The sequence below is a fragment of the Mesorhizobium sp. M1342 genome, from assembly GCF_040317955.1.
Taxonomy (GTDB): domain Bacteria; phylum Pseudomonadota; class Alphaproteobacteria; order Rhizobiales; family Rhizobiaceae; genus Mesorhizobium.
This window is the reverse complement of record NZ_JAMYLI010000023.1, coordinates 54,516-110,096: the sequence shown is the minus strand read 5'-3', so window position 1 is coordinate 110,096 and position 55,581 is coordinate 54,516. Positions and strand designations below refer to the sequence as shown.

Annotated in this window: 55 protein-coding genes (1 of these 55 cut by a window edge); 23 read left to right on the top strand and 32 right to left on the bottom strand. The window is 62.9% G+C overall.

Features of this window, described 5'->3' with window-relative positions:
• Positions 1-226 precede the first annotated feature (226 nt).
• Entirely contained in the window at positions 227-484 is a 258-nt protein-coding gene (locus NKH06_RS23185) for a DUF2798 domain-containing protein (protein ID WP_352894143.1), read from the top strand.
• Between the two features lie 67 nt (positions 485-551).
• On the opposite strand, the gene NKH06_RS23180 is transcribed toward NKH06_RS23185, so the two are convergent.
• The 7 genes from NKH06_RS23180 to NKH06_RS23150 all read right to left on the bottom strand — a co-directional run bounded on the left by NKH06_RS23180 (position 552) and on the right by NKH06_RS23150 (position 7,759).
• Positions 552-920 (bottom strand): thiol-disulfide oxidoreductase DCC family protein, encoded by a 369-nt coding sequence (locus NKH06_RS23180; protein ID WP_352440457.1) that lies wholly within the window; start codon positions 918-920, stop codon positions 552-554.
• Positions 921-1,985 (bottom strand): DMT family transporter, encoded by a 1,065-nt coding sequence (locus NKH06_RS23175; RefSeq protein WP_031212677.1) that lies wholly within the window; start codon positions 1,983-1,985, stop codon positions 921-923.
• 26 nt (positions 1,986-2,011) lie between these two features.
• Positions 2,012-2,281: a putative hemolysin gene (locus tag NKH06_RS23170; RefSeq protein WP_023809666.1), complete on the bottom strand. Its 270-nt coding sequence runs from the start codon at positions 2,279-2,281 to the stop codon at positions 2,012-2,014.
• A gap of 106 nt (positions 2,282-2,387) precedes the next feature.
• Positions 2,388-2,681 (bottom strand): GYD domain-containing protein, encoded by a 294-nt coding sequence (locus NKH06_RS23165; RefSeq protein ID WP_023809667.1) that lies wholly within the window; start codon positions 2,679-2,681, stop codon positions 2,388-2,390.
• A 181-nt stretch (positions 2,682-2,862) separates the two neighbouring features.
• On the bottom strand, positions 2,863-4,884 hold the full coding sequence (gene rpoD, locus NKH06_RS23160; protein WP_023809668.1) for an RNA polymerase sigma factor RpoD: 2,022 nt from the start codon (positions 4,882-4,884) through the stop codon (positions 2,863-2,865).
• A gap of 423 nt (positions 4,885-5,307) precedes the next feature.
• Positions 5,308-7,242 carry a DNA primase gene (gene dnaG / locus NKH06_RS23155; RefSeq protein ID WP_023809669.1) on the bottom strand — a complete coding sequence of 645 codons (1,935 nt, stop codon included), beginning with the start codon at positions 7,240-7,242 and terminating at the stop codon, positions 5,308-5,310.
• A gap of 136 nt (positions 7,243-7,378) precedes the next feature.
• Complete coding sequence (locus tag NKH06_RS23150; RefSeq protein WP_127270906.1) at positions 7,379-7,759, bottom strand: RcnB family protein; 381 nt, start codon at positions 7,757-7,759, stop codon at positions 7,379-7,381.
• A gap of 387 nt (positions 7,760-8,146) precedes the next feature.
• Here NKH06_RS23150 and NKH06_RS23145 point away from each other — a divergent pair, with 387 nt between their 5' ends.
• Together NKH06_RS23145 and NKH06_RS23140 are read left to right on the top strand one after the other, a co-directional pair.
• Positions 8,147-9,811, top strand: a complete 1,665-nt coding sequence (locus NKH06_RS23145) for a Na/Pi cotransporter family protein (protein WP_352677279.1) — start codon at positions 8,147-8,149, stop codon at positions 9,809-9,811.
• Between the two features lie 144 nt (positions 9,812-9,955).
• The gene (locus tag NKH06_RS23140; protein WP_352894137.1) at positions 9,956-11,140 is read left to right on the top strand and encodes an MFS transporter; all 1,185 of its coding nucleotides are present in this window, start codon (positions 9,956-9,958) and stop codon (positions 11,138-11,140) included.
• Between the two features lie 6 nt (positions 11,141-11,146).
• On the opposite strand, the gene NKH06_RS23135 is transcribed toward NKH06_RS23140, so the two are convergent.
• Positions 11,147-13,321: a heavy metal translocating P-type ATPase gene (locus tag NKH06_RS23135; RefSeq protein ID WP_352894135.1), complete on the bottom strand. Its 2,175-nt coding sequence runs from the start codon at positions 13,319-13,321 to the stop codon at positions 11,147-11,149.
• A gap of 107 nt (positions 13,322-13,428) precedes the next feature.
• Here NKH06_RS23135 and NKH06_RS23130 point away from each other — a divergent pair, with 107 nt between their 5' ends.
• A complete protein-coding gene (locus NKH06_RS23130; protein ID WP_023809674.1) occupies positions 13,429-13,845 on the top strand; it encodes a MerR family transcriptional regulator in 417 nt (138 codons plus the stop codon).
• A gap of 8 nt (positions 13,846-13,853) precedes the next feature.
• Here the strand turns inward: NKH06_RS23130 and NKH06_RS23125 are convergent, their stop codons facing one another.
• A complete protein-coding gene (locus tag NKH06_RS23125) occupies positions 13,854-14,411 on the bottom strand; it encodes a GNAT family N-acetyltransferase (protein WP_352894132.1) in 558 nt (185 codons plus the stop codon).
• A 181-nt stretch (positions 14,412-14,592) separates the two neighbouring features.
• A complete protein-coding gene (katG, locus tag NKH06_RS23120) occupies positions 14,593-16,800 on the bottom strand; it encodes a catalase/peroxidase HPI (RefSeq protein ID WP_352555735.1) in 2,208 nt (735 codons plus the stop codon).
• A gap of 263 nt (positions 16,801-17,063) precedes the next feature.
• Here katG and NKH06_RS23115 point away from each other — a divergent pair, with 263 nt between their 5' ends.
• Entirely contained in the window at positions 17,064-18,017 is a 954-nt protein-coding gene (locus NKH06_RS23115) for a hydrogen peroxide-inducible genes activator (protein WP_023809676.1), read from the top strand.
• A gap of 19 nt (positions 18,018-18,036) precedes the next feature.
• On the opposite strand, the gene NKH06_RS23110 is transcribed toward NKH06_RS23115, so the two are convergent.
• Positions 18,037-18,750 (bottom strand): DNA helicase, encoded by a 714-nt coding sequence (locus NKH06_RS23110; RefSeq protein ID WP_352864941.1) that lies wholly within the window; start codon positions 18,748-18,750, stop codon positions 18,037-18,039.
• 403 nt (positions 18,751-19,153) lie between these two features.
• On the opposite strand from NKH06_RS23110, the gene NKH06_RS23105 reads away from it, so the two are divergent.
• Together NKH06_RS23105 and NKH06_RS23100 are read left to right on the top strand one after the other, a co-directional pair.
• Positions 19,154-20,137: a hypothetical protein gene (locus NKH06_RS23105; protein WP_128305494.1), complete on the top strand. Its 984-nt coding sequence runs from the start codon at positions 19,154-19,156 to the stop codon at positions 20,135-20,137.
• Positions 20,138-20,708: 571 nt separating this feature from the next.
• On the top strand, positions 20,709-21,536 hold the full coding sequence (locus NKH06_RS23100) for an NADP-dependent oxidoreductase (protein ID WP_352894130.1): 828 nt from the start codon (positions 20,709-20,711) through the stop codon (positions 21,534-21,536).
• A gap of 34 nt (positions 21,537-21,570) precedes the next feature.
• Here NKH06_RS23100 and NKH06_RS23095 read toward each other — a convergent pair whose 3' ends face one another.
• Positions 21,571-22,206 (bottom strand): hypothetical protein, encoded by a 636-nt coding sequence (locus tag NKH06_RS23095; RefSeq protein ID WP_352893449.1) that lies wholly within the window; start codon positions 22,204-22,206, stop codon positions 21,571-21,573.
• A gap of 285 nt (positions 22,207-22,491) precedes the next feature.
• Between NKH06_RS23095 and NKH06_RS23090 the strand changes: the two genes are divergently transcribed.
• Entirely contained in the window at positions 22,492-22,932 is a 441-nt protein-coding gene (locus tag NKH06_RS23090; protein ID WP_128305497.1) for a DUF2267 domain-containing protein, read from the top strand.
• 60 nt (positions 22,933-22,992) lie between these two features.
• Here NKH06_RS23090 and NKH06_RS23085 read toward each other — a convergent pair whose 3' ends face one another.
• The 3 genes from NKH06_RS23085 to pcaD all read right to left on the bottom strand — a co-directional run bounded on the left by NKH06_RS23085 (position 22,993) and on the right by pcaD (position 24,553).
• Positions 22,993-23,142, bottom strand: a complete 150-nt coding sequence (locus tag NKH06_RS23085) for a hypothetical protein (RefSeq protein ID WP_245273118.1) — start codon at positions 23,140-23,142, stop codon at positions 22,993-22,995.
• 111 nt (positions 23,143-23,253) lie between these two features.
• Complete coding sequence (locus tag NKH06_RS23080) at positions 23,254-23,499, bottom strand: hypothetical protein (protein ID WP_023809680.1); 246 nt, start codon at positions 23,497-23,499, stop codon at positions 23,254-23,256.
• 262 nt (positions 23,500-23,761) lie between these two features.
• Entirely contained in the window at positions 23,762-24,553 is a 792-nt protein-coding gene (pcaD, locus tag NKH06_RS23075) for a 3-oxoadipate enol-lactonase (RefSeq protein WP_023809681.1), read from the bottom strand.
• Positions 24,554-24,655: 102 nt separating this feature from the next.
• On the opposite strand from pcaD, the gene NKH06_RS23070 reads away from it, so the two are divergent.
• The gene (locus NKH06_RS23070) at positions 24,656-25,561 is read left to right on the top strand and encodes a LysR family transcriptional regulator (RefSeq protein WP_352555725.1); all 906 of its coding nucleotides are present in this window, start codon (positions 24,656-24,658) and stop codon (positions 25,559-25,561) included.
• 109 nt (positions 25,562-25,670) lie between these two features.
• Here NKH06_RS23070 and NKH06_RS23065 read toward each other — a convergent pair whose 3' ends face one another.
• Both NKH06_RS23065 and NKH06_RS23060 read right to left on the bottom strand, forming a co-directional pair.
• Positions 25,671-25,985 carry a hypothetical protein gene (locus NKH06_RS23065; protein ID WP_352555724.1) on the bottom strand — a complete coding sequence of 105 codons (315 nt, stop codon included), beginning with the start codon at positions 25,983-25,985 and terminating at the stop codon, positions 25,671-25,673.
• A gap of 128 nt (positions 25,986-26,113) precedes the next feature.
• Positions 26,114-26,563: a GatB/YqeY domain-containing protein gene (locus NKH06_RS23060; RefSeq protein ID WP_352894125.1), complete on the bottom strand. Its 450-nt coding sequence runs from the start codon at positions 26,561-26,563 to the stop codon at positions 26,114-26,116.
• Positions 26,564-26,841: 278 nt separating this feature from the next.
• On the opposite strand from NKH06_RS23060, the gene carA reads away from it, so the two are divergent.
• The 3 genes from carA (at position 26,842) to NKH06_RS23045 (ending at position 28,776) form a co-directional block, all read left to right on the top strand.
• On the top strand, positions 26,842-28,059 hold the full coding sequence (gene carA / locus NKH06_RS23055) for a glutamine-hydrolyzing carbamoyl-phosphate synthase small subunit (protein ID WP_031212679.1): 1,218 nt from the start codon (positions 26,842-26,844) through the stop codon (positions 28,057-28,059).
• A gap of 70 nt (positions 28,060-28,129) precedes the next feature.
• Positions 28,130-28,381, top strand: a complete 252-nt coding sequence (locus tag NKH06_RS23050) for a type II toxin-antitoxin system RelE family toxin (RefSeq protein WP_023809686.1) — start codon at positions 28,130-28,132, stop codon at positions 28,379-28,381.
• A gap of 14 nt (positions 28,382-28,395) precedes the next feature.
• Positions 28,396-28,776, top strand: coding sequence for a helix-turn-helix domain-containing protein (locus NKH06_RS23045; RefSeq protein WP_023809687.1), 381 nt, complete (start codon positions 28,396-28,398; stop codon positions 28,774-28,776).
• Positions 28,777-28,823: 47 nt separating this feature from the next.
• Here NKH06_RS23045 and NKH06_RS32060 read toward each other — a convergent pair whose 3' ends face one another.
• The 3 genes from NKH06_RS32060 to ypfJ form a co-directional block, all read right to left on the bottom strand.
• The gene (locus NKH06_RS32060) at positions 28,824-29,621 is read right to left on the bottom strand and encodes an aldo/keto reductase (protein ID WP_502914505.1); all 798 of its coding nucleotides are present in this window, start codon (positions 29,619-29,621) and stop codon (positions 28,824-28,826) included.
• Between the two features lie 23 nt (positions 29,622-29,644).
• Complete coding sequence (locus tag NKH06_RS23030) at positions 29,645-30,781, bottom strand: TCR/Tet family MFS transporter (protein ID WP_352775838.1); 1,137 nt, start codon at positions 30,779-30,781, stop codon at positions 29,645-29,647.
• A 154-nt stretch (positions 30,782-30,935) separates the two neighbouring features.
• Positions 30,936-31,856 carry a KPN_02809 family neutral zinc metallopeptidase gene (gene ypfJ / locus NKH06_RS23025; protein WP_023809690.1) on the bottom strand — a complete coding sequence of 307 codons (921 nt, stop codon included), beginning with the start codon at positions 31,854-31,856 and terminating at the stop codon, positions 30,936-30,938.
• A 188-nt stretch (positions 31,857-32,044) separates the two neighbouring features.
• Here ypfJ and NKH06_RS23020 point away from each other — a divergent pair, with 188 nt between their 5' ends.
• Complete coding sequence (locus tag NKH06_RS23020) at positions 32,045-34,144, top strand: hypothetical protein (RefSeq protein ID WP_352775841.1); 2,100 nt, start codon at positions 32,045-32,047, stop codon at positions 34,142-34,144.
• 83 nt (positions 34,145-34,227) lie between these two features.
• On the opposite strand, the gene NKH06_RS23015 is transcribed toward NKH06_RS23020, so the two are convergent.
• The gene (locus tag NKH06_RS23015) at positions 34,228-34,416 is read right to left on the bottom strand and encodes a hypothetical protein (RefSeq protein WP_352440442.1); all 189 of its coding nucleotides are present in this window, start codon (positions 34,414-34,416) and stop codon (positions 34,228-34,230) included.
• Between the two features lie 94 nt (positions 34,417-34,510).
• Positions 34,511-34,963, bottom strand: a complete 453-nt coding sequence (gene mntR / locus NKH06_RS23010) for a manganese-binding transcriptional regulator MntR (protein ID WP_352775845.1) — start codon at positions 34,961-34,963, stop codon at positions 34,511-34,513.
• Positions 34,964-35,197: 234 nt separating this feature from the next.
• Here mntR and NKH06_RS23005 point away from each other — a divergent pair, with 234 nt between their 5' ends.
• From NKH06_RS23005 to NKH06_RS22995, 3 genes are all read left to right on the top strand, one after another.
• On the top strand, positions 35,198-36,562 hold the full coding sequence (locus NKH06_RS23005) for an Nramp family divalent metal transporter (protein WP_352556103.1): 1,365 nt from the start codon (positions 35,198-35,200) through the stop codon (positions 36,560-36,562).
• A gap of 87 nt (positions 36,563-36,649) precedes the next feature.
• Entirely contained in the window at positions 36,650-37,492 is an 843-nt protein-coding gene (locus NKH06_RS23000) for a protein-L-isoaspartate O-methyltransferase family protein (protein ID WP_023809695.1), read from the top strand.
• Positions 37,493-37,600: 108 nt separating this feature from the next.
• Entirely contained in the window at positions 37,601-38,251 is a 651-nt protein-coding gene (locus NKH06_RS22995) for a dihydrofolate reductase family protein (RefSeq protein WP_352775848.1), read from the top strand.
• Between the two features lie 71 nt (positions 38,252-38,322).
• Here NKH06_RS22995 and NKH06_RS22990 read toward each other — a convergent pair whose 3' ends face one another.
• Positions 38,323-39,192 carry a LysR family transcriptional regulator gene (locus tag NKH06_RS22990; protein ID WP_352775852.1) on the bottom strand — a complete coding sequence of 290 codons (870 nt, stop codon included), beginning with the start codon at positions 39,190-39,192 and terminating at the stop codon, positions 38,323-38,325.
• Positions 39,193-39,288: 96 nt separating this feature from the next.
• On the opposite strand from NKH06_RS22990, the gene NKH06_RS22985 reads away from it, so the two are divergent.
• Complete coding sequence (locus NKH06_RS22985) at positions 39,289-39,888, top strand: LysE family translocator (protein ID WP_023809698.1); 600 nt, start codon at positions 39,289-39,291, stop codon at positions 39,886-39,888.
• Between the two features lie 214 nt (positions 39,889-40,102).
• Here the strand turns inward: NKH06_RS22985 and NKH06_RS22980 are convergent, their stop codons facing one another.
• Positions 40,103-40,897: an SDR family NAD(P)-dependent oxidoreductase gene (locus NKH06_RS22980; protein WP_128305500.1), complete on the bottom strand. Its 795-nt coding sequence runs from the start codon at positions 40,895-40,897 to the stop codon at positions 40,103-40,105.
• 208 nt (positions 40,898-41,105) lie between these two features.
• On the opposite strand from NKH06_RS22980, the gene NKH06_RS22975 reads away from it, so the two are divergent.
• Positions 41,106-41,561 (top strand): MarR family winged helix-turn-helix transcriptional regulator, encoded by a 456-nt coding sequence (locus tag NKH06_RS22975; RefSeq protein WP_352440436.1) that lies wholly within the window; start codon positions 41,106-41,108, stop codon positions 41,559-41,561.
• Between the two features lie 24 nt (positions 41,562-41,585).
• On the opposite strand, the gene NKH06_RS22970 is transcribed toward NKH06_RS22975, so the two are convergent.
• Complete coding sequence (locus NKH06_RS22970; protein ID WP_128305502.1) at positions 41,586-42,764, bottom strand: MFS transporter; 1,179 nt, start codon at positions 42,762-42,764, stop codon at positions 41,586-41,588.
• Between the two features lie 199 nt (positions 42,765-42,963).
• Here NKH06_RS22970 and NKH06_RS22965 point away from each other — a divergent pair, with 199 nt between their 5' ends.
• From NKH06_RS22965 to carB, 4 genes are all read left to right on the top strand, one after another.
• Positions 42,964-43,320, top strand: a complete 357-nt coding sequence (locus NKH06_RS22965) for an ArsR/SmtB family transcription factor (protein ID WP_128305503.1) — start codon at positions 42,964-42,966, stop codon at positions 43,318-43,320.
• Between the two features lie 271 nt (positions 43,321-43,591).
• Positions 43,592-44,356 carry a metallophosphoesterase family protein gene (locus NKH06_RS22960; RefSeq protein WP_128305504.1) on the top strand — a complete coding sequence of 255 codons (765 nt, stop codon included), beginning with the start codon at positions 43,592-43,594 and terminating at the stop codon, positions 44,354-44,356.
• A 178-nt stretch (positions 44,357-44,534) separates the two neighbouring features.
• Positions 44,535-45,434 carry an SH3 domain-containing protein gene (locus tag NKH06_RS22955; RefSeq protein WP_352792997.1) on the top strand — a complete coding sequence of 300 codons (900 nt, stop codon included), beginning with the start codon at positions 44,535-44,537 and terminating at the stop codon, positions 45,432-45,434.
• A gap of 256 nt (positions 45,435-45,690) precedes the next feature.
• Positions 45,691-49,194: a carbamoyl-phosphate synthase large subunit gene (gene carB / locus NKH06_RS22950; protein ID WP_352894117.1), complete on the top strand. Its 3,504-nt coding sequence runs from the start codon at positions 45,691-45,693 to the stop codon at positions 49,192-49,194.
• Between the two features lie 83 nt (positions 49,195-49,277).
• Here the strand turns inward: carB and NKH06_RS22945 are convergent, their stop codons facing one another.
• From NKH06_RS22945 to NKH06_RS22925, 5 genes are all read right to left on the bottom strand, one after another.
• Complete coding sequence (locus NKH06_RS22945) at positions 49,278-50,492, bottom strand: RNA-directed DNA polymerase (RefSeq protein WP_352894115.1); 1,215 nt, start codon at positions 50,490-50,492, stop codon at positions 49,278-49,280.
• 345 nt (positions 50,493-50,837) lie between these two features.
• Complete coding sequence (locus NKH06_RS22940; RefSeq protein ID WP_352894112.1) at positions 50,838-51,626, bottom strand: hypothetical protein; 789 nt, start codon at positions 51,624-51,626, stop codon at positions 50,838-50,840.
• A gap of 164 nt (positions 51,627-51,790) precedes the next feature.
• Positions 51,791-52,183: a RidA family protein gene (locus tag NKH06_RS22935; RefSeq protein ID WP_352730061.1), complete on the bottom strand. Its 393-nt coding sequence runs from the start codon at positions 52,181-52,183 to the stop codon at positions 51,791-51,793.
• A 351-nt stretch (positions 52,184-52,534) separates the two neighbouring features.
• Positions 52,535-52,996: a DUF6644 family protein gene (locus NKH06_RS22930; protein WP_352610392.1), complete on the bottom strand. Its 462-nt coding sequence runs from the start codon at positions 52,994-52,996 to the stop codon at positions 52,535-52,537.
• Entirely contained in the window at positions 52,997-53,380 is a 384-nt protein-coding gene (locus NKH06_RS22925; RefSeq protein WP_352610394.1) for a DUF6152 family protein, read from the bottom strand. It lies immediately after the preceding gene.
• Positions 53,381-53,584: 204 nt separating this feature from the next.
• Here NKH06_RS22925 and NKH06_RS22920 point away from each other — a divergent pair, with 204 nt between their 5' ends.
• Positions 53,585-53,905 (top strand): DUF1476 domain-containing protein, encoded by a 321-nt coding sequence (locus NKH06_RS22920; protein WP_352775393.1) that lies wholly within the window; start codon positions 53,585-53,587, stop codon positions 53,903-53,905.
• Between the two features lie 200 nt (positions 53,906-54,105).
• Here the strand turns inward: NKH06_RS22920 and NKH06_RS22915 are convergent, their stop codons facing one another.
• Positions 54,106-54,660 carry a DUF4142 domain-containing protein gene (locus NKH06_RS22915; RefSeq protein ID WP_352894107.1) on the bottom strand — a complete coding sequence of 185 codons (555 nt, stop codon included), beginning with the start codon at positions 54,658-54,660 and terminating at the stop codon, positions 54,106-54,108.
• A gap of 209 nt (positions 54,661-54,869) precedes the next feature.
• On the bottom strand, positions 54,870-55,581 hold the 3' portion of the coding sequence (locus NKH06_RS22910; RefSeq protein ID WP_164892915.1) for a DUF899 family protein. It continues 32 nt past the right edge of the window; the window shows 712 of its 744 coding nt (coding positions 33-744); its start codon lies off the right edge, out of view; its stop codon occupies positions 54,870-54,872.

The window sequence follows — 55,581 nt, the reverse complement described above, 5'->3', positions numbered from 1 at the left end:
GGCCTCCAATCCAGCCAGCATCTTGAATCACAAACATCCGGCTTTGGGAATCCTACGATTCTCTCAAAATAGGAATCGCTCTAGAAGGCCCGCGAGCGCCTCGGCTGCTCCGTAAGCGTCTGACGTCAAGCAACGCATCCAACCCCGGTCTTTCCGGGCAATTTTGCCGGTCACCGGCGAATGGATGCCAAAAGCGACGGACCGGATACTTCAGGGAACTCTCAAAATGACTGCAAGACAACAGCGCAGGAAGCTGCCTGCGCGCTATGCCGCTGTTCTTAGCCCGCTGGTGCTGTCGCTGTTGATGACCTTCATCGTCTCGTTCATCTCGACGTTGAAAAGCCTTGGCTTCCACCCCGAGCTGCCGTCCATCTGGCTGACCGCCTGGGGGCTGTCCTGGCTGGTGGCGTTTCCGACGCTGCTGCTGGTGCTGCCGGTGGTACGCCGCATCGTCGGCGCGCTCTGCGAGCCGGCCAGCCGATAACTCGCACGAAAAAAGGTCCGGAGATGTCCTCCGGACTTTTGCGCTTCTGGTCATTAATCACGAAGCGCTACCAGCGACCCTTGCGCCGGTTCCAGGCATAGAGAAGGTCGGCGAAACGATCATAGGCAAAGCGTGTCAGCGGCAAGACAACCGGATTGCCGAACACCATCGCCAGCCAGCCCTCGCCCGGCGTGACCTTCCACACGGCGATGGCAACGTCGGCGCCGACCAGCAGCCTGCCCGCCGCGTCGGTGGCGTGCAGCCGGCGGCGGATATCCTCAAGCGACGCGCCATGTCCGGCAAGCGCTGCCGGTTCAAAATTGATGTCTCGGAACTCGATCCGCCCGGCCTTGACCGCTTCGATCAGCCGCCGCTTCTGCCTGCTGATACCGGCATCGCAGACCGGGCAGCGCGTGTTGTACCAGACGGTCAGCATTTATCCGTGGCCATGCCTGTGGTGCAGGTCGGGATAATGCGGATGCCGGTGTCGCATTGGGGCATGCCGGTGCCAATGCGAATGCGGCTCGCTCACCGGCCCGTCATGATGGTGCTGGTGGTGCTCGTCATGCACATGGCTGTGCTCATGCTCCAGTTCCTCATGGTCGTGCTCATGCTCATGGCGCTCCGACAGATGCAGCCACAGGCCAACACCCATCAGAAGTCCGGCGGCCGCAAGCTTGAGCGTGACGGCGTCACCCAGGATGGCGATTGCCAGCAGCGCGCCGATGAAGGGAGCGAGCGAGTAATAGGCCCCTGTCCGGGCGGTACCCAGATGACGCAGCGCCACGATGAACATCACCAGGCTGACCCCAATGCCGAAGAAACCGACTGCCGCGGTCGCTGCAATGACCGACCCCGGGGGAAACAAAGCACCGCCGGCAAGCGCCAGCCCGACATTGACGACACCCGCCACCAGCCCTTTGAGCATGGCGATCACCACCGGGTCGGTGGCGGAGATCCTGCGCGTGAAATTGTTGTCGATCCCCCAGGCCAGACAAGCCCCCGCCACCAGCAGGGCGCCACGGTTGAAGGCGACGCCCTCACCTTGCCACGACAGAAGAACGGCGCCCGCCAGAATGGCGAACGCGCCGAAAAGCAGGCGCCGGTCGACATTCTCGCGATAGACGAGCCAGGCGATCGCCATCGTCGCCAGCCCTTCCAGGTTGAGCAGCAGCGCCGAACTGGACGCCGTGTTGAGGGTCAAGCCGAACATCAGCAGCACCGGCGCGATGATGCCGCCCATGCCGATCGCCAGCGCCAGCCAGGGAATATCCCCAGCGGTCAGTTGCGCCTCCCCGGCCGCGGCCTGCCTGCCCCGAAGCAGGCGGTACAGAGCCAGCCCGAGACCGGCACCGAGATAGAGCAGCCCGGCCAGCATGAAGGGATTGACGCCATTGAGCAGCAGCTTGCTGAGCGGCGGCGTCGCCCCGAACAGGACGGCCGAGCCAAGCGCGAGTGGCACGCCGGGCCACAGATGCGAATGGGAATGCGGTTCGGACATGACCTCACCCTATCATGGCAAGTGTGTCACTTGCGGCGCATGGCCGCCTTTGGCCCGATGCACTTGTTGTCGCGAAACAGCGCCCACTCCTCGCAAAGGCGTCCATTGGGCAAGCCGCAGAATCCATATTCATTACCGGCCTTGTCCTTCCTGATCACCAGGCGCCCGCCGATCTCGCCACAATGGACTGATGCCGGATTGGCCATGCCGACCGGTTTTTGCGCACTGGCGCCGACGGAAAACGGCAGCGACGACAAAGCGGCAAAGCTGGCGACCAATATCGAAACCTTCTTCATCGCGATCTCCCCGGCCGCATTCTATCACGGCGAAGCGCCCCGTCTTGCGGCAAAGCGCCACCAGGCCGGCACCAACCAGCGACTTCGAGAAACCCTGCCGATTCCTTCACCCGAGCGAGGTGATGATCTCGCGGTAGGCTAATTCGGGAAAGGCCTTCAGCGTCCGCGTCCTGACATTGCCCGCTGCCGCCAGCATCAGCGAGAAGCGCGCCAGCACCGCGTCGTCGGGGGCTTCGACCACAGCCACCATATCGTATTCGCCCATGGTCAGGTAGAACGCCTTGAACGATCCGCCCATGTCTCCCAGTTGCTTCCTGGCGGCGTCGAGCCGCTTCGGTGACTCGCGTACGTTCCTGGCACCCTGCTCCGTCCAGTTCATCAGCACGATGTAGCTTGTCATGGCACACCTCCCTCCGGGGCCACGGAGCACGGCGGCTTCGCCGGGGCGGGCATCCGGGTTGTCGCCCAGAAAATGCATCCGACACGGAAATTATCCTCCTGAAGGGCCTGCAGCGCAAGAGTGCGTCCCGCAACAAAAAAGGGCGCCATCGGCGCCCTTGAACTCTTTGCATCGGTAAGTCTCAGCTATCCAGGAAGCTGCGCAGCTTGCGCGACCTGCTCGGGTGCTTGAGCTTGCGCAGCGCCTTGGCTTCGATCTGACGAATGCGCTCGCGGGTAACAGAGAACTGCTGGCCGACTTCTTCCAGCGTGTGGTCGGTGTTCATGCCGATACCGAAGCGCATTCTGAGCACGCGCTCCTCGCGCGGCGTCAGCGAGGCCAGCACGCGCGTGGTGGTCTCGCGCAGATTGGCCTGGATCGCCGCGTCGATCGGCAGGATCGCCATCTTGTCCTCGATGAAATCGCCCAGATGCGAATCCTCCTCGTCGCCGACCGGCGTTTCGAGCGAGATCGGCTCCTTGGCGATCTTCAAGACCTTGCGCACCTTTTCGAGCGGCATGGCAAGCTTTTCGGCCAGTTCTTCCGGCGTCGGCTCGCGGCCGATCTCGTGCAGCATCTGGCGCGAGGTGCGCACGATCTTGTTGATCGTCTCGATCATGTGCACCGGAATGCGGATGGTACGCGCCTGATCGGCGATCGAACGCGTGATCGCCTGTCGGATCCACCATGTCGCGTAGGTCGAGAACTTGTAGCCGCGGCGGTATTCGAACTTATCGACCGCCTTCATCAGGCCGATATTGCCTTCCTGGATCAGGTCGAGGAACTGCAGGCCGCGATTGGTGTACTTCTTGGCGATGGAGATGACGAGGCGCAGGTTGGCCTCGACCATTTCCTTCTTGGCGATCGCCGCTTCGCGCTCGCCCTTCTGCACCTGATTGACGATCTTGCGGAATTCCAGGATCGAGATCGCCGTTTCGGTGGCGAGGTTCTGGATCTCGGCGCGCAGGTCCTTGATCGCATCCTTCTCGTTCTTGGTGAATTCCTTCCAGCCGCGCGATGTCAGATTGCCGATCGAGCGCGTCCAGTTCGGGTCGAGCTCGGAACCCTGATATTCCTTCAGGAACTCTTCGCGGCGCACGCCGTAGCTTTCGGCCAGCCTGAGCAGCTTGCCTTCGTTCTGCACCAGGCGCTTGTTGATGTCGTAGAGCTGCTCGACCAGCGCCTCGATGCGCGCCGTGTTGAGCGACAGCGACTTCACCGCCTTGATCAGCTGGTCCTTGAGCTCCTTCAGCCGGCGGTCCTGGCTGGGCGACAGCGTGCCCGCAGCGGCGAGCCTGTTCTCGACCTGCTGGTCCTGCAGCTTGCGCAGCTTTTTGTAGGTGTCGGCGATAACGTCGAGCGTCTCCATCACCTGCGGGCGGAGTTCGGCTTCCATCGCGGCCAGCGACAGGCTCGCTTCGTCCTCGTCTTCGTCGTCGTCATCCGTCAGCCCACGCGTATCGGCGCCGACATTGGTGATGTCGTCTTCGTCGTCGCGCGAACGGCGCGGCTTGTCCTCGACCTTGGCTTCCTCGACGCGCTCGACCACCGGCGCCTGCTTGGCCTCGGGGCCGGCATAGGTGGCTTCGAGATCGATGATCTCGCGCAGCAGGATCTTGGATTCGTTGAGTTCGTCGCGCCAGATGATGATGGCCTGGAAGGTCAGCGGGCTTTCGCACAGACCCGCGATCATCGTCTCGCGGCCGGCCTCGATGCGCTTGGCGATGGCAATTTCGCCCTCGCGCGACAAAAGCTCCACCGAGCCCATCTCGCGCAGATACATGCGCACCGGATCGTCGGTGCGATCGGTCGGTTCTTTCTTGGTGGTGGTGGCGGCGACCGCGGTGCCGGTCTGCTCAGCCAACTCGTTGGCGTCTTCCTCGGCATCGGCCGCGGTGTCGGTGGCCTCGGGCTCCTCGCCCTGCTCGTCGTCCTCGACCACGTTGATGCCCATGTCGGACAGCATCGCCATCGTGTCCTCGATCTGCTCGGAGGTCACTTCCTCTGAGGGCAGCACCGAATTCAGCTCGTCCATGGTGACATAGCCGCGCTTCTTGGCGGCCTTGATCATCTTCTTGACAGCATCATCGGAAAGGTCGAGCAGAGGGCCATCGGTGGCGCCTTCGCGTTCGGTTTCGACCTCTTCCTTTTCCTTTGTCGCCATAGTCTTTATCTTCTCCTAGCGGCCGAACTTCAAAGCCGCGTAAGCTGTCGGACCAGTCAAATCGGATGCGCTCGCTTATGAAACGCGCTTCACCGGGCCAGTAACTGCATCAACTCGTTTCGTTTGGTGTATGTCGTTGCCCAAATCGGGTTTCCCCTTTTGGGCGACATGCATTAAGTCCAGATTAACCCTGATATCTGTGGCAGGCGGGCTGCCTGTCCAGTGACCAGTACCTCACATCGCTTGTTTTCCCGTGACGCGGGTTCGGGTTAACGTTTCGAATCGTCCTGATTCCGCCAATCTGCCAGAAGGTCAAGCGCCTCTCGCATGATTCGCATGAAAAAAGCGAATCAATTACCCGACTTAGCCCGTTACGCGCCATTTGGACGCGCAACGACGCTTTCTCAATTCACTCGCTTCCAACTAAGCTCGCCCAGCCCTGCCCGAGGAGACGCCAAACCCTTCGATCAGCGCTTCCGTAGCCTGCACATCCTGAAATTGCGCCTGAATTTCGATCAGATGCCGATAGTTTTCGTCTGTGGGATCGGTGGCGAGCGCCGCTTCCGCCTGTTTCAGCTCCTTATGTAAGGTGCGCGCGCTGCGCTGCAAGTGCAGCGCCTGGCTGAAAGCATCGCGGGCATCTTCAAGGGCGGCGGTCTCCAGCGCCGGCCATTGCCGCATCCGCCGGATCAGCCCGACGGCCCGCTCCCAGATCTCGGCGCAGCCGGCGCGTTCGATCGTCGCAATCACCGCCTGCCGGTCATTGGCCATGTCGTGCGCCATCGCGTCGAGAATCGCTCCATGCAGCCGCCTCAGATCGGAGTTGGCGAGATCGAGGAACTCGATATGAGCGAAATTCTCGTCGATCAGCGCCGGATGGTTGACCAATGCGACGATGATCGTCGCCTCGCGCACCGACATCCCTTCGCCGCCGCGTTTGACCAAAGCCGACTGGCCGAGGCTTTCGGTGATCGCCATGCGGCCGCTGCCGGCCTTGGCGAACTGCCCGCCGGGCGCGGCCGTCTTGCCTTGGCCCTGTTTCCAGTCTTGCCGATTTTGCCTGGTGCCGCGCTGCGAGCCGAAGAAGCTCAGCACACGCTCGCGCATCTCCTGCTGGTAGTGGTAGCGCAGGCTTTCGTCGCGGATGCGGCTGGTCAGTTCGCGCAGCGTCTTCTCGAGCTCGGCCCGCCGCTCCGGCGTATCGAAGACGCCGCCCGCCGTCTCACGCATCCATAAAAGGTCGACCAGCGGCCGCGCCTCGGCCAGAACGCGACGAAACGCATCCGGTCCTTCGGCCTTGACCAGATCATCGGGATCCTTGCCTTCCGGCAGCAGCGCGAAGCGCGCCGAGCGCCCGGCCTGCACAGACGGCAGCGCCATGTCGGCGGCCCGCCACGCTGCCTTCAGCCCGGCCTTGTCGCCGTCGAAGCACAGCATCGGCTCCGGCGCCATGCGCCAGAGCAGTTCGAGCTGGTTCTCGGTAAGCGCGGTGCCGAGCGGCGCCACGACGTTCTCGAAGCCGGCCTGCGCCAGTGCGATGACGTCCATATAGCCTTCGACGGCGATGACCGTGCCGCCCTTGGCCAATGCCTTGCGCGCGCGGGCGAAATTATAGAGCACATTGCCCTTGTGGAAGAGCTCGGTGTCAGGCGAGTTCATGTATTTGGCCAGCGCATCGGGCTGCAGCGCGCGGCCGCCAAAGGCGATGATCTTCCCCCTGGAATCCGGGATCGGGAACATGATGCGGTCACGGAACCAGTCATAGGAAACCGGAATGTCGTCGCCGTGGCGCACCAGTCCGCAAGCCTCGATATCGGCCTTCGGCACACCCTTGGCGGCGAGATGCTCCTTCAGCGCATTGCGGCTGTCGGGCGCAAAACCGAGCCGGAACGATTGCTGCGTCGCCGGCGTCAGCCCGCGGTCTCTGAGATAGGCGCGGGCTTTGGCGCCTTCCGGCCCCTGCAGCCGTTCCTGGAAGAAGGCGGTCGCCATCTCCATGACGTCGGTCAGGCTGGCGCGTTCCTTTTCGCGCCGCTCCTCCTGCGCATCGCGAACCGGCATCGGCACGCCGGCCATATCGGCGATCTTTTCGACCGCTTCGGGAAAGCTCATCCCGTCGAGTTCGGTGAGGAACTTGAAATGATCGCCCGAAACCGCACAGCCGAAACAATGGTAGCGGCCCTTTTTATCCTCGCAGTGGAAGGATGGGCTCTTCTCGCCGTGGAACGGACAACAGGCCCAATAGTCGCCGCGCGGCGCGTTGGTTTTCTTCCTGTCCCACGCGACGCGCTGGCCGATAACCGATGAAATCGGCACGCGGTCGCGTATCTCGTCGAGGAAGGCGGGTGGAAAGCGCATCGGGGAACTCGTTTCCCGATTATATAATCATACCCGCGAAATCCGACGACCCTTAATGCGGGCCATACCCGGTTTCCACAGGCAAAAGAGGCGGCCGTTGCGGGCCGCCTCTTTCCAATATCCGCCTGGGGACCGATTAATGCGCGGCAAGCGCGCCGAAAATGACGCCGGAGAGCACACCGACCAACACATAGTCGTTGCCGACGCGGATCCATTCCTGGCCGCGACCGGGACGATGCAGGCCGTAGCGGCCATAGTCGCGGATCGGCTGGTGCTGTCTCCAGCCTGAATATTTATGGCCGTTGCGCCAGTTGTTGCGCTTCACGATGACCTTCTTATGGATGACGCGCTTCTGGATGAAGCGCTTCTTGACATCCCTGTTGGTGGGCTTTTGCCAGTCGACCTGGCTGTAATTCGACTGCGGAGCGTTCGGTGCATTCAGCGGTGCGGCTTGGCCGGTGAGCGACGTAGCGGCCAGCATCGAGAAAGCGAGTGCGGAAAGGACAATGCGTTTCAAGAGAAGTCTCCTTGGTTGTCGATGCCAGAGGAATAGCGGGCCACCGATGAACCGAAGCTGAACGCCTGCATTACAATTGTGTAATGATTTCCTTTATTTACCCAATAGAGCTGAACATAATCGCAAAGGCAGGAGCCGGTCGCGCTGCTAACTCTGCCTATCCGTTGCTTCGAGCCCGCCCCGCAATGCAACCATTTGCGCGTCCGTCCATTTTCCGACACCGCCCGTCGCGCTGCAACGGCCCTTGAAATCGACAAGATTTTATTATCCGGCTAAAATATTCGAGTTATTATAAGTCACCGCCATGAACATGATTCGTACCCTCGTTTTCCCTTCTGATCGCCACGCCAAACAGGACGCGCATCCTGTTTGCATGCGGGGGGCGAAATGAGCGGGTCCGTCGTCCTTCTGCATCTGGCCGGCGCCGTGGCGCTGATGCTGTTTGCCACCCGCATGGTGAAGACCGGCGTCGAACGCGCCTATGGCGATGTGCTGCGCCATCGCCTGCGCGCCACCATGCGCAATCCGATCATGGCGGTGCTGGCCGGCACCGGCCTTGCCATCGCCCTGCAGAGTTCCACAGCCGTCACGCTGCTGGTCGGCTCCTTCGCCGGCTCTGGCATCGTCTCGGGCGCCGCGGGCCAATTGGCAGTGCGCGGCGCCGAGATCGGCTCTGCGCTGGTGGTCAAGCTGCTTACCTTCGACCTCACCTTGCTGGTGCCGCTGTGCCTGATCACCGGCACGGTCATGTTCATGGCCACCGAGCGGCGCGACTGGCGCCAGACCGGCCGCATTCTGGTCGGCATCGGCCTTTTGATCCTGTCGCTGGAGATGATCGGCCAGGCGTCTGAGCCGCTGCGCAACAGCCAGCTCATGCCGGTCATCATCAACTACTTCTCGACCGATTCCATCACCGCCTATCTGCTGGCGGCGCTGATCACCTGGCTGTTCCAGTCGAGCATCGCGGCGGTGCTGTTGATGGCGACGCTGGCAGGCCGCGGCCTGATCACGCCTGAACTCGGCGTCGTTCTTATCCTCGGCGTCAATCTCGGATCCTCGATCATCGCGCCGATGCTGACCCGCTCGTCGAGCCCCGAAGTGCGCGTCGTGCCGATCGGCAATCTCCTGATGCGCGGGCTTGGCTCGCTTGTCATGCTGATCCTGGTCATGATCTTCAGACCGCACTTCGCCTTTCTCGGTTCGACGGCGGCGGACCAGATCGTCAATGCCCACATCCTGTTCAACGTGCTGATCCTGCTTGCCGGCCTGCCGCTGGCAGGGTTCGTCTACCGCGCTTCGGAGAAGATCGTCGCACTTGGCACCAAGCCCGTGCCGGCCGCCTCGCTTGACGTCGTCGAACTGTCCGCGCTCAACGAAAGCGCGCTCGACGTGCCGAGCCAGGCGCTGGCCAATGCCACCCGCGAGGTGGTGCGGGTCTGCGAGACGATAGAGATCATGCTCAAGCGCATCATCGAGCTCTATGAAAGTGCCGATGCCGACAAGATCAAAGCGCTGGCCGCACTCGACGACCGCGTCGACCGCAGGCACGCGGCGATCAAGCTCTACCTCGCCAAGTTGACCAGGAATCCGCTGACCGAAGACGAGGCGCTGCGCTGCCAGGAGCTGATCGGCGCCTGCGTCAAGCTGGAGCAGGTCGGCGACATCATCGTGCGCAACATGCTGGTGCATGTGAAGAAGAAGTTCGAGCGCGGGCTGGAATTCACCGACGAGGGCTGGAGCGAGCTGTGCGCCTTCCATGGCTCGGTGCTGGCCAATGCGCGGCTTGCCTTCAATGTGCTGGTGTCGCGCGATCCCGAGACTGCCCGCCAGTTGGTGCTGGAAAAGGACCAGCTGCGTGACCGCGAGAAGGAAACCAGCGCCAGCCATTTCGTGCGGCTGCGCGACGGCACCGCCAAGAGCGTCGAGACCAGCTCGATCCATCTCGACACCATCCGCGACCTGAAGCAGATCAATTCGCTGCTGGCCTCGATGGCCTATCCGGTGCTCGAAGAGCGCGGTCTGCTCACTGGGTCGCGGTTGAAGGCGAGCTGAGAAGCAGCCGAGCTCCCCCCTCGTGGGGGAGATTGGCGCTTCACCGCCTCGCCCACTGAAGAAAACCTAAACTCGCGACAAAAATTTCTTCATTGCCCGCAAAGCCCATCCGTGGTTTGAGGCCGTTCCAGCTAAGGCCTTGCCATGTCGCTTCCGCTCATAGCCCTGTTCATTGCCGCTTTTGCCTTCGGCACCACCGAATTCGTCATTGCCGGCGTGCTGCCGCAGGTGGCGCAAGGTCTTGGCGTTTCGGTCCCCTCGGCCGGCTACCTCGTCTCCGGCTATGCAGGCGGCATCGCCATCGGCGGCCCGCTGCTGGCGCTCGCCACCAAGTCGCTGTCACGCAAGAGCCTGCTGCTCGGCCTCGCCATCGCCTTCACCATCGGCCAGGCGGCTTGCGCGCTGGCGCCCGACTTCACCTCGATGCTTCTGTTGCGCATTGCCGTGGCGGTCGCGCATGGCGCCTATTTCGGCGTCGCCATGGTCGTCGCCGTCGGTCTCGTGCGCGAGGACCAGCGCGGCATGGCTGTCGCCGTCATCCTGTCCGGCCTCACCGTCTCCAACGTCATCGGCGTGCCGGCGGGCACCGCGATCGGCAACATCTGGGGCTGGCGTGCGACCTTCTGGGTGATGTGCGCGCTGGGCGTGGCGGCAACGCTTGCCGTGGCAGCCCTGTTGCCGCGCACCACCGGATCGTCGGTCAGGCCCGCCGGTTTCGCCCGCGAGGTCCGTGTGCTGGCCCGCCAGCAGGTCTGGACCTCGCTGATCCTGATGCTGATGCTGATGATCGGCCAGTTCGGCCTGTTCACCTACATCACCCCGACACTGCTGGAGGTCACCGGGCTCGACGAGAACCTGGTGCCGTGGGTGCTGCTGCTCAATGGCGTTGGCGCAACGCTCGGCGTCTTCCTCGGCGGCAAGCTCTCCGACTGGAAGCTGATGCCGTCATTGATCACCATGCTGGCCCTGCAGGCGGTGACGCTGGCCGTCATCTACGCCGTCAGCCCCTATCCCTTGCCGATGGTTGTGGCGATCGTCGTCTGGGGCGGCCTCAACTTCGCCATCGGCACACCGATCCAGACCCGCATCCTGGCCTGGACGGCGGACGCCTCGAACCTCGCCTCGTCGCTCATTCCGTCCGGCTTCAATGTCGGCATCGCGCTGGCCGCGTCGTTGGGCGCCGCGATGCTGAACAGCGGCTATGGCTACCGCAGCCTGCCGCTGCTGGGCGCCATCGCCATGCTGGTCGCCGTCGCGGTGGCGCTGGCATCTTATGTCTGGGAAGGGCGCAGCAACGCCACGCCGCCGCTGACGGCTCCGGCGGAATAGACCACTTCACCCGCGCCAGCGCAGCAGGCGCATGGCGTTGGCGGTGACCAGCACGGTGGCGCCGGTGTCGGCCAGAATCGCCGGCCACAGGCCGGTGATGCCGGCAATGGTGGTGACCAGGAACACCGCTTTCAGCCCGAGCGCCACACTGATGTTTTGGCTGATATTGGCCATCACCGCCCGCGACAGCCTCACCATCCGCATGACGTCCGTGATGCGGCCACGCAGGATTGCCGCATCCGAGGTCTCCAGCGCCACATCGGTGCCGCCGCCCATGGCGATTCCGATGTCGGCGGCGGCGAGCGCCGGTGCGTCGTTGATGCCGTCGCCGACCTTGGCGACCTTCAGCCCTTCGCGCTGCAATTCGCCGATGATGCGCTGCTTGTCCTGAGGCAACAGCTCCGCCCGCGCCTCGATGCCGAGCGAAGCGGCAATGGCTTCGGCCGTGCGGCGATTGTCGCCGGTCAGCATGATCGTGCGGATGCCTTCGGCCTTCAGCGCCGCAATGCCGACCGCCGCATCCGGTCGCGGCTCGTCACGCAGGGCGATCAGCCCTGCCACCACGCCGTCGGCGACCAGCACCGAGACGGTCTTGCCCTGCCCGTTGAGGCTGTCGACGGCAAGGCGCTGCACTTGCGTCATGTCGGCGCGTTCGCCCGCCGCCGGACCGGAGCCGAGGAAGACGGCGACGCCACCGACGCTGCCCTCGACACCTTTGCCCGAGATCGCCTTCGCCGCCAGAGCCGGCGGCACCGGCGCACCATCAGCCTTGGCCCTGTCGAGGATCGCCATGGCCAGCGGATGGCTGGAACCCTGCTCGAGCGCTGCCGCCAGCGCCAGCACGGTGCGTTCATCGCGGCCATAGGCCATGATGTCGGTCACCACGGGCCTGCCCGCGGTCAGCGTGCCGGTCTTGTCGAAGGCCACCGCCGTGATCCGGCGAAACCCTTCCAGCACCGCACCACCTTTCATCAACAGGCCACCCCGCGCGCCGGTCGCAAGGCCAGCGGCGATTGCTGCCGGCGTCGAGATGACGAGCGCGCAGGGGCAACCGATCAGCAGGATCGCCAAGCCCTTGTAGATCCATTCGTTCCAGTCGCCGCCAATGAGCAGCGGCGGCAACAGGGCAACCAGCGCGCCGACCGCCAGCACCGCCGGGGTGTAGTATCTTGAGAAGCGGTCGATGAAGCGTTCAGTCGGAGCCTTGGCTTCCTGGGCCTCCTCCACAAGCCGCACGACCCGGGCGATGGTGTTGTCAGACGCGGCAGCCGTCACGCGAACCCTGAGCACGCCGTCGGTGCTGACGGTACCGGCGAAGACGGGCTCTCCAGTGCCCTTGCGCTTGGGCGTGCTCTCGCCGGTCACCGGCGCCTCGTCGATTTCGCTCGACCCCTCGATGATCTCGCCATCGGCCGGAATGCGGTCGCCCGGCCGCACCAGGATGATGTCGCCGACGCCGAGCCGTTCGGCAGGAACTTCCGATGTGCCGCTCGCGCGTTCGACCAAGGCCGTCTTCGGCACCAGATCGGCAAGTCTCTGGATGCTCGCCCGCGCCCGGCCGGCTGCGACACCTTCCAGAAGTTCACCGATCAGGAACAGCACCACCACGGCGGCGGCTTCTTCCGTAGCCCCGATCATCACGGCGCCTATCGCCGCGATGGTCATCAGCATCTCGATCGAGAACGGCGTGCCGGCCAATGCCGCCATCAGCGCTCGCCGTGCGATCGGCACCAGGCCGACCAGCAGGGCGGCAAGGAAGACCCAGCGCTCGGCCGCAGGAAGAAGATGGCCGATGCCGTAGGCGGCGAGAAGCGCTGCCGCGCAGGCCAGCGTCAGCACAGCACGGCGGGAGCGCCACCACGCCTGCCCCGGCGCCGCATCGCTGTGATCATGATCAGCATGATCATGATCCTTGGCCACTGAAGCACGCCCATCGGCCCCGCCTTCCGCCTTGACGATGCCGTAGCCCAGCCGCGCCACCTGCCGCAGCACCTTGTCGTCGTTGAGCCAACCGCTGTGGCTGACCGTCATGCTGGCGCCGGTCACCGAAACCGAGACATCGGCGACGCCGTCGAGACGACGCACCGCCGTATCGATCTTGGCCGCGCAGGAGGCGCAGTCAATGCCGCCGATCTTGAACCGTGTCTGCCCGATCGTTTCCTGCTTGAGCGGCGTCGTCATCACATTACCTGCCTGTCTTGCCCGCGCGGCGTCGCCGCATGGGTCTTGAATGCTGATGTCAGGCACTATAATTGCTCTAGTTACTAGAGCTTCAAGGGGAAAATTTCATGTTTTCGATCGGTGATCTCTCGCGTCGCACCGGGGTCAAGGTGCCGACAATCCGCTATTATGAGCAGATGGGCCTTGTCGCCGCACCCGAGCGTTCGGAAGGCAACCAGCGCCGCTATTCCAGGCAGGAGCTGGAGCGGCTGGCCTTCATCCGCCACGCCCGCGACCTCGGCTTCGCCGTTGACGACATCCGCTCCCTGATCGACTTGAGCGGCCACCCCGAGCAGCCCTGCGGCCACGCCGACAAGATCGCCGAGGAGCAACTGATCTCGGTGCGGGAAAAGATTGCCCAGTTGAAGCGACTCGAGGCCGAGCTCGAACGCATCGCCACGTGCTGCAATGGCCAGACGGTCGGCGACTGCTACGTCATCCGCGCGCTGTCGGATCATGCGCTGTGCGCCGATGAGCATGGTTGAGACACATCCTACAGCTCGATCCGGAACCGCAAGCTTTCCGCCCCGCCATAGGCGGCGTCCTCGAAGAAGCGTTCGACGAGCTTGCCGTCATTGGCCAGGATCACCTTGTGCGAGGCCGGATTGCCCGGCTTGGCGGTGATCTCGACGTGAGCCAGGCCGACCGCCCTCGCCTCGTCCAGCATCAGCCGCAGCGCCTCGGTGGCGTAGCCGCGCCGCCGCTTCCACGGCACCACCGAATAGCCCATATGGCCGAGCACATGCGGCGGCAGTTCCGCCGTGCCCTTCTGCCAGCGAAAGCCGATCGAGCCCGACGCCTCGCCATCCCAGATCCAGCGGCGGAAGCCCGGCAGGCGCGGCACTTTTTTGCCGTCGGGCAAGCTGATCGGGCCGCCCTTGGCCTGGGGATTGTCGAGGTCGGCAAGAAAGGCCACGGGATCCTTTTCGATGGCCGCGAGCTGCTCGCGCGTCGCTTCCATCAGCCGCACATTGTCCGGTGACCAGCCGCGCTCGAGCGCCACCTTGTAGGATGGCAGATGTTCAAGCGCGGGTTTGACGATTTCGATCATGGTGCACCGGCGGAGACGCTACGCCGATAAATAGCAGCATTGCCCGGCAAGGCACGGTCCACCAAGGAGCAGCCTCTTACGACAAGGCCGCGTTTCCATCGCTGGAAACGCGGCCCCGATCTTATGTCCTTGGGAGGACTGGAGCTCCGGCGCAGGCGCGCGGGAGTACCCTTATGCGAAGTCAGGCGATGTCGAAGCGGTCGGCGTTCATCACCTTGGTCCATGCCGCCACGAAATCCCTGGCGAATTTCTGGCTTGCATCCGCGGAGCCATAGACCTCGGCAAGCGCACGCAACTGGGCGTGCGAGCCGAAGATCAGATCGGCACGGGTGCCGGTCCACCTGACCGCCTTGGTCTTGCGGTCGCGCGCCTCGTACACCTCTTCCGAACCCGGAACAGAGCCGGCGGCCGGATCCCAGACCGTGTTCATGCTGAGCAGATTGACGAAGAAGTCGTTGGTCAAAGTGCCCGGCCTGTCGGTGAACACGCCGTGCTTCGATCCGCCGGTATTGGCGCCGAGCACGCGCAGACCGCCGACCAGCACCGTCAATTCCGGCGCGGTCAACGCCAGCAACTGCGCCCGGTCGACCAGCATGGCCTCGACCGACATCGGCTGCTTGCCCCTGACGTAATTGCGGAAGCCGTCGACCTTTGGCTCGAGCGCGGCAAAGGAATGCACGTCCGTTTGCTCCTGCGAGGCGTCCATGCGGCCTGGCGTGAACGGCACCTTCACCTCATGGCCTCCGTCCTTCGCGGCTTTCTCGACCGCGGCAACGCCGCCGAGAACGATGAGGTCGGCCAGCGAGATCTTTTTCGCGCCGGTCTGTGCCGCGTTGAACTCCTTCTGGATGGCTTCCAGCTTCGCCAGCACCTTCGACAGTTCCGCCGGCTGGTTGACGTCCCAATCCTTCTGCGGCGCCAGTCGGATACGTGCACCGTTGGCGCCACCGCGCTTGTCGGAATTGCGGAACGTCGAGGCCGAAGCCCAGGCGGTCGAAACCAGCTCGGAAACCGACAGGCCCGATGCCAGGATCTTCGCCTTCAGCGAGGCGATGTCCTGCTCGCCGACCAGTTCATGGTCGACCGCCGGGATCGGGTCCTGCCAGATCAGCTCTTCCTTCGGCACGAGCGGGCCGAGATAGCGGGCGACCGGACCCATGTCGCGATGGGTCAGCTTGTACCAGGCGCGGGCGAAGGCGTCGGCGAACTGCTCCGGATGCTCGTGGAAGCGCCGCGACACCTTTTCGTAGGCAGGATCTACCCGCAGCGCGAGATCGGTGGTCAGCATCGCCGGCGCGCGGCGCTTTGACGGATCGTGCGCATCCGGAACGGTGCCGGCCCCGGCGCCACCCCTTGGCGTCCACTGATGGGCGCCGGCCGGGCTCTTGGTCAGTTCCCAGTCGAAGCCGAACAGATTGTCGAAGAAATTGTTGCTCCACTTGGTCGGCGTCGTGGTCCAGGTCACTTCGAGGCCCGAGGTGATGGCGTCGCCGGCAATGCCGGAAGCATGCTTGCTCGACCAGCCGAGGCCTTGCGCCTCGATGCTCGAGCCCTCTGGCTCCGCGCCAACCAACGACGCATCGCCGGCACCGTGCGTCTTGCCGAAGGTGTGACCACCGGCGATCAGCGCCACGGTCTCCTCGTCATTCATGGCCATGCGGGCGAAGGTCTCGCGAATGTCGCGGGCCGAGGCCAGCGGATCCGGCGTGCCGTTCGGCCCTTCCGGATTGACGTAGATCAACCCCATCTGCACGGCGCCGAGATGGCCGCGAAGTTCACGGTCGCCGGAATAGCGCTTGTCGTCGAGCCACTTGGTTTCCGAACCCCAGTCGACGTCCTGCTCGGGCTCCCAGACGTCAGCGCGGCCGCCGGCGAAGCCGAAGGTCTTGAAACCCATCGATTCCAGCGCGACGTTGCCGGTGAGGATCAGCAGGTCGGCCCAGGAGATCTTGCGCCCATATTTCTGCTTGACCGGCCACAGCAGCCGGCGCGCCTTGTCGAGATTGGCATTGTCCGGCCAGCTGTTGAGCGGAGCAAAACGCTGCTGGCCTGCCCCGGCGCCGCCACGGCCATCGCCGATGCGGTAAGTGCCGGCACTGTGCCAGGCCATGCGGATGAACAGTGGCCCGTAATGGCCGAAGTCGGCCGGCCACCAATCCTGCGAATCCGTCATCACCTGGTGCAGGTCCTTGATCACCGCATCGAGATCGAGCGACTTGAATTCCTCGGCATAGTCGAACTCTTCGCCCATCGGATCCGAAAGGTTCGATTGCTGATGGAGAACGCCAAGATCGAGTTGGTTGGGCCACCAGTCACGGTTGCTCCTGCTGGAGGATCCGTGTGCAACGGGGCATTTGCCGGCGCTGGGATCATCGGTCTGTGCGTCCATGTTCTTCTCCGATCGTGGCTGTGTTGAGCTGTTCAACTGCTGCGTGACAGGGACATAGAAATGTCCCTGGAGGCGGTCCGTTTCATGGCTGGCGCAATGACCATATGCCCGATACGCGACCGAATATGTTGGATGTCCTGTTGCTGCGGGCATGCGCCTCACCAGGCGGTCCCGGCTGCTCCTCATCTTCGTTGCGACTCGTATAGCAAAGCCGTCTGATTAATTTAAGTTGGATTTCCTGATTACAGCGATAAGATGACATTATGACAAACCTGACGCTGAAGCAGTTGCGTTATTTCGAGGCACTGGCGCGGCACAACCATTTCGGACGCGCGGCGGATGCCTGCGCCATCTCGCAGCCCGCCATCTCGGTGCAGATCCGGGAGTTGGAGGAAACGCTTGGCACGGCGCTTTTCCAAAGAGGCCCACGCCAGGTCCGGCTGACCAATTTCGGCGAGGAATTCGCCTTGCGCGTCCGCGACATCCTGCGCTCGGTGGACGAGCTGACGGATCTGGCCCGCGCCTCGCGCGACCGGCTGGTGGGACGGTTGCGCATCGGCGTGATCCCGACGATCGCACCCTATCTTCTGCCTGCCATCATCGGCAACCTCGCCCGCATGCATGACGGGCTCGATATCCACGTGCGCGAAACGCAGACGCAGAAGCTGATCCAGGAACTGGCCGACGGCCGGCTCGATGCGGCCATCGTTGCCTTGCCGGTGTCGGAACCCTCGCTGACGGAAATCGTGCTGTTTGCCGAGAACTTCGTGCTGGTCCGGCCCGGCGAGGATGAGGGAAAGCCGGTGCCCAACCGCGAAATGCTGCGCGAGATGCGGCTGCTCCTGCTCGAGGAGGGCCATTGTTTTCGCGATCAGGCGCTGTCGTTCTGCAACATGCATTCGGCACGGCCGCGCGAGTTGCTGGACGGCAGCTCGCTGTCGACCCTGGTGCAGATGGTCGGCGCCGGCGTCGGCGTCACCTTGATCCCCGAAATGGCCGTGCCGGTGGAGACGCGCTCCGCGGCAGTCTCTATCGCCCACTTCGCCAATCCCCAACCATCGCGGACGATCGGCATGATCTGGCGCAAGACAAGCCCGATCGCCAAACAGCTGCTGCTTATATCCGAAGTGGTTCGCCAGGCGGCCGAAGCATTGCGCGCGCAGCACAGTTCGGCATCGGTTGCACAGCCTCTGAATCTACCGGCAGCGGCCCAATGAAGGCTGGCTGACCGGATCGTCAGCCTGCCGCGTGGAACCGGATTTCGCCCTTGTTCAGGAAGCAGGTCTTGTCGAACAGCGACAGGTCCAGAGGGTTTGGTAACCGCACGTCGCTGATATCGGGAACCGGCTTCCTCGCCGGATCGTATGAGCGATCGATCTGCGAGATGAAAACGAGGATCAATCCCCTGTCGCGGGCAAAGGCCTTCAGCGTGCGGACTTGCGCCATCAGGTCCGGGTTTTCCCGCTTCTGATCGAGCAGTTGCAGATAGTCTATGACCACCAGCGTACCGCGCGCCGCCGCCGCCAGCGTTCTGACGATGTAGTCGGCGCTGATGGCGTCGGAATTGTCGAACACGAACCGGTCGTTGAACCGTGCAGGGTCCGCCCCGATGGCGCGAAACCGGCCCAGCACATCCCGCTGCGTATACTCCAGCGTGAAGAACACACCGCGATGGCCTGATTTCATGGCTTCGACCGCGAGTTCGAGGCACATCAGCGTCTTGCCGTGGCCGGGTCGTGCACCCACCAGAACAAGATCGCCGGGCGCAAGTTGCGCAAACAGTATGCCGGCAGGCGCCGCCTCGGCTGCCTTGGCTGCAAGCAGACTCCAGCTGGCGAAGCCTTCCTGTGCTGCAACACGATCAAGCGCTTCGTGGAGCGGAATTTTGGCCTCGCGGGACAACAGCCTGGCTTGACGCTTCAGATGGTAAACGGGCGCGGACAGCTTCATTGCAAAACCTCCTGGTGCGAGCAGTTTCCGCAATCCCTCCTTATGCCTGGCGCTCGAACAGTCGGTTCGGTGATGAGAGTGCCCTGCATGAACGATGCTTTCCCGGCGGAGGGAGGAGGCGTGGGCTGCGCCAGAATCAGATGATAGCTCAATCCCTGCGTATCGAAAATCGCAGACATTCAAAGATGCGGGGAGCCCGCTGCAAGCCTCGAGCCAGCATCCCGGCGTAGGAGCATTTGCGCGCGTCGATCTCCTTCATGGCTCTTCGTGCGGACTTGCGGAGGGCACGCGTTAACAAAGGGTGCGCTAAACAAGATGTGTTTCGCCTGATAATGCGAGACCCTTTATGATCGATTCCCGGCGGCAACACCGCAAGGAAACGGCTTTGGCAGGAGTTGATCCGGTGCGGTTGAGATTCGTCCCTCTGGGTATCGTCCCGATCCTCAGCCTCCTCGTCGCCGCCATTGCCTTGACGATGTCGGCTCGATCCTTTGCCGCACCATCTGACGTTCCGGCCTGGCTGCAGGCTCACATCGGCAACAGCGACGGCCAGATCTCACAAATTGTCCTCGAACGAGCCCGCGCGCTTTACCGGAAGAAGGTCGCGCAAGGTGCAGTCAAGAACCCCTGCTACTTCGCCATGGATGCGACGCGCCCCAGCGATCTGGGCGATGGCGTTCTGGGGCGCCGCTATTACGTCATCTGCGAAGCCAGCCAGTCGTTTCGCGCGATTTCGTCGGGTCATGGCAGCGGCCGGAATTTGAAAGGCGTTGTCGATTTTTCGAACAGCAAGCGGTGCGCGAAGAATTTCGGCAATGCGATGGATTCGTCGTTGACGGCCGGCGGCGGCTATATCACCCGCGAGGCAAAAACCTCGTTCAAGGGCTATTACCGCACCGCTGCGAAACAGGACGCGGTTTTCCAGCGCACCTTCATCCAGTTCGACGGCGAAGGCGAGGCCGCGAACGCCAGGCAGCGGGTGATCGGCGGCCATGCCGCCCAGGTGCTGCACGGCCTATGCCTGCGCAAAAACCCGAAAAGTTCGCATGCCGACCATGACGGCTTCGTGCCGTTCGGCAAACTGGTCGACTATGCCGGCGGCCGCAGCAATGGCTGCACCAGCTGGTCGCCGGCGGATGCGCAGCAGATTATCCCGATGGTCAAGGACAATCCGACGACGCTCTATATCTACCCGGAATCGCGCGACATCGCCGCGGTCGCAGCCAACCATTCACAGCCGGGCGCCTACTGGAACGCGTCCTGCCTAAAGGAAATCGGCACACCTAAATTCTGGCCGCGAAAGACCCTCGAGCCGATCATCGCCCAATACAGGAAGGATCACCCGGCACCGCCGCCGCAGCCGCTGCCGATCTGCGAAGCGTCTTGAAGTCCGCATCGCACCGCCGCGCCGCTTTATGTTCGGCGTGCGAACCGCATTGATCGGCAGCCCTGCGACCCACCATCAATGATTCAATCCGATCTCCAGGCCAGCGCGCCGGTAGCTCCGGTGCCCCGCCTCTCCTCCTCGATGTCGCAACTCGAAACAGCTGTGTGCATAAGGCCGGATGGATCAAGACTGGCTGAATGCTCTGGCCGAGGAAAGAATTTCCGGCACCACGTTCAGCCGATTGTGGTGGTTGGAACCAACGGCCTGCTACCCAGTTAGAAGGCCAGCAAGTCTGGTTGCAGCCTTGCCGCCATATGAATCAGAACCCGCCGACGCAGTCTACGGCCTAGCAGGATGCCGTCCTTGCGGCGGCGTTGCCCGGCTGGGAAGCCGGTGTGGCTGCCTCCGCAACCTGGGCTGCACAGCCGCTGACGACATGCAGACACCGTCGCCGACAGCCAAACAATAGGAGGTATGCCGACATGAAAGCAGTCCGCATCCACGCTTTGGCGGACCTGAGGTCCTTTCGATCGATCAAGTCCCCTCGCCTCAGCCGCTTGACGACGAGGTTGTGCTCAGGGTCCGCGCCGCAAGCGTCAATCCGATCGACTACAAGACCCGCGAAGGGTCGGTGAGCGAAACCCTGCCGATCACGCTCGGGCGCGACGTGTCCGGCACGGTGGAAATATGCGGTACGCGGGCGCATACGTTGAAGAAGGGCGACCCGTTATTTGCGATGCTTGGTCATGACCGGGGCGGCAATGCCGAATATGTCGTGGTCAAGGCGACGGAGGCGGCTGCGAAACCGGATCGTCTAAGCCATGTCGAAGCCGCGGCGGTGCCGCTTGCCGGCATCACTGCATGGCAGGGCCTTTTCGACCATGGCGGCCTCAAATCCGGGCAACGGGTTCTCATCCATGGCGGCGCCGGCGGCGTCGGTCATCTGGCGATCCAACTGGCCAAGGCCGCGGGCGCGTTCGTCGCGACAACCGTTTCCGCCGAGGACGTCGTTTTCGTGCGTGAGCTTGGCGCCGATCAGACGGTCGACTACAAGAATCAGCGTTTCGAAGAGGTCGTCAATGCGGTCGACCTGGTGTTCGACCTTATCGCGGGCGACACGCAGGACCGTTCCTGGGATGTGCTCAAGCCAGGCGGGACGCTCGTTTCCACTCTTTCCCAACCGTCGCAGGAAAAGGCAAACTTGCGTCGGGCGCGTGGCGTCTCCTATCTGGCCGAGCCGAATGCGGCGCACCTTGCCGAGATCGGCCGCCTCATCGACGCCGGCAAGGTCACCCCCTTCGTGCTAGCCACCTACCCTCTTGGAGAGGTCGCCAAAGCGGAAGAACGGCTGGAAAATGAGCATGTGCGTGGCAAGATCGTGCTTGAGGTTTCCGCCTAGCGAGTTGGTGCTTCTGCAGTCCCTCTCGAACGGGTTATCCGATCCGCGCCTCGCCGTCGCTGTCCGGCAGGTTCGGAAACAGCACCTTCAGCTTGTGCTCCGCGCTTGCCCAACTGCGCGTGTGATGTTGCCAGAGGCACCAATTGCTCACCGCAAAGGCTAGAATGCCAACAGTCACGGCAAGACTGACTGTCGAGCCAATGACAACCTTGAGCATCACGCCGGCAAAGACACCGGCGATGGCACCGTTGACGACATTCACCATTCCTGCGGTTCCGGCGAACGCTTGCCAGGGCCTTGGCTTGAGGCCGACATCGGCCAGCAGAGCCGTTTGGTTGTCATGAGTGGAGTGAACCAGATAGCGCGCCATCGAGGGAGTAAGCTCGGTGTAGTAGTGCCTGATGCGTGCCATGCCGCGGGCGTGGACCATGTCTTCGATGGCCACCTGCACAGCCCTGACGAATGTCACCAGCCCGATGAAGTAGAGGCATGGCAACAGGATCAGGCTGAACAGCATGAAAGGAAGCCCCATCCTTGTCACCTGGGCGACGAAGGCAAGGGCGATCGTGGCGCTGGATACCGAAGTCAGGAACAAATTTGCGCGCTGATTCGCCTCCTGAATCGTCGCCGCCCTGGCGGTCCCCAGCACCAAATGCTCCGTGGTCATCATCTGCAGGAGTTGCTGCCGGTTCTCGCCTTCATCGGTTTTTGTCTTCCTTGCAGGCATCGCAAAAAACCTGTTGCGGGACGCGCTCCCCCCACCCAATCAACTCCTCAAAGCCGCCCACCCAAGGAACGAACTGCTTCGGAAGGGGTTCCAGCGCAACCAAGAGCGGTTCCGTGATCCCGGAGCAGAGCCGGATCACAGACCGAGCCAATTTTGTAGACAGATAGCGAAACGATTGTCCCCAAGCATCGTTTCGAAACCAGACATGAATTTGATGAGGAGGCGATGATGAGCGCTACCGGTTTGGATGTTTTTGACAGGACGCTGCAGACGACCAACATTTGGCTCGACGAGATCATGGACGATCATGGTCCGGATCGGCGGATTGCATGGCACATATTGGGCGCGGTCTTACGGACCGTAAGGGACAGGCTGCAGATCGGGCTTGCGGCCAAACTTGGGGCGGAACTGCCGATCCTGGTGCGCGGCGCCTATTACGACCACTACCGGCCCGCAGCCGAGCCGGACAAAACGCGCTCCCTTGAAAACTTCTCGCAGCACATCGGCGAGGAATTGAAATCGATCCGCCCCGTCGATCCCGAGGAGGCGGCACGCTCGGTGTTCCGAGTTCTTGCACGGCATATTGATCTGGGCCAGTCGGCCAAGGTGCGCGATGCGCTGCCGAAGGAAATCCAGGCGCTCTGGCCCGAGAGCCTCGGCGTCAAATAGCGACGGCAACGACTCTGACGGCCTCCGAGCGGCGCGCCGAGGCTGGCGTCCAGCAGGGCGTCAGTCCCGTAAACGGTTGGCGGCATGATCCTGATGCTGCTCTGTCGCGACCTGCCTGGAGTCCAAACCGCGTTCTTTGGAATGCTGTGCCTTGTCGCGATTGGACAGAACCTTGTTTTCTTCGAGCTTGTCCTTTGGCGTTACGGTCATGGCGCCTGTCCCGGAACCCTTTCCCTGCGAACCTGCTCCGATGTGTTTCTTGCTCCCGCGTGCCATGGGCTGCCTCCAATCTATGACAAATGTTCCAGGATCGGTGCTCATCTAGTCGTCAGGACGGTTTTTGTGATGGACGCTTTCCTGATTTTTGCCGCGAAGGATGTTGCGGTCGTCCGGATCGACGAGGTCCGGTGTGTCGGTTCTCATGTCCGATCCCTTGCGCAGCGCTTCGCGTTCCGCCGCTGATCGTTTCAGATCCGCCTCTGAATCGAAATCCTTGCCGGCGTTCTTTGTGTTTTCCCGCTCTTCAATGATGCGAATTTGTTGATCGTGGGTTTTGCGTCCAGTCATCGCTTCCTCCGGCGTGTTCGTGTTGGCGCTCGAAAGTCACCGGCCACCTCTAAGGTCGGGTCCGAGCCTGCCCTCGTGCTGATAATGGCAAGGTGACGGGATCGTTCCGAAAAGCGTTGAAGACGCTTTTCGCCAGATGGGCTCGGTTCGGCTTAGGCGCTCACGTTGACCGAGGCCGCCGCCCCTCTTCTGAACCATGGCCTCCTTCGAACGTTCGGCGACCACCGGACTGGCGCCGGACGCCTTTCCGTCGCGCTCCAGCTCAGCGCAGGAAATCGACCACAGCCTGGATGAACTCTGCCGGATACTCAATGTTCGACAGATGGACCGCGGGCAGCACGACCAGCTTCGCGCCGGGCACCGCCGCGGCAATCATCTCGCCGTGGCTGGCTGCTGTCACCGTGTCGTGCCGACCGGCGATCACCAGCGTCGGTCGCGGTATCAGTGCTACGGTACGGCGAAGATCGGCGTCGCGAACCGCCGCGAACAGGCCCGCCAGGCCTTGCCGGTCGATAGCCAGCAGCATGGTGCGAAACTCTTCGACCACGGGCTCGTTGGCGGCAACCATCGACGCGGGGAACCAGTTGCTCAGGAACGTCTCGGCGGTTTCCGACATGTCCGGTGCCTGCCGCACCGCGGCAATCCGCTCGTCGAAATAGCTTGCCGGCGAGAGATGAGACGAGGTGTTGCTCAGGATCAGCCGGTCGATCCGCTCGGGCGCGTGGATGCCGAGCCACTGCGCGACGAACCCGCCAAGCGACAGGCCAAGGAAATGTACGCGTTGCAGGTCGAGCGCGTCGAGCAGTTCGATGACGTCGCGGCCAAGCCGGTCGAGCGAGTAGGCGCCGACAGGAACGCTCGATCCGCCATGGCCGCGAAAATCGTAGCGCAGGATACGGAAATGCTTCGACAACTCGCCAACCTGCCTGTCCCACATGTGCAGCGTGGTGCCGATGGAATTCGATAGCACCAGCACCGGCTTGCTTGCCTCGCCGTCGAAGCGGTAGGCGATGCGCGTGCCGTCGCCCGTCGTGACGAAATTCAGCTTGTTCATGATGAAAATTCCTTCTGGAACGTTTGAATGAGGCCAAACGTAGCCGAGGGATAATTTTGTTGATATTACAAAGATGGGACAATCTTTGTAATAAAAACCGACATGACCGAATTTACTCTCCACGACCTTCAATGCTTCGATGCGGTGATTCGCACCGGCGGCTTTCAGCCTGCGGCGGCCGTGCTGCATCGCTCGCATCCGGCGGTGTTCGCTGCCGTCGCCAAGCTGGAGCGACAGCTCGACCTTTGCCTCCTGGACCGCAGCGGCTATCGCGTGCGTGCGACCGAGGCAGGGCTGTCGTTCCACCGCCGAGCGCTATCGCTGCTGCGCGAGCTGGATGGTTTGCGCGTCCATGCCGCCCAGTTGGCGATGGGTGAGGAAAGCGAGATCCACGTGGTGATAGGCGACCTGTGCCCGCGCCCGCATGTGCTGGGCATGCTCGGGCGGTTCTTCGCACAGTGCCCCGGCACCCGCCTGCATCTGCATTTCGAAGCGGTCGGCGGCCCATGGGAGCGTCTATTCGATGACGAAGCCGATCTGATCCTGCACTGGGTCGACAAGGGCGATGCGCGGGTGGAATGGGTCGATCTGTGCAAGGTGTCCTTCATTCCCGTGGTGGCGCCGGGCTTTCTGCCCGAGCGTATCGAGCAGCCGATCACCCTGGACCAGATGCAGGCACTCACCCAATGCGTCATGCGCGACAGCGCCCGCCATTCGCCACAACAAAACTATTCGCTGATCGAAGGCGCGCCGCAATGCCTCGTCGCCGACCAGGGCATGAAGAAGGAGATAATCCTGCAGGGCCTTGGCTGGGGCCACCTGCCCCGCTTCCTGATCGAGGAAGAACTGCATGACGGGCGCCTGCAATCCATTGCCGGCCGCCATCTGCCGGGCCGCACCGACGAACTGGTGGTGGCGCGGCGCCGCGACCGGCCGCATGGGCCGATCGCCAACCGGCTGTGGGATCATATCCAGCAGGAAGCGCCGGCATTGCGCCGTGCATTGTAGCCGAGGAGGCCCGGACAGATACCGACCAACCAGTCGCGAAAGGCGCAAGTGTAAATCGGTCGTTAATGACCGGCCGTGCAATGCTAGGACCTCGGGTCCCGTCCAGCGATCACTTCTTGACATACGCTCCAGGCTGGCGGCCGCTCTTCGGAGCCTTGGCGTCCTTTGAACGCTCCGCGATAGCGGGGCCGGCCCCGGACGTCTTTTCGGTTGCGGCGCTCGGCGTGCCTTGCCTTGGCGGGTTTTGTCCGTCCGACTGGCGGGTTCGGTCTTCCACTTCGCCCACCCGGCGGGTGAGCCCGATGCCGCCGGCGGGCTTCTTGTTGGCGGCCGCATCCTGGGAGAATTCATCGGAAGCGTCGGCATCGGTCTTTGCCGGATATTTCGTCGCACCGGTTTCATAGCGGGTTTCGTTCTCAGTCATGACATCTCTCCAATTGCATGACGGATAAACATCTCGGCGGTATCCGAGTTCCAACTCCTGGACTTCCGGACGGATCTGGGTTCCGGGAGCGCCCGGTCGGCCACCCAAGCGACGAGATGAGCAGCACCCTACTGCAGCAGACCCTTGACGATGCCGCTCGCCTTGCCGAAATCCATCTGGCCGGCATATTTCTGCTTCAGTGCGGCAATCACCTTGCCCATGTCCTTCTGGCTGGCCGCACTGGTCGCGGCGATCGCCTCGCGCGCCGCAGCCGTCACCGCCGCATCGTCCAACTGCGTCGGCAGGAAGGTGCGGATGATCTCCATCTCGCCGCGCTCCTGCGCGGCGAGTTCCGGCCGTTTGCCGTCGTCGAAGGCTTTGGCCGATTCCTCGCGCTGCTGCACCATCTTGGCCAGGATCTGCAGGATCTCCTCATCGCTGGCCGGCTCCTTGCCCGAACCGCGATTGGCGATGTCGCGGTCGTGAATGGCCGCTTGGATCAGCCGCAATGTCGGCAGCCGGTGCTTGTCCTGCGCCTTCATCGCGCTCTTCAGGGATTCGGCGATTTTGCCGCGCATGGTACATTCTCCTTCGATCGGCGCGGACAATAGCGCCGGGGGCGAGCCAAGGCAAACCCTGATATGCCGGGGCAAGCCACTGATTTTGCTAGGCGAAATAAAACATGGCGGCATTTCGCATGATCATTGACCGCTCTGCCCCCTTCCCCTATGTACTGGGCCTTGCATGAACGGAAATTTGACTGCGTGGAGGCCGCGAAAATCGCCGCTTCGCGCCGTTTGCCGCGCAGATGGCCCGCCGGGCCGGTTGCAGCGGGCAGCCCGATAGGAGTGCCGCCATGGCCGAGATGACCGCCGCCTCGACGCCCGCCTGGACCACTGAAAAGCCGACCGCCCTTCTGGTGCTGGCCGACGGCACCGTCATCGAAGGTCGCGGCCTCGGCGCCACCGGCTCCGCCGTCGCCGAAGTCTGCTTCAACACAGCACTCACCGGCTACCAGGAAATCCTCACAGACCCGTCCTATGCCGGCCAGATCGTCACCTTCACCTTCCCGCATATCGGCAACATCGGCACCAATGACGAGGACATCGAGGACCTCAATCCGGCCGCCCGCGCCGGCGCCGTTGGCGCCGTGTTCAAGGCCGATGTCACCGACCCGTCCAACTACCGCGCCGGCGCTGGTCTCGACCAATGGCTGAAGAAGCGCGGCATCGTCGCCCTTTCGGGCATCGACACCCGCGCGCTCACCGCGCTGATCCGTGAAAGGGGCATGCCCAACGCCGTCATCGCGCATGCGCCCGATGGCGTGTTCGACCTCGACGATCTGAAGCGCCGCGCCGCCGCATGGTCGGGGCTGATCGGGCTTGACCTCGCCAAGGAAGTCACGTCGGGCCAGTCCTCGGTCTGGCGCGAGACGCCCTGGGTGTGGAACGAAGGCTTTGGCGAGCAGACCGAACCGACAATGCACGTCGTCGCCATCGATTATGGCGTCAAACGCAACATCTTGCGCCTGCTCGCCGGCCTCGGCGCCAAGGTCACGGTGGTGCCGGCCAAGACCGGCGCCGAACAAATCCTTGCCATGCAGCCGGACGGCATTTTTCTCTCCAATGGCCCCGGCGACCCGGAAGCCACCGGTGACTATGCCGTGCCGGTCATCCGGGATCTGTTGAAGACCGACATCCCGGTGTTCGGCATCTGCCTCGGCCACCAGATGCTGGCACTGGCGCTGGGCGGCAAGACCGCCAAGATGCACCAGGGCCATCACGGCGCCAACCATCCGGTCAAGGACCACACCACCGGCAAGGTCGAGATCGTCTCGATGAACCACGGCTTTGCCGTCGATGCCGACTCGCTGCCATCGGGCGTCGAGGAAACCCACGTCTCGCTGTTCGATGGTTCGAACTGCGGCATCACGCTGACCGGCCGGCCGGTGTTCTCGGTCCAGCATCACCCCGAAGCCTCCCCCGGCCCGCAGGATTCGCACTACCTGTTCCGCCGCTTCGTCAATTTGATCCGCGAAAAGCGCGGCGAGGAATTGCTGGCCGAACGGGCCTGATCCTTTGAGGATCGGCTGTTAGCTATAATATCGCTTAACGCAAAGCGATAAATGTGCGATATTATTTGTTGTGAAGACGATCATCCTTTCAGTATCGGCGGCTCGCGATCTCGATAACCTGCCGGCGGATGTCCGCGAGCAGGTTTCCGAAGGTTTGATCACTTACGCCGTCAGCGGTCGTGGAGATGTAAAGCGTCTTGCCGGCCGGAACGGTTATAGACTGCGTATCGGCCGCTACCGCGTCATATTCGACGAAGACCGCACCACGATTCTCGCGATCTACATCGGCAAGCGTGAAACGACGACCTATAGCAGGCCATAGGACAGGACATCATCATGAACGCCCCGCAAATCATCAAGACCTCAACCGGCGAAGAACTGGTCGTCATCCCGAGGGCCGACTACGAGGCATTGCTGCATGCCGCTGAAGAAGCCATGGATGCTGCGGATGTGGCGATCTACGATGAACGGAAGGCCGAGCTCAAAACGGAAAAGCCCCTGCCCGCTGCCGTGACCATGGATATCCTGCGGGGCTCGAGCCGGCTCAAGGCGCTGCGCAATTGGCGCAACCTGACCCAAGCCGATTTGGCGACTGCTATTGGTGTCAGCCAGGGTTTCCTGTCCGACCTCGAATCCAATCGTCGCAAACCATCGCCGCAGACCAGTGCCATGCTGGCAAAGACGCTGGATATCCCCGGCGAATGGATCGAAACCTAGAGCAATCCCGGGAAAAGTGTGAAACGGTTTTCCGTCCGGGAATTGCGTCAAACAAAGACTCTAGTATCTCGTCCTACGCCACCGGCCGGCCTTCGCTGGCTTCCAGGATGGCGAACCATTGCTGGCGGTCGAGGCTGATCTCCAACGCCTTGACCATGGCGGCCAGCCGTTCCGGCTTCATCGAACCCAGCACCGGCACCAATCGGGCCGGATGGCGCAATAGCCAGGCGATCGCGACGGCAGCCAGATCGCCGGCTCCGATCTCGGCGGCCACCGCAGCAAGCGCTGCCCGCACCCGCGCCTCGCCCCTCCTTGCCGGTGAACAGCGAGCCGCCCCCGAGCGGCGACCAGATCATCGGCGCATAGGCAAGGCGCTGCGCGTGGTCCAGGCTGCCGTCGGTCAATGCGGCCGTTTTCAGCACCGACATTTCGATCTGGTTGGTGGCGAGGGCGAACGGCAACCGTGAGGCCAGCAGATCGAACTGCGACGGCGTGAAGTTGGAGACGCCGACCGCCCTCACCTTGCCAGATGTGACCAGCTTGGCAAGAGCTGCCGCCGTCTCGTCGGCATCCGTCAGCGGGTCGGGCCGGTGCAGCAGCAACAGGTCGATATAGTCGGTGCCGAGATTGGCAAGCGACCGCTCCACCGACGCAACAATATGGCCGCCACCGGTATCGTAGTGCTTCAGCCGGTTGTCCGGCCGGTTTGGCGACTTCAGCATGATATCGCATTTCGAGATCAGCTCGATGCTGTCGCGCTTGCCTTCCCAGCGCGCCAATCCCGCACCGAAGGCCGCTTCCACCTCGTAGTTCCCATAGATGTCGGCATGATCGAAGCTGGTCAGGCCGAGATCGACGGCGGTGCCGATCAGCCGTGCGACCTGATCGGCATCCGGGCGGGCGGCGCTGAGATCGCCGTATAGAGCAGCGGCGTGATGATCGAGGTGATCGAGAAGATCGAGGTCATCGCCCCCTGCAATTCGCCTTGCGCCGATGGCGGCACTTTGGCGGCGGCGAGGCTCCTCAGCGGTGGATCGGCCAGCGCTTCCAGACAGCCGACGACGATCACCGCATAGATCATCCAGCCTTGCGACGCGAAGGCATAGCCGAAGGCGCTGGCTGCCGTGAATGTCAGGCCGATGACCGCCGTCTTCCACTCGCCAAGCCTCGGGATCACGCGCGGCAGCACCGTCGCCATGACGATCGCACCGCACAGGCCGAAGGCGCCGAGCGAGAAGCCGATCTGCTGCTCGCTCCAGCCATAGCGATAGCTGGAGACGAACGACCAGACCGCCGGATACATCATGTGCCCGAGCGTCATCAGGAAGAAGACAAGCCCGATCCAGCCGATGCCTTGATATTGGCGCATCTGGAGCAGCGTGCCGACCGGGTTGGCGCGTTTCCACTCGAAGCGGCGGCGATGCTTGTCATCGAGCGTTTCCGGGAGGAAAAACAACGCAATGAGGAAATTCACGAAGGCGAGCCCGGCGGCGAAATAGAACGGCACGCGCGGCCCGAACGTACCGAGCAGCCCGCCGAGAACCGGCCCGATGACGAAGCCGACGCCAAACGCGATACCGAGCAAGCCGAAATTCTTTGCCCGGTTCTCATTATTCGAAATATCGGCGATGAAGGCTGAAGTCGTCGAATAGCTGGCGCCTGAAATGCCGGCCAGCACACGCCCGATGAACAGCATCGGGTAGGACCAGGCGACCGCGCAGATCAGATTGTCGATGGAGAAGGTCAGCACCGATGCGAGCAGGATCGGCCGCCGCCCGAACCGGTCGCTCAAGCCGCCCATGATCGGCGCGAAGACGAACTGCATCGCCGCATAGACGAAGAACAGCCAGCCGCCTTCGATCGCCGCGCCGCTGATGCTGACCCCGGTCAATTCCCTGAGATAGGCCGGCAGCACCGGCATGATCATGCCGAAGCCGATAATGTCGAGCAGCAGCGTGGTGAAGACGAGCGCAAGGCCCCGTCTGGCGGTTTTAGGGTCGATCATGCAGGATCAAGCTCCTCTGCTCGCCCTCAGGCGCAGGCGGACGCACTTATAGGCGAGCCCGCCGCAAGGAACAATGTGGGAACAGGCTGATTCTATTCATCCTGACACCCCCTGACGGCAGCATCGCCGGCAGGTGAAGCTCGAAAACGGTCTGTCAGATCGGCCCACTCAGCGTGTTGCACTCCGACAGCTTGCCGCTCTTGTAACCACGCGCCAGCCAGGTCTGCCGCTGCTGCGAGGTGCCGTGGTTGAAGCTTTCCGGCACAACATAGCCTTGCGTCTTCTTCTGCAGCGTGTCGTCGCCGATCTGCTTGGCGGCGTTCAGTGCGCTCTCGATGTCGCCCTGCTCCAATATGCCTTTCTGCCCGGTGTAATGCGCCCACACGCCGGCAAAGCAGTCGGCCTGAAGCTCGATTCGCACCGACATCTGGTTGGCTTCGACCTCGCCCATGCTTTGCCGCATCTGGTTGAACTTGGACATGATGCCGGTCAGGTTCTGCACGTGGTGGCCGACCTCATGCGCAATCACATAGGCGCGGGCGAATTCGCCCGAGGCGCCGAACTGCTGGTCGAGCTGCTGGAAGAAGGTCATGTCGAGATAGACCTTGTGGTCGCCGGGACAATAGAACGGTCCGGCCGCCGCGGAAGCGAAGCCGCAGGCCGAGCGGACCTGGCCGGAAAACAGCACCAGTTTCGGATCCTCGTAGGTTAGGCCCTGAGATTTGAAGATGCCGGACCAGGTGTCCTCGGTCTCGGCCAGCACGGTGGCCACGAACTGCTTCATCTCGTCATTGGCCGGTGTGGCACCGTTGTCCTGTCCGCTGTTGTCGGTGATCTGGCCGCCGCCGCCCGGCAGCAGGCCGCCGTCGCCGCCACCCAGGATCGTCGACGGATCGAAGCCGAAATACCATCCGGCCAGCACCACCAGGATGACGAGGAAGATGCTGCCGCCGCCACCGGTGCGGCCGCCGATCGGAATGCGGAACTGGCCACCGCCGCCGCCGAGTCCGCCACCGCCGCTGTCGCTGCGGTCGTCCTCGATATTGTCACTCTGACGACGGCCCTTCCAGAGCATGGCAACTCCTCGTGCAGCAACTTCCCCGTTGTTCCGGGGCAACAAACAATTATCCCAATGGTTGCGCCAAGTCACAGCATTTTTCGATGGCCTTTTTGGCCATACGGGTCGCCTTGCGGCCAAGCTCGTTGCGGCGAGCGGCTCGGCGTTGCAATCGTCCCCATGGCCGAGACTATCGAAGACCGTTAATGTCCGTTTCTCTGGGAAGCGAGGGGCGCTTGCGGACGATCGGCCAATTCCTGCTGTTGCTGACGGCATTGACTTGTTTCGGCATCGGGTCCGCCCGTGCCGCCACGCTCGATTCCAGCGTTGCCGTCACCGATCCCGCCACCTTGCAGGCGCTGGAGCGTGGTGGCCTGTCGATCAGCCGCCTGCTGGGCCCGGCACTCGGCCTCACCCGCGAGGTCGACAATCGCGGCCTGTTTTCGGTGCCGGCGCTGGCCACGGTGCGCGACACAGTCAAGCGGCAGATAGCCGACGAGCCGAAGACCAGCCCCGACCCCTATGTTGCTGCCATGGCGAAGTCGAAGGACACCAGCCAGAAATTCAATCCGAAATACATCGATGACGACGGCTCGACGCTGGACCTGACCGGCGTCGTCAACCGCATGGACCGCGGCTATCTCGGCCACACCGAATGCGGCGAAATCCGGCTGATCTACCGTTTCCACTATTCGGTCGCGGAAAAGCCTGTGAAGGGAAAGGCGGGCCAGCGCATTTCCTCGCGCCTGCCGCTGACCATGAGCCTGGTGTTCAACGCCAAACCCAGGCAGGCACAAGCGCGCGCCTCGAAGGACCTGCCAAGCGCCACTGACGTGTCCTGCGCCGATGTTGCCCAGCGCTGGCTGGCAGCTGGAAAAAAAGACCTGCCACCCGACCAGCTTGCCGCCTGGCTGCGCTCCGACGAAGGGCCGCTGTCAGGCACCATGCTGAATTCGTCGCAGATCATGCGGCTCGAACTCAACATGCAGGTGCTCAGGCTGTCGGCCTCGACGCGGCGCGATTTCGGCGGCCATGCCGAATATCTCCTGAAGATCTTCAAATGGGATCCGGCTGCGTCCAGCTTCTATGAAGCGAAGATGGAAAACCAGATCGACCGCGCCATTGTGCTGGCCGACAAGCCGTCCTTCGCCAAATGGCTGCTCACCGACCGCAACATCTACGACCTCGACCATGGCCGGCTGGTGATCGACGAAAAGTTCCTGGCCAGGAGCGCCGTCTCCGTCGCCCCCGGCGGTCTCAGCCGGTCGCAGAACAACATCGTCTACGGGCTGGTCGACGACGCGGACATCGACAAGGCGCTGAAGAACTATGTCGCCAGGGGCAACACACTCTCGACCATCAAGTCGGTGGCCGGCTTCAACTTGCGGCTCAACGAGATGAGCTGCACCGGCTGCCATCAGACGCGTGGCATTGCCGGTTTCCACTACACCGGCGCAGATCCGGTGAGCGAGCCGCGCCGCAACGCCGTCTTCGTGCCGGGCTCGGCCGTGTTCTTCGCCGACCTGCCGCGCCGCCGCGCCATCGTCGAGCAGTTCGCCGCCGGCAGTCAGCTAGACTTTACGCGCAGCTTCGCCGCCCGTCCGGACGCCAGATATGCCGAGGCGCTGAAGGGCACCGACCTCTACAATGGCTGGGGCTCGATCTGCTATCGCGGCGAGGATGCAAGTTTCAAGGACTGGAGCTGCGGTGCGGGCCTGCGCTGCGCCGGTGTCCACGAAAGCGCCTTCCATCCAGGCTTCGGCACCTGCGTCAGCGAAGCAGGCACGGTGGTCGGCGACCCCGTCGAGTTCGGCGAGATCAAGATGTCGAGCTGGGGCAGCGACCAGTATTGCCGCCTGTCGCCGGCCACCGCCAAGGCCTGCGCCATCGACTCCGCGAAGGACAAGAAGCCGCTGGTCAAACTCGCCGGCTATGGCGCCGCGCGCCAGCGCTACGACAATCCGCAGCAGAAGACCGGCGGCTTTCCCGGTGGCATGCTGCGCAAGGCAAGCTGCGACAAGCTTCCCGACGAAGCAACGTGCGGGCGTCTGGCCAAGACCGGCTTCAACGACTGCATCGCGTCGGGCAAGGACCACAAATTCTGCACGAAGGAATTTACCAAGACCGCCGGCCTACGAGCCTGCGACAAGGCGCATCCCTGCCGCGAGGACTACATCTGCACCGCAGGCTATGACGATCTGGCGGAAGCGAAAGCTGGCAAAGGCACCTGCATTCCGCCCTATTTCATCTTCCAGTTCCGCGTCGACGGCCACCCGCGCAGCTGGGTGCAGGACGTCCGCGAGTGAGGGAACGGTTTGTTGAAAGCGCCGCCACCACGTTCCGGCAGACGGCGTTCGCCCAGAACAGCTGACGTCAACCTGACAGACGTCTAATCTTCCTGCTTGGCGCCGGCGCTCTTGCCGTCGGAGCTCTTCGAACGTTCCTCGAAACGAGCCGCGCCCTTTTTCAACGGATGGCCGGTCTCCGCTTCGGTCTTGCGCTCATCCCTGGCCGCCGCCTGTTTCAGTCCCTCGGCAGCCTGCTTGCCCTTTGCGGTCGGTGCCTGTTCAACGCCCATCGCTTCCTCCCTTGCCGCTCGCCTTGCGCGGATGTCAGACCCAACGTGCTCAGCGTGCGAGGGTTCCGGTGGCTGGGGAAATCCAGGCGGAAGCTCAGCGCACTGCTGTCATGGCCTTGCGGAAGGCTTCCAGCGTCTCGGCGCTGACATGGTGCTCGATGCCCTCGGCGTCGATGCGCGCCGTCTCGGTGCTGACACCGAGCGAGCGCAAAAAGGCTTCCACCGTCTGGTGGCGGATGCGGCTCTCCTCGGCGACCTTGCGGCCGGCATCGGTCAGGAAAACGCCGCGATAGGGCTTTCGCGACACCAGCCCGTCGGCGCACAGCCTGGTCAGCATCTTGGCCACCGTCGGCTGGGCGACGCCAAGGCGTGCGGCGATGTCGACCTGGCGCGCCTCGTTGCCGTCCTCGATCAGATCGGCGATCAGCTCAACATAATCCTCGACCAGCGCGCTGCGGCGCGCTTCGCGCTGCTGCCGGAATCCCTCCGAATGAATTTCGGCGTCGAGCAGCGGCTCACGCGGGACTGGTCTGTTCTTCGGCGCCAATACGCGCTCCTCCCGAGGCTATCACCCGTCCACGCTTTCATAGCACGGGCTCTGATTCTTCAGGCCGTTTATTTGCATTCCGCCACAGGTGCAACCAGCGCTTCCGATTGCCGTTTCACCCGATGACCGCCAGCCGCCTAAAAGCAACGACAATGAAATATAGCATATTGCATAATGTTGAGCCATGGCATAGCTTGAGGCAACATCGTCCAGTCCCGCGGAAAGCCCTCCTTCATGTCTGAAGCCGAAGCCACAGCCTCCCGTTCCTCATGGCGGTTCGCCAGGCCCGACGAGGACGAGCAGCCCAGCCTGCGCGAAGTCAATTCCTCCATCGCCGTGCCGAACTCGGGCGTCTGGTTCCGTCGCCTGTTCGCCTTCATGGGTCCCGGCTACATGGTCTCGGTCGGCTATATGGACCCGGGCAACTGGGCGACGGATCTCGCCGGCGGCGCGCAGTTCGGCTACACGCTGCTGTTCATCATCATGCTGTCCAACCTGATGGCGATCCTTTTGCAGGCGCTGGCGGCACGGCTCGGCATCGCCACCGGCCGCGACCTCGCCCAGGCCTGCCGCGCCTACTATCCCCGTCCAGTCAATTTCGTGCTGTGGATCGCCTGCGAACTGGCCATCATCGCCTGCGATCTGGCCGAAGTCATCGGCACGGCGATCGCGCTGCAACTTCTGTTCGGCATTCCGCTGATCGGCGGCGCCATGCTGACGGCGCTCGATGCCTTCCTCGTGCTGCTGTTGATGAACAAGGGCTTCCGCTATCTCGAAGCCTTCGTCATCGCGCTTTTGATCATCATCTTCAGCTGCTTCGCCATCCAGATCTTCGTCGCCGCCCCGCCGGCCGGCTCGATCCTGCATGCCATGTTCGTGCCGTCGTCGGAAATCGTCACCAATCCGGCGATGCTCTACATCGCCATCGGCATCATCGGCGCCACCGTCATGCCGCACAATCTCTATCTGCACTCCTCGATCGTGCAGACCCGTGCCTATGAGCGCACCGACAAGGGCAAGCGCGATGCCATCAAATGGGCAACGACGGACTCGACCATCGCCCTGATGCTGGCGCTGTTCGTCAACGCCTCGATCCTCATCGTGTCGGCGGTCGCCTTCCATAACACCGGCCATCAAGACGTTGCCGAGATCGGCCAAGCCTTCGAGCTGCTGTCGCCGCTGCTCGGCCTCGGCATCGCCTCGATCCTGTTCGCGGTGGCGCTGCTGGCTTCCGGCCTCAACTCCACGGTGACGGCGACGCTTGCTGGCCAGATCATCATGGAAGGCTTTCTGCGCCTGCGCATCCCCAACTGGGCACGCCGACTGCTGACGCGCGGCCTCGCCATCATCCCGGTGGTGGTCGTCACCGCACTCTATGGCGAAAAGGGCACCGGCCAGTTGCTGGTATTCAGCCAGGTGATCCTGTCGATGCAGTTGCCCTTCGCAGTCGTCCCGCTGGTGCAATTCGTCTCCGACAAGAAGAAGATGGGCAATCTCGCCATTCCGCGCGGCGTCGCCGCCCTTGCCTGGGTGGTCGCCGCAGTCATCCTGGGGCTCAACTTCAAGCTGCTCTACGACACCCTGTTCGGGATCGGCTAAGCTCCGCCTCGCCGGGAAATCGACTACCCTCTGCGCAGAGGGTAGCCTCGCGACAAATTGGCAATCCGCGCTATGTTGTCCCGCAGCATGGCCCGGATCGAAGACATCAGGAAATTCTACGCGCGGCTGCTGGTCGCCAATGCCGGCTCGCCCGACCCACGCCTGGAAGCGGCTTTCGCCGAGGTGCCACGCGAAGCGTTTCTTGGTCCCGGGCCGTGGACGGTCATCGCCGGCAACGGCAAGGTCACGACGCCGAGCGCCGACCCGGCTCATATCTATCAGAACGTGCTGGTGACGCTCGACGACGACAAGGGCATCAACAATGGCGAGCCCTTCCTGCACGCCATGTGGATCGGAAAGCTTGCGCCTAAACCTGGTGAGGCCGTCACTCATATCGGCGCCGGCACCGGCTACTACACCGCCGTGCTGGCCAGGCTGGTTTTACCAGGCGGCACCGTCACCGGCTTCGAACTCGACGAAAAACTGGCCGATCTGGCGCGCAAAAATCTCGAAGCATATGGCAATGCAACGGTCGTCCATGGCGATGCGGTGACGACGCCCCTGCCGCCATCCGACATCATCTATGTCAATGCTGGCGTCGCAGCGCCACCAGCAGGGTGGCTGAAGGCGCTGCGACCTGGCGGCCGCATGATCTTCCCCTGGCGCCCGGCCGAGCGCGTCCCACTGGCGGTGATGGTGATCCGCACGCAAAAAGGCTTCGCCTGCGATCCGTTCATGCGATCGTGGTTCATTCCCTGTGTCGGCGCCTCGCTCGCAGACTCAGCGTCGAGGATCCCGACGCGCGAGCAGGCCGCGCGCAGCCGCTCGATCTGGCTGGTCCAGGACAGGGCACCGGACGACACCGCCACCGCCATATCGGGCGATGTCTGGTTCTCGTCGGAAGATCTCCACCCCGGGCCTCGCAAATGATGGTGGTTTGCCAAAATTTCATATGTCCTGTCGGACCGGTGGCTCGTCGCCCGTCCTTGGGCTGAAGTCCGGCCACGACGGCGTGGATCGAAGAACGGGAGCATTGGAATGAGAAAGATCATCTCTGCGACATTCGTCAGCCTTGACGGCGTCATGCAGGCACCCGGCGGCCCGGAAGAGGATCCGGCCGGCGGCTTCAAGTTCGGCGGCTGGACCTTCCATTACGTTGACGAGGCGGGGGCCGCGGCGATGGATGAACTGTTCTCCAAGCCTTTCGCCCTGCTGCTCGGCCGCAGAACCTACGACATCTTCGCCGCCTACTGGCCGTATCAGAAAGATCCGATCGCGGATGCCTTCAACCCCGCGACCAAATATGTGGCGACGCATCGGCCTGACACCCTCACCTGGCAGAACACGCAAGCGCTCGGACCCGATATCATCGCGACGTTGCGCCGCCTCAAGCAGGAGGATGGGCCGGACCTGCTCATCCAGGGATCTGGCGATCTGATCCAGACTTTGCTCGCCAACGGGCTGATCGACGAAATTCGGCTGATGATCTTCCCGCTATTGCTGGGCAAGGGCAAGCGGCTGTTCGGCGACAGCGCGATGCCGGCCGCCTTCAAGCTCATCAAGTCGCAGGCAACCAGCACCGGCGTCATCATGGCGACCTACGAACGATCAGGCGAGATCAAGGTTGGGTCGTTTGTCACAGGGGAGCCGTCCGACGCCGAGCTCGAACGGCGCAAGAACTGGAAGTAGCAGGACGGCCTTTGCACCCTTTCCTCTCCCCCGATCGACGGGGTAGAGGAACCCAAGTTCTGAGAAGTCTCTCAAGCCGCCACCGGCCGTCGTGCCAGCCCATCGCGGATATGGCGTGCGAATTCCTGCGCCGCCGGCCCTACCCCATGCCTCGGCAGATGCAGGTTGATGGCAAAATTCGGCAGTGGCGGCAGGCCGGACTCCGGTGGCAATATGTCGAGATCCGCCGGAACCGTGGAGGCTAGCCAGGCGGTGACGGCGAGGTCGGAGCGCACCGTCGCCGTCGTCGCGTCGATGTTGCCGTTTTCGAACACGGTGCGCCACTCCAGCCCATGCTCACCGAGCGCCGCCAGCACCGCCGGGCGGAAGGCGCAGGTGTCGGCGACGATCGACACCGGCAGCGGCCGCTTGGCGCGGGCAACGCCGCCCTTGGCGCCGACCCAGACCAGCCGGTCGATGGCAAGGCACTCGCCCGCCGACGGGCCGACGCGTTCCTCGATCACCGCAAGTTCGATGGTCCCGGCCGCAAGGGCAGCAGCCAATTCCGGCGACGAGGCGCAGACCAGCGATATCTCGACCTGCGGATAGGTCTCGGCATAGGTCTTCAGCACCGGCGCCAGCAAGGTGCCGACAAGGTCGTAGGGCACGCCGAGCCGCACCTGGCCGGCCACCGGTGTCCCAGCCATCTCCGCCCAGATCTCGTCATTCAAGGCCAGCAACCGCTTGCCCCTGCCGAACAGCTGTTCACCGGCGCGCGTCAGCCGCAAGCCGCGCCGGTCGCGCTCGAAGAGGCAGGAGCCGAGCGCCTCCTCCAGCCGCTTGACCTGCTGGCTGACAGCACCTTGCGTCAGGTGCAGCGCATTGGCCGCCGCCGTCATGCTGGCCTTGTCGGCGACGGTGATGAAGGTGCGGATCAGCGCCATGTCGAGATTTCGGATCATGGCTGGCATTATCCATCCTAATGCCGACCATGGCAAACATTGCATTTACTGAAGTTCGCGCGCAGCTACGATCGCAGCCCTGACAGAGGACGCCGCATGCTCGAGCCCATTCTCCCGCTCATCCTGTTTGCCATCGTCGCCACCACCACGCCCGGCATCGCCACAACCCTGTCTACGGCGTCCGGCGCCCAGTTCGGGTTTCGCCGTTCCGTGCCTCTGCTGGTCGGCAGCGCCGCCGGCCTCGCCACGGTGACGGGTGCCGCCGCCGCCGGGCTCGCCGGTCTGCTGCTTGCCATGCCTTCGCTGCAACTGGCCATGAAGGTCATCGGCTCGCTCTATCTCCTCTGGCTGGCGATCAAGATCGGCCGCAGCGGACCGCCCAATCTGGATGTGAGCATGGCCAGGCCGAACAGCTTTCTCGGCGGCGCCGGCATTCAATGGATGAACCCGAAGGGCTGGGCGATGGGGCTGGGCGCCGCGGCCTCGTTCGCGGCGCTGGCCAGCGGGCCGATGCAGCTCGCGCTGCTGCTCGGCGCCACTTTCGGCCTCGCGGCGGCCGCCTCGCTGTCGCTGTGGTGCGTGGCCGGAATGGTGCTGGCGCGGCTGCTCAAGACCGAATGGCAATGGCGCGCGCTCAACATCGTGCTGGCGCTGGTGCTGGCCGCCTCGATCATTCCGATGTGGCGGACGGCGTAAAGCGCGGCCTTGCAGAACCTGGGTTCCTCGCCCCCGCAACGCGGGGGAGAGGTGGCCGCGAAGCGGTCGGAGAGGGGGCTTCGTAGGGCGGATACTTCTTGAAACTTGATCTCCGTCGAGCCAGTCCCCCTCTCCGTCTCGGCTTCGCCGAGCCACCTCTCCCCCACATTCGTGGGGGCGAGGAACCCAGTTTCTGCTATCGGCCTCGAAACCCTCAAGCCGCGTAGCGGGCCGCCGGCTTGTCGGCGTGCAGGCTGCCGTAGAAGGCCTGCCGGGCACCGAGGAAAATGTCCAGCTTGGCCGGCTCGGCGAGCGCCGGCACGGTGACGGCTTCACCCCTGGCAAGGCCGACAAGGGCCGCATCGACCATATCGTCGGCCGTCATGATGATTTCCTTCGGAAGCTGGTCGATATCGCTGCCGGCAAGCTCCCAGAAATCGGTCCGTGTCGCGCCCGGCAGCACCACCTGCACCTTCACCTCCGTACCCGCGACCTCGCGGTGCAGAGCCTCGGTGAAGTTGACGACATAGGCCTTGGTGCCGCTGTAGATGCCGCCGAACGAGGTCTCATAGGCGAGCACCGAGGCGATGTTGACGACCGCACCTCGGTTGCGCGCCAAAAACCCCGGCAGCACGGCACGGGTCAGCCGCGTCAGGGCGATGACATTGACCTTGATCATGCGTTCGGCAGCGTCCGCATCGGCGGTTGCCACCACGGACTGGCCGCCAAGGCCGGCATTGTTGACCAGCAGCGTCACGCTGTCGTCGCTGGCGATCGCCTGCTCGACGCGGCGGACGTCGTCGTCGTTGGAGAGGTCGGCGCTGATCACGCTGACCTTGCGGCTATAGGTCTGGCGCAGCTTCCCGGCCAGTTCCTCCAGCCGGTCGGCGCGCCGCGCCACCAGCACCAGATCGTAGCCCTGCCCCGCCAGCCGGTCGGCATAGACCGCGCCGATGCCCGACGAAGCACCGGTGACGACCGCCGTGCCCTTGTTGCCCTGTCCACTCATTGTCCTGTTCCTTCTTCGACTGATCTGGTTCGCTTCGACTGATCCGGCGCCGTGGCATCTGCCGCGCTGCCGGAAAGCCGCTTGATTTGAATTAGTGGCATATGCCACTAATCGTGAAGTAGGCATATGCCACTATCTTGTCAATGATACGGACGAGGATTATTTGAGGGTAGTAGCCGGGCCTCATTCGCCGGCGCCAAGGACCATCATGTCAAAGGACAGCTTGCCCGGCCTCACGCTCTGCAACAACGCCGCGCTGCGCCGTGCGGCGCGCAAGCTCGGCAAGTTTTATGATGATGTGGTGGAGCCGTCAGGCCTCAAGGCGACGCAGCAGGGCCTGCTCTACCAGATCCATATCGGCGCCGAGCCGGCGATGGGGGCTATCGCCACGTCGCTGATCATGGACCTGTCGGCGCTCGGCCATACGCTGAAACCACTGATCCGCGACGGCTATGTCGAGACTTTCGCCGATCCGGAGGACCGCCGCGTCAAGCGTGTGCGGCTGACGCCGCAAGGGTTGGCCAAGCTCGAGGCAGCGATGAAGCTGTGGCAAATCGCCCAGCAGCGTTTCGAGGATGTCGTCGGCAGGGACAAGGCTGAAAAGCTGCGCGCGGCGCTGGATGACATCGCCGCGCTGGATTTTGATCTGCCCCCGGCCAGCTGAGCCGGCCGACGGCTTTCAAAGAGATTACTCGGCAGGCATCTCTACAGGCCGAGCCGCCCGGCGGCCGGCCACCACGATGCCAAGCCCGACGATCGGGAAGATCGCGGCGATCAGGCCGAGATCGGCCGGCGCGCCGTAGCGCAGCACGGCACCGCCCACCACCGCGCCGAGTGCGACGCCCAGATAGAGCGCCGAGGCATTGAGCGACAGCACGATCGGGGCGGCATCGGGCGCCAGCTTGATGATGCGGCTGGCCTGCGCCGGCGGGAAGGCCCAGCCGACGATGCCCCACGGCACCATCATCGCCATCAGCGCCGGTCCGGCAATATGCGGCGGCAGAAAGGTCGGGATGACCGACAGCAGGACCAGCATGCCGGCGCTCAGCGCCAACGACCAGCCGACGGTGCGGGTCGCGCCGAACCGGTCGGCGGCCTGGCCGCCGCCAATGTTGCCGATGACGGCGCCGACGCCGAAGGCGAGCAGCATGCCGGGCAGCGCGATCTGGCTGAGACCGCCGCCCTCGATGGCAAGCGGCGCGACATAGGCAAAGACGGTGAAGGCGCCGATCAGCGCCAGCACCGTCGTCAACAGGATCGGCATCACGCCGGGACGCAGCGCTGCCGCCAGCCTGCGCTTCAAGGGCAGCCTGGTGCCAACGATGCCCCGCGGCAGCCGGTACCACAGGATCGCGCCTGCAAGCGCGCCAAGGCCGGCGATGGCAAAAAAGGTGCCGCGCCAGCCGGCAACGGTGGCAACGAGCGCGCCCAGTGGCGCACCCAGTGCAACGGCCACCGTGGTTCCGCCGACGACGACGGCGATGGCACGCGCCCGGTGATGGTCATCGACCAGCGCCACCGCGGTGCCTTGCGCGGTTGCGGCGAACAGGCCCGACGACAGCGCCATGACGATGCGCGCGATCAGCAGCAGTTCGAAGGAGGAACTCAAGGCAGCGGCGATGTTGCCGAGCACGAAGAACACCAGCGTCCACAGGATGACGCGGCGCCGGTCCCATTCGCCTGTCAGCGTCGCCAGGATCGGCGTGCCGATCGCATAGGCGAGCGCAAAGGCGGTGATCAGCGTGCCGGCCAGCGGAATGGAGATGCCGGCATCCGCCGCGATGTCGGGCAGAAGGCTGGAGATGACGAAGCCTTCGGTCGAGATCGTAAACGATCCGAGCGCTAGCCAGAAAAGGCGCTTGTCCATGGCGGGATGTCCTTAGTTCAAAAGTTATTGAACAATTGGACATAATAGGGCATCATGTCAATGAAGCCAGGGAAAAATAGCTGAACCTTCCTGACAGCCCTGTGTCAGCACAGGTCGGCGCGAGACGGAGAAAGGCCGCGTGCGGGCCAACAATGATGGATGCGTTGAAATCGGACCCGACTGTGCTTAGTTTCGAGCTATGACCTTGCCACACCCCAATACGGACCAGATCAGCCTGCCGATCGTGCTTGGCGTGCTCGGCGATCCGACCCGGCTCGCCATCGTGCGCTATCTCGCCAGCAAGCAAGGCGTGCCGCTGAACTGCAGCCAGTTCCTGGATTTCGGCTCGAAGACCAATCTGAGCTACCACCTCGCCAAACTGCGCGAGGCCGGCGTCACCCGTGCCGAGGTGGTCGGCACCAACCGCATGATCACACTGCGCCGCGCCGATCTCGACGCCCGCTTCCCCGGCCTGCTCGACAGCGTCATCGCCGCCGCCGGCGACGATCCGGCAGTGCCGGCGGTCGGCGGCCACGACATCGAAGTGCACGCGTAGGCTGTTTCCTCGCACGATGAAACGCAGAGCTCGCATATGAATTCTTACGAAGATGGCCCCCACTCCGTCGAGCTTCTATCGTCGACGGAGGAGAGGGAAGGCGCGACTTCGCCAACCTTGGCTCCCTTCCTCTCCCTCCGGAGGGGGGAGAGCGACGGGGGAGAGGAAAGGCGCGAGTCAGGTGGGGTACATCGTAGAGCAGAAGCCTCGGCTTCCCATATGCGATAGCCCTGCCGTAAAACGGGGCCGCCAACCCACGGAGCCTCCCCCTATGCGCATTGCCGTACTGGCCGATATCCACGGCAACGTCCTGGCACTCGACGCTGTGCTCGATGATCTGCGCCGGCGCGGCGGCGCCGACCTGACCGTCAACCTGGGTGACAGCGTTTCCGGCCCGCTCTGGCCGCGCGAGACGTTTGCGCGGTTGGAGGCGCTGAACCTGCCGACAGTGCGCGGCAACCACGACCGCCGTGTCGCCGCCGACCCCGCTGATGACACCATGTGGCCCTCCGACGCCTATGCGCAGGAGCGGCTGACCGAGACGCAGCGCCAGATGCTTTTCGCCCAGCCGCTGACGCTGGAGATCGCACCCGGAATCATCGCTTTCCACGCCCGTCCCGACCATGACGAGAAATATCTCGCCGATACCATCGTCAATGGCCAGCTGGTGCGTGCGCCGCTGACGGCGATCCGGCGGCGGCTGAAGGCGCTCGACCCGGCTTGCCGCATCGCGCTGTGCGGCCACAGCCACCGCGCGGAACTGATCCGCGTCCCCGATGGTCCCGTCATTTTCAACCCGGGCAGCATCGGCTGCCCCGCCTATGACGATTCCACACCGCCGGCGCATGTCTCCGAGCAGGGCTCGCCGCATGCGCGCTACGGCATCGTCACCTTGGGCAGCAACGGCCAGTCCGACCGCTTCGAGGCCATCGCCGTCGACTACGACCACGAGGCGGCCGCCAGGCAAGCCGAACAGGCGGGCCGGCCGGAATGGGCTCACGCGCTCAGAACAGGGTTCATGCCCCTGCCCGGCTGAACGCTCTTGCGTTCATGCCCGGCTGAGTAGGCTCACGGCCTGGCGGACCGGGTTGGGACCGGCGGAACGGCGAGCCGAATTTTCGGGCTTACATGGCGCCGCGGCGTCCCTTATAAAACCGGCCGGGCTTGCGGCGGGCTCGATCCGCCGCGGCATGATGTCAGCGCACGGCCAAACGATGAGGCGCACAGTCACGCTCCGAACAACCCTGCATGCGCTGATTGCTGCTCCGCTGTTGATGACGGCGTGGCCGGTGATTGCCCCCGCTATGGCTGAAGAGATGGCCCAAGAGGCGCCGGACCTCGTCATCTCCGTCGTCACCGGCCTGGCGCCGGACGACCTTCTCAAGGTCCGCACCACCGCATCGCCGGTCGCCACGGTCGAGGCGCGGCTGAGCAGCGGCGACATGGTCACCAATCTCGGCTGCAACGACATCAACGGCTACAAATGGTGCAAGATCGAGAGCACGGGCAAGGAGAAGCTGAGCGGCTGGGCGCCGGCGCGCTATCTCATTCCCCTCAATCCGGCCCCTTATGTCGAAGGCGAGACAAGACCGGCCGATGCGCCGGTGGTTGCCTCCACCGGCAGCGCCAATGAGGCCGGGCAGGCCTCGGCGCCGGATCAATCGCAGGCCACCAATAGCGCGCCGGTCGCACCGCCCGACCTGACAGCGCGGCTTGGCGGCGCCGGTCCGGCTGCCGAAAGCACGCCGAAATCGGCCGCGGAAATCGGCCGCGCCGCGATGCAGGATGCGTATGTACTGGCGCTGGCGGCGCCTGACGTCCCGCTTGATTCCGTTCCGACGCCGGCTTCTGGCCCCGAGATTCCCTGCGCCCGCTATGTCGGCCAACCAATGGAGCGCTGCAAGGTCAGCGTGGTGCACACCGCCGACAAGGCGAACATCACTGTGACCTGGCCCGATGGCGGCACGCGCATCATCTCCTTCCGTGCCGGCCAGCCGGCCGGTTCCGACGCGGACGGCAATTTCCGCTTCACTCGGGAGGGCAGCCTCAACATGATACGCATCGGCGAGGCCGAGCGGTTTGAGATTACGGATCAGCTGGCGCTGGGGAATTAGAATTTAGGGGAGTAGGGGAATAAGGGAGTATGTTTGGAATTCCCTCGAACCCACACCCTATTCCCCTATTCCCCTATTCCCCTATTCCCCTATTCCCCTATTCCCCTACTCCCCTACCTCGCATTTTCGGGGTTACATCAGTCAAAACTCTTCCCTATAAGGCCCTCCTAGCCTGATACCAGAATCGCGAGCACAACCGGCCGGGTCTTCCCGTCCCGGTTTTTTGTGCAAGCCGCCCGCCGAACGGACCTTTGACATGCCAAGACGCACTGACATCAAGTCGATCCTGATCATCGGGGCCGGCCCCATCGTCATCGGCCAGGCCTGCGAGTTCGACTATTCCGGCACCCAGGCGTGCAAGGCGCTGAAGGAGGAAGGCTTCCGCGTCATCCTGGTCAATTCCAACCCGGCCACCATCATGACCGATCCGGAACTGGCCGACGCCACCTATATCGAGCCGATCACGCCTGAAGTGGTCGCCAAGATCATCGCCAAGGAGCGGCCCGACGCGCTGCTACCGACCATGGGTGGCCAGACCGCGCTCAACACCGCTTTGTCGCTGCGCCGCATGGGTGTGCTCGAGCGCTACAATGTCGAGATGATCGGCGCCGACGCCACGGCCATCGACAAGGCCGAGGACCGCGCTCTGTTTCGCGAGGCGATGAAGAAGATCGGGCTGGAAACGCCGAAGTCGATGCTGGCCAACGCCACCGACGTCAAGAACACCGACCGCAAGACGCATGAAGCCGAGCGCGCCGCCGTCAAGGCCGAGGCCCCGGCCGATCTCGACGCCGCGCTCGACGCGCTGGAAACCCGCTGGAACCTCGGCGAAGGCGACCGCAAGCAGCGCTACATCAGCCATGGCATGGCGATCGCCGCGCAGGCGCTCGACCATGTCGGCCTGCCCGCCATCATCCGCCCGTCCTTCACCATGGGCGGCACCGGCGGCGGCATCGCCTACAACCGCGCTGAATTCTACGAGATCGTCCAGTCCGGCCTCGACGCCTCGCCGACCACCGAAGTGCTGATCGAGGAGAGTGTGCTCGGCTGGAAGGAGTATGAGATGGAGGTCGTCCGCGACAAGGCGGACAATTGCATCATCGTCTGCTCGATCGAGAACATCGACCCGATGGGGGTGCACACGGGCGACTCGATCACCGTCGCTCCGGCCCTGACCTTGACCGACAAGGAATACCAGATGATGCGCAACGCCTCGATCGCGGTGCTGCGCGAGATCGGCGTCGAGACCGGCGGCTCCAACGTGCAGTTCGCCGTCAACCCGGCCGACGGCCGCCTGGTGGTCATCGAGATGAACCCGCGCGTCTCGCGCTCGTCCGCCCTTGCCTCCAAGGCGACCGGTTTCCCGATCGCCAAGATCGCCGCAAAACTCGCTGTCGGCTACACGCTGGACGAGCTGGAGAACGACATCACTGGCGGCGCCACGCCGGCCTCGTTCGAGCCGTCGATCGATTACGTTGTCACCAAGATCCCGCGCTTTGCCTTCGAGAAATTCCCCGGCGCCGAGCCGGTGCTGACCACCGCCATGAAGTCGGTCGGCGAAGTCATGGCCATCGGCCGCACTTTTCAGGAATCGCTGCAGAAAGCCTTGCGCGGACTGGAAACCGGCCTGACAGGTCTCGACGAGATCGAGATCCCCGGCCTCGGCTATGGTGCCGCGACGGCCAACCATGCCGACGACCGCAACGCCATCCGCGCCGCGCTCGGCACGCCGACGCCCGACCGGCTGCGCATGGTGGCGCAGGCGATCCGCATGGGCACGTCGCTGGAAGACGTGCACGCCATGTGCAAGATCGACCCGTGGTTCCTTGAACAGATCGCAGGCATCGTCGCCATGGAAGCCCGCATCCGCGAGCACGGCATTCCCGAGGATGCCGTCAACCTGCGCATGCTGAAGGCCATGGGTTTCTCCGATGCCCGCCTCGCGTCGCTGACGAAGACCGACGCCGAAGTGATTCAGAAAGCTCGCGAAAAGCTCGACGTTCATCCTGTTTACAAGCGCATCGACACATGTGCGGCCGAGTTCGCCTCGCCGACCGCCTACATGTACTCGACCTATGAAGTGCCGTTTGCCGGCGCGCTGGCCAACGAGGCGCAGGTCTCGTCGCGCAAGAAGGTCGTCATCCTCGGCGGCGGCCCGAACCGCATCGGCCAGGGCATCGAGTTCGACTATTGCTGCTGCCACGCGGCCTTTGCGTTGCGCGACGCCGGCTACGAGGCGATCATGATCAACTGCAACCCGGAGACCGTGTCGACCGACTACGACACTTCCGACCGGCTCTATTTCGAGCCGCTGACGGCGGAAGACGTGCTGGAGATTCTGCGCGTCGAACAGTCGTCGGGCGAACTGGTCGGCGTCATCGTCCAGTTCGGCGGCCAGACGCCGCTGAAGCTCGCCGATGCGCTGGAGAAGGCCGGCATCCCCATCCTCGGCACCTCGCCCGATATGATCGATCTCGCCGAAGACCGCGACCGCTTCCAGAAGCTCTTACACAAGCTCGGCCTCAGCCAGCCGAAGAACGGCATCGCCTATTCGGTCGAGCAGGCCCGCCTTGTCGCCGGCGAGCTCGGCTTCCCGCTGGTGGTGCGCCCGTCCTATGTGCTGGGCGGCCGCGCCATGCAGATCATCCATGACGAGGGCATGCTGCAGACCTATCTGCTCGACACGGTGCCCGGCCTGGTGCCGGAGGACATCAAGCAGAAATACCCCAACGACAAGACCGGCCAGATCAACACGCTGCTGGGCAAGAACCCGCTGCTGTTCGACACCTATCTCAGTGGCGCCATCGAGGTCGATGTCGACTGCCTCTGCGACGGCAAGTCGACCTTCGTCTCCGGCATATTGGAGCACATTGAGGAGGCCGGCATCCATTCGGGCGACAGCGCCTGCTCGTTGCCGGTGCACTCGCTGCCTTCCGAACTGGTCGACGAGTTGGAGCGCCAGACGGCGGCGCTTGCCCGCGCGCTCAATGTCGGCGGGCTGATGAACGTGCAGTATGCGATCAAGGACGGCACGGTCTATGTGCTGGAGGTCAACCCGCGTGCATCGCGCACCGTGCCCTTCGTCGCCAAGACCATCGGCCGTCCGATCGCCAAGATCGCCGCCCGCATCATGGCCGGCGAAAAACTGGAAGACGCCTTCGCCCATTACGGCGCCATGCCCGACCCCAGGAACCCCGGCCACATCGCGGTGAAGGAAGCGGTGTTCCCCTTCGCCCGCTTCCCCGGCGTCGACATCCTGCTCGGCCCGGAAATGCGCTCGACCGGCGAGGTCATGGGCCTCGACCGCGATTTTGCGCTGGCCTTCGCCAAGAGCCAGTTAGGGGCCGGCGTCGACCTGCCCCGCTCCGGCACACTGTTCGTCTCCGTGCGCGACGAGGACAAGAAAGGCATCTTGCCAGCGGTCAAGCGCCTCGCCGGCCTCGGCTTCAAGGTGCTGGCCACCTCGGGCACGGCCCGCTTCCTCGCCGAAAACGGCGTCGACGCCCAGAAAATCAACAAGGTGCTGGAAGGCCGCCCCCACATCGAAGACGCCATCCGCAACCGCCAGGTGCAGATCGTCTTCAACACGACGGATGGCCAGAAGGCGGTATCGGACTCAAAGTCGCTGCGGCGAGCCACGCTGATGCAGAAGGTGCCGTATTACACGACGCTGTCGGGCGCGGCCGCGGTGGCCGAGGCGATTGCGGCGCTGAAGGCGGGGAGCCTGGAGGTCAGGCCGCTGCAGGAGTATTTTGCGTGATTAGCTCTCTTCTCCCCGTCACTATACGGGGAGAAGATGCCGGCAGGCAGATGAGGGGCAGGCTACCTGTATTTCAAATGAATTTATTTGAGAACAAACCTCTTCATCGCCAAATCAATTGGCGAGGCGTGGGTGTCGTCAATCTGATTAAGTATTGCTCTTCTTTCATCGCGACCAAGTATTTCCATTGCTCCCACTACAGCTGCCCGATCCATAGGCGCGAATTGCATAAAGCTCGAACGGTGAGAACGCACCCAAGCTAAGTCCCTGAGTGAAACGGCCGCTCTCGCTTGCGACCGAATCTCTCCGGAGAACACTGAATCTCGAATTGGCCTAACTTGCAGCAGGTCCGCGCTCCCTGCACAGATCCAATCCAACCATCGGCGGACAGACTGCCGTCGATAGTATCCCGATGCCGCAATTTGCCGGATTAGCGGGAAAGCATGTTCGTGCCCTCCAGCTTGAATCACGCCATCTAGCGCCTTTGCTAACTCATGAAAAACAGGAAGGAAAGCATCAATGGAGGCGCTCGCCACATCGATAAACTGATGAGAATTACTGGAACCTGCTCTCCTAATGTATGCCTTGATCAAATTGAGGTCGACATAACCATCTACGATGAATTTCTCTCGGATTGTTCGCCCGATTTCATCGATAATTTCGACATTTAGCGCCGGCCCCACCTCTAGCTCAGCGTGCTCTCCATAGGGATCAAGCACCGAAGTTCTTTGCATTGCCGCTTTAGTTTCGGCATCCATATGGTCCTGAATAACTTTTTCTATAAAATCGGCTTGAGAGTAAATATTCGTTTTTCGACCGTTTAGATTAAGTCTATGATTTTCGTACAGATATACAGAAAGTAATTCAATAGCGTACTGCAATGAGTTTTTATTGTCATCAAAAATTCGAATGTCATCTACGTATCTAACATGTATAAATCCGTTACGTATCAATAGTTGATCCACGTCGATTAGAACAGCTTCGGAAATCAAATTGCTGGCATTCGGTCCAACGGGAATGCCTTTCGAAGCGCCGGCATTTATTGAATGTATAACCGACTCGAAATCTTGCGCCACCTCATCAAGGCGAGGATCTGCAGCCTCAATTGAACCACGCACCCGGTGCGAATAAATCTGGTTAAAAAAATCTGAAATATCCGCAGTAGCCGCGAAGCTGTGCCTATTAGCCAGCTGCCGTGACTTCTCCTTGTATGCATCATAACCAGTACCCGACGAAAAGAATGCTCCATCCAACGGCAGAAATCTATTCGAGAATGCTATCTCCTGTCCGACGGGCACTCGCGCTGCCTCAATTGCTGGCCCAACCCGATGGGCTAAGGCCGTATAGGTAAGACAGGTCAGGGGATCTAGCTGATGGACAATTCTATATGAGGACTTTCCTTTGGCCACCGGCATTGAATCGGCAGGAACTATCGGAAGTTTCCTGATGTTAGACGACATAAGGCGACCACGTACATTCTCCCAGTCAGCCCATACCGCCTCGTAAACCGGCAACCTAGGGAAGAAATCGCTGTCCAAAACGCTCAAGATGCCTGCGCGCAAAATCAAGGCTATCCTCAGTAAGTTTGGTCAATGTCGCCCTCCATTACATGTAAACGAAAATAACATCAATTTTATCTTCAGTTAATTCGCAATGTCGGGGATAATTGTCTTGGTAGCCTTGTTCTTGGCTCTCTCCAATTTATTCACAGCCTTCCGCATCCTGGCGACAGCTTCCTTCGCCTTGTCACCTTCGATCGTGTCCCGCTTTATCACTTCATTTTCGACCAACTGCGACAGGTTCTCGTTGCCGACTTTGATGTCTGGAAAGAGCTTACGGATTTCGCGGCGCACGACCGAAATCACCGCATCGGATCGGATAATCGCCGATACCGTAAACTTGTTGAACAACTGGGCCTGCTGATGAAAGGCGTCCATTGCATCGGTCGTCAGCCCTTCCTTGGCGAACAGGAAGAGGCACTGCAGATGATCCTCATTCTTGGGGTTCATGTCGGCAAAGACGATGCGGCAGACTTCTTCGTGGCTGATCTGATTTGCCACATAGATACGGACGAGCCGCCATTCGACGGCATTGGTCAGGATCACCCAATGGATGCCTTGATGCGCTCCGTAGTCAATCACCTGCCTCAAGTGATTATCGGCCAAGCTGCTGCCGGCTGATTTCACCTCGACAAGCAACCGCAACTTGCCTGCGATCTTGATCGCGAGATCGCAGTATGTCGCCTTGATCTGGTGCTCTGAGGTCAATTCATCATATTTGTCGTATCCAAAAACGTCAGCCAGGATGTCCTTGATCAAGGTAACCGTGTCAGCTTCCGCCACATCGGATTTTTGCTGAGCCAGCGTAATGCGCTGATATTTCTTGATGTTTGACGCAACGCGCTCGGCAAATTTCTTCGGTAATTTGTTCAATGACTCACCCTCCCAATCCCCGATGGGAATTGAGGACGAGTTTACTTGAAAGACAAGTGAAAACTTCGGCTAAGAATTGCCGACCCGTCGCAGGCTCAGGGCGTTCGAAGCTCGAAAAGCCTAGCAATTGGCTTTTCGTCCGCTACGCGGACCGCTTCTCACCCTCACGCCACCGCCACACACTCAATCTCGATATCAAACTCCATCGGCCACGAAGCCACCGGCACAAAGCTCCGCGCCGGCGGGTTCGTCGAAAAATACTTCGCATAAACCCGGTTGATGGCGTTGTAGAATCCGGAATTGACGGCGTAGATGCGCACCATCACCACGTTGTCCAGCGAGGTGCCCGCCGCTTCCAGGCAGTGTTTCAGCGCCTTCAGCGATGCCTCGGTCTGCGTTTCGATGTCTCCGCGCACCATCTCGCCGGTCACCATGTCCACCGGCGGCGTCGCCGAGATGAACACGAAGCCGTTGGCCTTCACCGCTGTCGAGCAGGGAAGGCCGAGCGCCCGCACCTTGTCCGACATGACCGGCACTTCGATGATTTCTTTCTTCATGGTGGTTCTCCCTGAGCATGCAGCAGGCTGCCGCGTTAGCGCTAATGAAGAGCCCCCTAACCTTCCCCCCAAAGGGCAGGGCTATCGCATGTGGATTCTTGCGAAGAAGGACCCCCACCCTAACCCTCCCCACAAGGGGGAGGGAACGCTGCCGCGTGCCTTTAAATTCTTCTTCGGCGCCAAAAGACAGACGATTTGCCTAGGTCAGCGCCAACGGAAGTCTCCCTCCCCCTTGTGGGGAGGGGTTAGGGGTGGGGGTCCTCTTCGCAAAAAAACTGTAGGTGACAACCCAGGTGCTTCAGGGAGCTTATCCCTGCACTGGCGGAACACCAGTGCAGGCGCTCGCTCTAATCAGAGAAAACCGATGAACCGTCCGGCGAAAAGCACGGAAATCCACAGCAGAATCGAGAGCACGGCCAGGACGGTCCCACCTGCCGGCTCGCCGCGGCCTGTTGCGCGGGAGAAGCGCATGAAGGCGAGGAAGTTGACGCCGGCGAGAAGGATGAGTGCCATCTTGGCGAGGAAAACCGGCATCGCCGCATAGGTGCTCGCCTTCACTGAAAACAGCAGCGAGCCTGTGACGAGCGCGCCCGCGAACGCCGCCAACGCAATGTGGCGCAGCAGCCCGACGAACGCCGCTTGCGGCAGCGAACGGAAAGCACCGCATATCCTGAGGTCCATGAGAACGACGCTGGTCAGCAGCGCGCCGATCGACATGATGTGGAGCGCATTGACCACGGGGTAGGCGACGAAGGAGCCCTTCAGCCACCGCGCCAACGCAAGGTGCTCGATGCCGGTGAAAAACTCCGTCATCTAGGCGGGCGGCACACGGTCGGGATAGACATCATACGTCTTCCCATTGACGATGAGGCGCACCGCTTTCATGCGCTTTTCGCTCGCCTCGACCGAGCGATTGCCGATCGCAGTCACCTCGTCGCCGACCTTGGCCACCTGCTCGGTGAAGCCGGCGGCGATGGTGCGGGAGGGCGGCGCCATCTCCACCCGCCAGGCCTCGCCCTCTGCATCGACATCCAGCGTGGCGTGCGGATTACCGATATAGATGGCCGTGATCTTGCCCCTGAGTTCGAAAAACCCGTCCTGCGTCCACGACCAGCCATGATGGGCATAGGCCGCGGTGCCGGCGGCAAGGATCACGGCCGCCGTCAGCAAGACGCCGCGAATTCCGTTGAACTGCATCGCTCGTCTCCTCGGTTCATCCCGCAGGGATTGAAGAGTAGGACGCGGCACGGCAAGGTCAAATCACATCAGGCGAAGCCGCCAGGCGCCGCTCGATCACCGGCGACCTTGCCTTGCTAATGACATCCATGCGCGCCACTCTCTCCTTCCTGGCCGTTCTTCCCCTGGGCTGAAGACCGGACTCACATCCAAACGAGGCAAACCATGAGCAGCATGAGAGACCGTCAGGAAGGCTTCGAAAAGAAGTTCGCGATGGACGAGGAAACGAAGTTCAGGGCCATGGCGCGCCGCAACAAGCTGCTCGGCCTGTGGGCCGCCGAACAGCTCGGCAAATCCGGTGCGGATGCCGACGGCTATGCGAAGGAGGTCGTGCACGCGGACTTCGAAGAGGCCGGCGACAACGATGTGTTCCGCAAGGTCCGCGCCGATTTCGACGCGGCAGGCATCGCCCAGTCGGATGCCCAGATACGCACCGCCATGGAAGAACTGCTGGTGACCGCGGTCGAGCAGATCAAGTCGACCTGAGCGCCGCTCAGCCTTGATCGGTATAGGGCGTGCCGTCCTTGAGGCACAGGGCCACATTGTGGTGTTGGTTTGCCAAGCGGGCTGGCTTCCATGGTAGCGCTCTACGGGCCCCCCTCTGTCCTGCCGGACATCTCCCCCTCAAGGGGGGAAATTGGCAGTTTTTGAGGGGGCGCCGTAGAGCACAGACCTTAAACCGCCGCCTAACCCTGATGCGCGGCCGCCAGTTCCTTCACGTGCTTTTCGTGCATCTGCAGCGTCGGCAGCGTCTTCTTGGCGAACTCCTTCATCGCCGGGTCGTCGCCTGACTTTGCATAGCCGCTGAACAGCGCGACGGCTTCCTTGTGCGCGTTGGTCTGCATTTGGATGTATTTCGCCTGGAACTGATCGCCGCCGGCGCTCTTCAGCTCATCGAGCATCTTCTGCTCCTTAGGCTGCAGGGCCGGACCGGACGGCGCTGTGGCCGAGGTTGTCTGGCCTTGGGCAAGCGCCGCCTTGAATTCCTCGCCGGCCTTGGTGTGATCGGCGATCATCTGTTTGGCGAACGCCTTGACGTCGGCGTCGGTCGCCTTCTGCTCGGCGAGCTTGCTGGACTCGATCTCGAACTCATTGGCGCTCGGCACCGTCTTGATGAAGGTCGAAGTGTCGACCTTCGTCGTCGTGGCGAGCGGCGTGGTCGTGGCGGTCGTGTTCGACTGGGCAAAGGCCGGCGCGCCGGCAAGCAATGCTGCTGCGGTCAGGATGGTAAGCGTTTTCATGGCATGTCTCCGGTTGGAATTGTCCCTCGGACAACCCAACGTCGCTTGGGCACTCCGGTTGCAGCTCATGAGGAAGAAGCCTGCGCATGTCGCCTCAATCGCCCCACCGATCCGTGCCGGGCTCGAACCCTCGCCGATGCCCTCGTTCGAGCCAGCCATGGGACTCATGTTCCGAAAACTGAAACGCGGCGGCTGACCAGAGCTGCCTTTCAGTGGCAACACGCCTCGCCATATTGCAACTGCTCGTTCCAGTTCGGGCGGCCTTCAGGCGTGAAATCCATCAGGTTCCACAGCGTTTCGCAGGTGCCAAGGCCGCGTGGGTCCTGGCCCGGCTCCGTCGGTGCGAAATCCAGTTCCGAGCTCCAGAAATGGCGTATGCCGTCGCCGTCGCGGTGGAACACCGACAGCAGCGGGATCTGTGCGCCGTCGGCCGCCTCCGCATTGTAGTCGCGCTTGAAGCTGTTGGAAGCCGAAGACACCAGCCGCATGTTGCGCCAGCCCCGGTCGCGGCCGAGCGTGACCAGGTTTTCGAGCGCGGTCTTGCCCACCACCGCGAAATTGAAGCCAGCGGCCTGGAGATGCCCGACGGCGCCGTCGAACTGATCGAGCAATGCCGTGCAGGACGGACATGGCTGGTCCGGTCGGGCAAGCTTCGCCGTGCCGCCGCTGGTCGCCACATCGCGCTTCTCCTGCGGGTGGCGCGGGAACATCATGTTGTAAAGGATGAGCGAGTCCTTGCCCGGCGCGAACAGCTCCGACAGTCTTGTCTTTGCGGGCTTGCCCTGGGCATCCAGTGCGTCGAATTCATAGTCCTGGCGGATCAGCCCGCCCGGCGGCAGCGCGCGCCGGGCCTCGGCGACCTCTTCCATGACGCGGCGCAGCTCGATTTCCTTGCGCAGCAGTTTTTCGCGCGCGGTGCGG

Bases quoted from the DNA above. Each gene is read 5' to 3' on its own strand.
- NKH06_RS23185 (WP_352894143.1), top strand. From the start codon at position 227: ATGACTGCAAGACAACAGCGCAGGAAGCTGCCTGCGCGCTATGCCGCT.
- NKH06_RS23180 (WP_352440457.1), bottom strand. From the start codon at position 920: ATGCTGACCGTCTGGTACAACACGCGCTGCCCGGTCTGCGATGCCGGT.
- NKH06_RS23175 (WP_031212677.1), bottom strand. From the start codon at position 1,985: ATGTCCGAACCGCATTCCCATTCGCATCTGTGGCCCGGCGTGCCACTC.
- NKH06_RS23170 (WP_023809666.1), bottom strand. From the start codon at position 2,281: ATGAAGAAGGTTTCGATATTGGTCGCCAGCTTTGCCGCTTTGTCGTCG.
- NKH06_RS23165 (WP_023809667.1), bottom strand. From the start codon at position 2,681: ATGACAAGCTACATCGTGCTGATGAACTGGACGGAGCAGGGTGCCAGG.
- rpoD (WP_023809668.1), bottom strand. From the start codon at position 4,884: ATGGCGACAAAGGAAAAGGAAGAGGTCGAAACCGAACGCGAAGGCGCC.
- dnaG (WP_023809669.1), bottom strand. From the start codon at position 7,242: ATGCGCTTTCCACCCGCCTTCCTCGACGAGATACGCGACCGCGTGCCG.
- NKH06_RS23145 (WP_352677279.1), top strand. From the start codon at position 8,147: ATGAGCGGGTCCGTCGTCCTTCTGCATCTGGCCGGCGCCGTGGCGCTG.
- NKH06_RS23140 (WP_352894137.1), top strand. From the start codon at position 9,956: ATGTCGCTTCCGCTCATAGCCCTGTTCATTGCCGCTTTTGCCTTCGGC.
- NKH06_RS23135 (WP_352894135.1), bottom strand. From the start codon at position 13,321: ATGACGACGCCGCTCAAGCAGGAAACGATCGGGCAGACACGGTTCAAG.
- NKH06_RS23130 (WP_023809674.1), top strand. From the start codon at position 13,429: ATGTTTTCGATCGGTGATCTCTCGCGTCGCACCGGGGTCAAGGTGCCG.
- NKH06_RS23125 (WP_352894132.1), bottom strand. From the start codon at position 14,411: ATGATCGAAATCGTCAAACCCGCGCTTGAACATCTGCCATCCTACAAG.
- katG (WP_352555735.1), bottom strand. From the start codon at position 16,800: ATGGACGCACAGACCGATGATCCCAGCGCCGGCAAATGCCCCGTTGCA.
- NKH06_RS23115 (WP_023809676.1), top strand. From the start codon at position 17,064: ATGACAAACCTGACGCTGAAGCAGTTGCGTTATTTCGAGGCACTGGCG.
- NKH06_RS23110 (WP_352864941.1), bottom strand. From the start codon at position 18,750: ATGAAGCTGTCCGCGCCCGTTTACCATCTGAAGCGTCAAGCCAGGCTG.
- NKH06_RS23095 (WP_352893449.1), bottom strand. From the start codon at position 22,206: ATGATGACCACGGAGCATTTGGTGCTGGGGACCGCCAGGGCGGCGACG.
- NKH06_RS23090 (WP_128305497.1), top strand. From the start codon at position 22,492: ATGAGCGCTACCGGTTTGGATGTTTTTGACAGGACGCTGCAGACGACC.
- NKH06_RS23085 (WP_245273118.1), bottom strand. From the start codon at position 23,142: ATGACCGTAACGCCAAAGGACAAGCTCGAAGAAAACAAGGTTCTGTCC.
- NKH06_RS23080 (WP_023809680.1), bottom strand. From the start codon at position 23,499: ATGACTGGACGCAAAACCCACGATCAACAAATTCGCATCATTGAAGAG.
- pcaD (WP_023809681.1), bottom strand. From the start codon at position 24,553: ATGAACAAGCTGAATTTCGTCACGACGGGCGACGGCACGCGCATCGCC.
- NKH06_RS23070 (WP_352555725.1), top strand. From the start codon at position 24,656: ATGACCGAATTTACTCTCCACGACCTTCAATGCTTCGATGCGGTGATT.
- NKH06_RS23065 (WP_352555724.1), bottom strand. From the start codon at position 25,985: ATGACTGAGAACGAAACCCGCTATGAAACCGGTGCGACGAAATATCCG.
- NKH06_RS23060 (WP_352894125.1), bottom strand. From the start codon at position 26,563: ATGCGCGGCAAAATCGCCGAATCCCTGAAGAGCGCGATGAAGGCGCAG.
- carA (WP_031212679.1), top strand. From the start codon at position 26,842: ATGGCCGAGATGACCGCCGCCTCGACGCCCGCCTGGACCACTGAAAAG.
- NKH06_RS23045 (WP_023809687.1), top strand. From the start codon at position 28,396: ATGAACGCCCCGCAAATCATCAAGACCTCAACCGGCGAAGAACTGGTC.
- NKH06_RS23030 (WP_352775838.1), bottom strand. From the start codon at position 30,781: ATGATCGACCCTAAAACCGCCAGACGGGGCCTTGCGCTCGTCTTCACC.
- ypfJ (WP_023809690.1), bottom strand. From the start codon at position 31,856: ATGCTCTGGAAGGGCCGTCGTCAGAGTGACAATATCGAGGACGACCGC.
- NKH06_RS23020 (WP_352775841.1), top strand. From the start codon at position 32,045: ATGTCCGTTTCTCTGGGAAGCGAGGGGCGCTTGCGGACGATCGGCCAA.
- NKH06_RS23015 (WP_352440442.1), bottom strand. From the start codon at position 34,416: ATGGGCGTTGAACAGGCACCGACCGCAAAGGGCAAGCAGGCTGCCGAG.
- NKH06_RS23005 (WP_352556103.1), top strand. From the start codon at position 35,198: ATGTCTGAAGCCGAAGCCACAGCCTCCCGTTCCTCATGGCGGTTCGCC.
- NKH06_RS23000 (WP_023809695.1), top strand. From the start codon at position 36,650: ATGGCCCGGATCGAAGACATCAGGAAATTCTACGCGCGGCTGCTGGTC.
- NKH06_RS22995 (WP_352775848.1), top strand. From the start codon at position 37,601: ATGAGAAAGATCATCTCTGCGACATTCGTCAGCCTTGACGGCGTCATG.
- NKH06_RS22990 (WP_352775852.1), bottom strand. From the start codon at position 39,192: ATGATCCGAAATCTCGACATGGCGCTGATCCGCACCTTCATCACCGTC.
- NKH06_RS22985 (WP_023809698.1), top strand. From the start codon at position 39,289: ATGCTCGAGCCCATTCTCCCGCTCATCCTGTTTGCCATCGTCGCCACC.
- NKH06_RS22980 (WP_128305500.1), bottom strand. From the start codon at position 40,897: ATGAGTGGACAGGGCAACAAGGGCACGGCGGTCGTCACCGGTGCTTCG.
- NKH06_RS22975 (WP_352440436.1), top strand. From the start codon at position 41,106: ATGTCAAAGGACAGCTTGCCCGGCCTCACGCTCTGCAACAACGCCGCG.
- NKH06_RS22970 (WP_128305502.1), bottom strand. From the start codon at position 42,764: ATGGACAAGCGCCTTTTCTGGCTAGCGCTCGGATCGTTTACGATCTCG.
- NKH06_RS22965 (WP_128305503.1), top strand. From the start codon at position 42,964: ATGACCTTGCCACACCCCAATACGGACCAGATCAGCCTGCCGATCGTG.
- NKH06_RS22960 (WP_128305504.1), top strand. From the start codon at position 43,592: ATGCGCATTGCCGTACTGGCCGATATCCACGGCAACGTCCTGGCACTC.
- NKH06_RS22955 (WP_352792997.1), top strand. From the start codon at position 44,535: ATGAGGCGCACAGTCACGCTCCGAACAACCCTGCATGCGCTGATTGCT.
- carB (WP_352894117.1), top strand. From the start codon at position 45,691: ATGCCAAGACGCACTGACATCAAGTCGATCCTGATCATCGGGGCCGGC.
- NKH06_RS22935 (WP_352730061.1), bottom strand. From the start codon at position 52,183: ATGAAGAAAGAAATCATCGAAGTGCCGGTCATGTCGGACAAGGTGCGG.
- NKH06_RS22930 (WP_352610392.1), bottom strand. From the start codon at position 52,996: ATGACGGAGTTTTTCACCGGCATCGAGCACCTTGCGTTGGCGCGGTGG.
- NKH06_RS22925 (WP_352610394.1), bottom strand. From the start codon at position 53,380: ATGCAGTTCAACGGAATTCGCGGCGTCTTGCTGACGGCGGCCGTGATC.
- NKH06_RS22920 (WP_352775393.1), top strand. From the start codon at position 53,585: ATGAGCAGCATGAGAGACCGTCAGGAAGGCTTCGAAAAGAAGTTCGCG.
- NKH06_RS22915 (WP_352894107.1), bottom strand. From the start codon at position 54,660: ATGAAAACGCTTACCATCCTGACCGCAGCAGCATTGCTTGCCGGCGCG.